The organism is Arthrobacter sp. B2060 (genome assembly GCF_059090445.1).
Window position 1 is genome coordinate 57517 of the sequence record NZ_JBNHFR010000009.1, and the last position, 57206, is coordinate 114722.

At 65.9% G+C, this 57206-nt stretch carries 50 protein-coding genes (1 of these 50 running past the window's edge); 22 read left to right on the forward strand and 28 right to left on the reverse strand.

The window, feature by feature from the left end; genetic code table 11:
- Positions 1-12: 12 nt before the first annotated feature.
- Genes AC5RUM_RS15580 through AC5RUM_RS15590 form a run of 3 tightly spaced genes read left to right on the forward strand, consistent with a single transcriptional unit; the run spans position 13 to position 4008 of the window.
- Entirely contained in the window at positions 13-1308 is a 1296-nt protein-coding gene (locus AC5RUM_RS15580; RefSeq protein WP_494035778.1) for an NtaA/DmoA family FMN-dependent monooxygenase, read from the forward strand.
- A 4-nt stretch (positions 1309-1312) separates the two neighbouring features.
- Positions 1313-2965: an aromatic amino acid ammonia-lyase gene (locus AC5RUM_RS15585; RefSeq protein WP_494035779.1), complete on the forward strand. Its 1653-nt coding sequence runs from the start codon at positions 1313-1315 to the stop codon at positions 2963-2965.
- The gene (locus AC5RUM_RS15590; RefSeq protein WP_494035780.1) at positions 2962-4008 is read left to right on the forward strand and encodes a PLP-dependent cysteine synthase family protein; all 1047 of its coding nucleotides are present in this window, start codon (positions 2962-2964) and stop codon (positions 4006-4008) included. Before AC5RUM_RS15585 ends, AC5RUM_RS15590 begins: the two co-directional genes overlap by 4 nt.
- 22 nt (positions 4009-4030) lie before the next feature.
- Here AC5RUM_RS15590 and AC5RUM_RS15595 read toward each other — a convergent pair whose 3' ends face one another.
- The 4 genes from AC5RUM_RS15595 to AC5RUM_RS15610 all read right to left on the reverse strand — a co-directional run bounded on the left by AC5RUM_RS15595 (position 4031) and on the right by AC5RUM_RS15610 (position 8063).
- A complete protein-coding gene (locus AC5RUM_RS15595) occupies positions 4031-5128 on the reverse strand; it encodes an EAL domain-containing protein (protein WP_494035781.1) in 1098 nt (365 codons plus the stop codon).
- Positions 5129-5273: 145 nt separating this feature from the next.
- Complete coding sequence (locus tag AC5RUM_RS15600) at positions 5274-6788, reverse strand: FAD-dependent oxidoreductase (RefSeq protein WP_494035782.1); 1515 nt, start codon at positions 6786-6788, stop codon at positions 5274-5276.
- A gap of 41 nt (positions 6789-6829) precedes the next feature.
- Complete coding sequence (locus AC5RUM_RS15605; RefSeq protein WP_400580152.1) at positions 6830-6952, reverse strand: hypothetical protein; 123 nt, start codon at positions 6950-6952, stop codon at positions 6830-6832.
- A 178-nt stretch (positions 6953-7130) separates the two neighbouring features.
- On the reverse strand, positions 7131-8063 hold the full coding sequence (locus tag AC5RUM_RS15610) for an aminodeoxychorismate lyase (protein WP_494035783.1): 933 nt from the start codon (positions 8061-8063) through the stop codon (positions 7131-7133).
- A gap of 94 nt (positions 8064-8157) precedes the next feature.
- On the opposite strand from AC5RUM_RS15610, the gene cls reads away from it, so the two are divergent.
- Positions 8158-9645: a cardiolipin synthase gene (gene cls, locus AC5RUM_RS15615; RefSeq protein ID WP_494035784.1), complete on the forward strand. Its 1488-nt coding sequence runs from the start codon at positions 8158-8160 to the stop codon at positions 9643-9645.
- Positions 9646-9722: 77 nt separating this feature from the next.
- Here cls and AC5RUM_RS15620 read toward each other — a convergent pair whose 3' ends face one another.
- The 5 genes from AC5RUM_RS15620 to AC5RUM_RS15640 all read right to left on the reverse strand — a co-directional run bounded on the left by AC5RUM_RS15620 (position 9723) and on the right by AC5RUM_RS15640 (position 14666).
- On the reverse strand, positions 9723-11870 hold the full coding sequence (locus AC5RUM_RS15620; RefSeq protein ID WP_494035785.1) for a chorismate-binding protein: 2148 nt from the start codon (positions 11868-11870) through the stop codon (positions 9723-9725).
- Positions 11867-12442 carry a low molecular weight protein-tyrosine-phosphatase gene (locus AC5RUM_RS15625; protein WP_494035898.1) on the reverse strand — a complete coding sequence of 192 codons (576 nt, stop codon included), beginning with the start codon at positions 12440-12442 and terminating at the stop codon, positions 11867-11869. The genes AC5RUM_RS15620 and AC5RUM_RS15625 overlap by 4 nt, the downstream gene beginning before the upstream one ends.
- A gap of 92 nt (positions 12443-12534) precedes the next feature.
- On the reverse strand, positions 12535-13158 hold the full coding sequence (locus AC5RUM_RS15630) for a LysE family transporter (protein ID WP_494035786.1): 624 nt from the start codon (positions 13156-13158) through the stop codon (positions 12535-12537).
- 183 nt (positions 13159-13341) lie between these two features.
- Positions 13342-14157, reverse strand: coding sequence for a class I SAM-dependent methyltransferase (locus AC5RUM_RS15635; protein ID WP_494035787.1), 816 nt, complete (start codon positions 14155-14157; stop codon positions 13342-13344).
- A 62-nt stretch (positions 14158-14219) separates the two neighbouring features.
- Positions 14220-14666: a MarR family winged helix-turn-helix transcriptional regulator gene (locus AC5RUM_RS15640; protein WP_494035899.1), complete on the reverse strand. Its 447-nt coding sequence runs from the start codon at positions 14664-14666 to the stop codon at positions 14220-14222.
- Between the two features lie 267 nt (positions 14667-14933).
- On the opposite strand from AC5RUM_RS15640, the gene AC5RUM_RS15645 reads away from it, so the two are divergent.
- Positions 14934-17138 (forward strand): MMPL family transporter, encoded by a 2205-nt coding sequence (locus AC5RUM_RS15645; protein WP_494035788.1) that lies wholly within the window; start codon positions 14934-14936, stop codon positions 17136-17138.
- Positions 17139-17166: 28 nt separating this feature from the next.
- On the opposite strand, the gene AC5RUM_RS15650 is transcribed toward AC5RUM_RS15645, so the two are convergent.
- Positions 17167-17418 carry a hypothetical protein gene (locus AC5RUM_RS15650; RefSeq protein WP_494035789.1) on the reverse strand — a complete coding sequence of 84 codons (252 nt, stop codon included), beginning with the start codon at positions 17416-17418 and terminating at the stop codon, positions 17167-17169.
- A 137-nt stretch (positions 17419-17555) separates the two neighbouring features.
- On the opposite strand from AC5RUM_RS15650, the gene AC5RUM_RS15655 reads away from it, so the two are divergent.
- The 6 genes from AC5RUM_RS15655 (at position 17556) to AC5RUM_RS15680 (ending at position 23092) form a co-directional block, all read left to right on the forward strand.
- Positions 17556-18368: a TetR/AcrR family transcriptional regulator gene (locus AC5RUM_RS15655; RefSeq protein ID WP_494035790.1), complete on the forward strand. Its 813-nt coding sequence runs from the start codon at positions 17556-17558 to the stop codon at positions 18366-18368.
- A gap of 55 nt (positions 18369-18423) precedes the next feature.
- A complete protein-coding gene (locus tag AC5RUM_RS15660) occupies positions 18424-18711 on the forward strand; it encodes a hypothetical protein (RefSeq protein WP_494035791.1) in 288 nt (95 codons plus the stop codon).
- A gap of 314 nt (positions 18712-19025) precedes the next feature.
- Positions 19026-20900, forward strand: a complete 1875-nt coding sequence (dnaK, locus tag AC5RUM_RS15665) for a molecular chaperone DnaK (RefSeq protein ID WP_494035792.1) — start codon at positions 19026-19028, stop codon at positions 20898-20900.
- Between the two features lie 2 nt (positions 20901-20902).
- The gene (locus AC5RUM_RS15670) at positions 20903-21574 is read left to right on the forward strand and encodes a nucleotide exchange factor GrpE (RefSeq protein WP_494035793.1); all 672 of its coding nucleotides are present in this window, start codon (positions 20903-20905) and stop codon (positions 21572-21574) included.
- A gap of 96 nt (positions 21575-21670) precedes the next feature.
- On the forward strand, positions 21671-22654 hold the full coding sequence (locus tag AC5RUM_RS15675) for a DnaJ C-terminal domain-containing protein (protein ID WP_494035794.1): 984 nt from the start codon (positions 21671-21673) through the stop codon (positions 22652-22654).
- A 15-nt stretch (positions 22655-22669) separates the two neighbouring features.
- Entirely contained in the window at positions 22670-23092 is a 423-nt protein-coding gene (locus AC5RUM_RS15680) for a heat shock protein transcriptional repressor HspR (protein ID WP_400580142.1), read from the forward strand.
- A 37-nt stretch (positions 23093-23129) separates the two neighbouring features.
- On the opposite strand, the gene AC5RUM_RS15685 is transcribed toward AC5RUM_RS15680, so the two are convergent.
- The 15 genes from AC5RUM_RS15685 to AC5RUM_RS15755 all read right to left on the reverse strand — a co-directional run bounded on the left by AC5RUM_RS15685 (position 23130) and on the right by AC5RUM_RS15755 (position 38892).
- Complete coding sequence (locus AC5RUM_RS15685; protein WP_494035795.1) at positions 23130-24716, reverse strand: glycoside hydrolase family 32 protein; 1587 nt, start codon at positions 24714-24716, stop codon at positions 23130-23132.
- 69 nt (positions 24717-24785) lie between these two features.
- Positions 24786-25826: a LacI family DNA-binding transcriptional regulator gene (locus tag AC5RUM_RS15690; protein ID WP_494035796.1), complete on the reverse strand. Its 1041-nt coding sequence runs from the start codon at positions 25824-25826 to the stop codon at positions 24786-24788.
- Positions 25827-25924: 98 nt separating this feature from the next.
- Positions 25925-27316 (reverse strand): right-handed parallel beta-helix repeat-containing protein, encoded by a 1392-nt coding sequence (locus tag AC5RUM_RS15695; RefSeq protein ID WP_494035797.1) that lies wholly within the window; start codon positions 27314-27316, stop codon positions 25925-25927.
- Positions 27317-27343: 27 nt separating this feature from the next.
- Positions 27344-28357, reverse strand: a complete 1014-nt coding sequence (locus AC5RUM_RS15700; RefSeq protein ID WP_494035798.1) for a carbohydrate ABC transporter permease — start codon at positions 28355-28357, stop codon at positions 27344-27346.
- On the reverse strand, positions 28357-29244 hold the full coding sequence (locus AC5RUM_RS15705; RefSeq protein WP_400580137.1) for a carbohydrate ABC transporter permease: 888 nt from the start codon (positions 29242-29244) through the stop codon (positions 28357-28359). The genes AC5RUM_RS15700 and AC5RUM_RS15705 overlap by 1 nt, the downstream gene beginning before the upstream one ends.
- A 64-nt stretch (positions 29245-29308) precedes the next feature.
- The gene (locus AC5RUM_RS15710; RefSeq protein ID WP_494035799.1) at positions 29309-30589 is read right to left on the reverse strand and encodes an ABC transporter substrate-binding protein; all 1281 of its coding nucleotides are present in this window, start codon (positions 30587-30589) and stop codon (positions 29309-29311) included.
- A gap of 276 nt (positions 30590-30865) precedes the next feature.
- Complete coding sequence (locus AC5RUM_RS15715; RefSeq protein WP_494035800.1) at positions 30866-31828, reverse strand: D-2-hydroxyacid dehydrogenase family protein; 963 nt, start codon at positions 31826-31828, stop codon at positions 30866-30868.
- Between the two features lie 47 nt (positions 31829-31875).
- Positions 31876-32178 (reverse strand): hypothetical protein, encoded by a 303-nt coding sequence (locus AC5RUM_RS15720; RefSeq protein ID WP_494035801.1) that lies wholly within the window; start codon positions 32176-32178, stop codon positions 31876-31878.
- 97 nt (positions 32179-32275) lie between these two features.
- On the reverse strand, positions 32276-32671 hold the full coding sequence (locus AC5RUM_RS15725; protein ID WP_494035802.1) for a universal stress protein: 396 nt from the start codon (positions 32669-32671) through the stop codon (positions 32276-32278).
- Entirely contained in the window at positions 32668-34332 is a 1665-nt protein-coding gene (locus AC5RUM_RS15730) for a tripartite tricarboxylate transporter permease (protein WP_494035803.1), read from the reverse strand. Before AC5RUM_RS15730 ends, AC5RUM_RS15725 begins: the two co-directional genes overlap by 4 nt.
- Positions 34333-34836: a tripartite tricarboxylate transporter TctB family protein gene (locus AC5RUM_RS15735; RefSeq protein WP_494035804.1), complete on the reverse strand. Its 504-nt coding sequence runs from the start codon at positions 34834-34836 to the stop codon at positions 34333-34335.
- Positions 34833-35840, reverse strand: coding sequence for a Bug family tripartite tricarboxylate transporter substrate binding protein (locus tag AC5RUM_RS15740; protein WP_494035805.1), 1008 nt, complete (start codon positions 35838-35840; stop codon positions 34833-34835). Before AC5RUM_RS15740 ends, AC5RUM_RS15735 begins: the two co-directional genes overlap by 4 nt.
- 174 nt (positions 35841-36014) lie before the next feature.
- Positions 36015-37157, reverse strand: coding sequence for an amidohydrolase family protein (locus tag AC5RUM_RS15745; RefSeq protein WP_494035806.1), 1143 nt, complete (start codon positions 37155-37157; stop codon positions 36015-36017).
- On the reverse strand, positions 37157-38521 hold the full coding sequence (locus AC5RUM_RS15750; protein WP_494035807.1) for a type I glutamate--ammonia ligase: 1365 nt from the start codon (positions 38519-38521) through the stop codon (positions 37157-37159). The genes AC5RUM_RS15745 and AC5RUM_RS15750 overlap by 1 nt, the downstream gene beginning before the upstream one ends.
- A 110-nt stretch (positions 38522-38631) precedes the next feature.
- Complete coding sequence (locus AC5RUM_RS15755; RefSeq protein ID WP_494035808.1) at positions 38632-38892, reverse strand: GlsB/YeaQ/YmgE family stress response membrane protein; 261 nt, start codon at positions 38890-38892, stop codon at positions 38632-38634.
- Between the two features lie 226 nt (positions 38893-39118).
- Here AC5RUM_RS15755 and AC5RUM_RS15760 point away from each other — a divergent pair, with 226 nt between their 5' ends.
- The 4 genes from AC5RUM_RS15760 (at position 39119) to AC5RUM_RS15775 (ending at position 43597) form a co-directional block, all read left to right on the forward strand.
- Positions 39119-39958, forward strand: coding sequence for a DUF2382 domain-containing protein (locus tag AC5RUM_RS15760; protein ID WP_494035809.1), 840 nt, complete (start codon positions 39119-39121; stop codon positions 39956-39958).
- Positions 39959-40136: 178 nt separating this feature from the next.
- Positions 40137-41087 carry a manganese catalase family protein gene (locus AC5RUM_RS15765; RefSeq protein WP_494035810.1) on the forward strand — a complete coding sequence of 317 codons (951 nt, stop codon included), beginning with the start codon at positions 40137-40139 and terminating at the stop codon, positions 41085-41087.
- Between the two features lie 240 nt (positions 41088-41327).
- On the forward strand, positions 41328-42932 hold the full coding sequence (locus AC5RUM_RS15770) for a sensor histidine kinase (protein ID WP_494035900.1): 1605 nt from the start codon (positions 41328-41330) through the stop codon (positions 42930-42932).
- Positions 42929-43597, forward strand: coding sequence for a response regulator (locus AC5RUM_RS15775; protein ID WP_494035811.1), 669 nt, complete (start codon positions 42929-42931; stop codon positions 43595-43597). The genes AC5RUM_RS15770 and AC5RUM_RS15775 overlap by 4 nt, the downstream gene beginning before the upstream one ends.
- Positions 43598-43603: 6 nt before the next feature.
- On the opposite strand, the gene AC5RUM_RS15780 is transcribed toward AC5RUM_RS15775, so the two are convergent.
- A complete protein-coding gene (locus tag AC5RUM_RS15780) occupies positions 43604-44191 on the reverse strand; it encodes an adenylate kinase (protein WP_494035812.1) in 588 nt (195 codons plus the stop codon).
- 373 nt (positions 44192-44564) lie between these two features.
- Here AC5RUM_RS15780 and AC5RUM_RS15785 point away from each other — a divergent pair, with 373 nt between their 5' ends.
- Positions 44565-44993 (forward strand): hypothetical protein, encoded by a 429-nt coding sequence (locus AC5RUM_RS15785; protein ID WP_494035813.1) that lies wholly within the window; start codon positions 44565-44567, stop codon positions 44991-44993.
- A gap of 1 nt (position 44994) precedes the next feature.
- Here AC5RUM_RS15785 and AC5RUM_RS15790 read toward each other — a convergent pair whose 3' ends face one another.
- Entirely contained in the window at positions 44995-48387 is a 3393-nt protein-coding gene (locus tag AC5RUM_RS15790; protein WP_494035814.1) for a DEAD/DEAH box helicase, read from the reverse strand.
- A gap of 175 nt (positions 48388-48562) precedes the next feature.
- Between AC5RUM_RS15790 and AC5RUM_RS15795 the strand changes: the two genes are divergently transcribed.
- Positions 48563-49429, forward strand: coding sequence for a DMP19 family protein (locus AC5RUM_RS15795; RefSeq protein ID WP_494035815.1), 867 nt, complete (start codon positions 48563-48565; stop codon positions 49427-49429).
- A 102-nt stretch (positions 49430-49531) separates the two neighbouring features.
- On the opposite strand, the gene treS is transcribed toward AC5RUM_RS15795, so the two are convergent.
- Positions 49532-51826: a maltose alpha-D-glucosyltransferase gene (treS, locus tag AC5RUM_RS15800; RefSeq protein ID WP_494035816.1), complete on the reverse strand. Its 2295-nt coding sequence runs from the start codon at positions 51824-51826 to the stop codon at positions 49532-49534.
- Positions 51827-52066: 240 nt separating this feature from the next.
- Between treS and AC5RUM_RS15805 the strand changes: the two genes are divergently transcribed.
- The 5 genes from AC5RUM_RS15805 to AC5RUM_RS15825 all read left to right on the forward strand — a co-directional run.
- On the forward strand, positions 52067-53089 hold the full coding sequence (locus tag AC5RUM_RS15805) for a LacI family DNA-binding transcriptional regulator (protein WP_494035817.1): 1023 nt from the start codon (positions 52067-52069) through the stop codon (positions 53087-53089).
- A gap of 140 nt (positions 53090-53229) precedes the next feature.
- Positions 53230-54525 carry a sugar ABC transporter substrate-binding protein gene (locus AC5RUM_RS15810; protein ID WP_494035818.1) on the forward strand — a complete coding sequence of 432 codons (1296 nt, stop codon included), beginning with the start codon at positions 53230-53232 and terminating at the stop codon, positions 54523-54525.
- Positions 54526-54609: 84 nt separating this feature from the next.
- On the forward strand, positions 54610-55569 hold the full coding sequence (locus AC5RUM_RS15815) for a carbohydrate ABC transporter permease (RefSeq protein ID WP_494035819.1): 960 nt from the start codon (positions 54610-54612) through the stop codon (positions 55567-55569).
- Position 55570: 1 nt separating this feature from the next.
- On the forward strand, positions 55571-56449 hold the full coding sequence (locus AC5RUM_RS15820) for a carbohydrate ABC transporter permease (RefSeq protein ID WP_494035820.1): 879 nt from the start codon (positions 55571-55573) through the stop codon (positions 56447-56449).
- A 34-nt stretch (positions 56450-56483) separates the two neighbouring features.
- A protein-coding gene (locus AC5RUM_RS15825) for a glycoside hydrolase family 32 protein (protein ID WP_494035821.1) crosses the window boundary here: on the forward strand, positions 56484-57206 show its beginning. 792 nt of this gene lie beyond the right edge of the window; 723 of the gene's 1515 nt are visible here — the first part of the coding sequence; its start codon is at positions 56484-56486; its stop codon lies off the right edge, out of view.

Below are 57206 nucleotides of genomic sequence, written 5' to 3' on the forward strand. Positions count from 1 at the left end.
AGAGTCGGCCCCATGCTGCACTTTGGGTGGTTTGTGGGCCACGGGTTCGGGGTCCAGGGCTGGGGGACACCCGGTTACGGGATCGGCTACGACTGGAAGAAACCCGGGCTGTACCAGCACGCCGTGCGCGAGTTCGAGCGGGCCGGACTGGACCTGTTCATCATCGAGGACTCCCTCACCGTCCCCGACACCTATGGCGGGAGCGCCGAAGTCTCGCTGGCGCAGGCCTCCTTCGCGCCCAAGCACGATCCGCTGGCCCTTGTCCCGTACCTGCTCTCCGCCACGGAGCACCTCGGCATCGTCCCCACCGTCAGCGCCTCCTTTTATCCACCGTTCACGGCCGCCCGGCTGCTGGCCACGCTGCAGCACTTCTCCAACGGCCAGCTCGGCTGGAACGTGGTGACCTCCGGCAGCGACCTTGCCGCGCAGAACTACGGGCTGGACCAGCAAATCGAGCACGATCTCCGCTATGAAAAGGCGGAGGAATTCGTGGACGTGGTGCGGAAGCTCTGGCGCAGCTGGGACCAGGACGCCATCGTGGAGGACGCCGGGGCCGGCGTCTTCGCCGACCACACTAAGGTGCGGCCCATCCACCACGAGGGTGAATTCTTCCGGGTCCGGGGCCCGCTGAACACGGCTCCCCTGCCGGAGGAGCCTGTGCTGGTGCAGGCCGGCGCATCGCCGCGCGGCAAGGCCTTCGCGGGAGGCAACGCGGATGTTGCCATTGCGCTGGCCCGCGGCTCCGACGGCATGAAGGCCTACCGCGAGTCCATCCGGGCCGAAGCCGCCAAGGCGGGCAGGAACCCCGACGACGTCAAGGTGCTGTTCGTCCTCAAGCCCACTGTGGTGGGCTCCAAAACCGAGGCGGAGGAACTGCGCGCCGCGCGGCGGGAGCTGACGCAGCGGGACGTCGACAGCCAGCTTAATTCGATCTCCTATCTGTCCGTCATCGACTTCAAACAGTTCGACCTGGACGAGCCGCTGCCGGCGCTCAGCACCAACAGTAACCAGGGCACGCTCGAGCACTTTTCCAAGGCGGCGCCGCCCGGCTCGACGCTGCGCGAGATCCTGCGGGCCCGCAGCGGCGGCGCCGGGGACAGCATCATCGGCACCGCGGAGGAAATCGCCGACCACCTCGAGGAAACAGGCGCCGCTGTGGGCGGGGACGGCTTCCTCTTCTCCGGTTTCGTGGACCCGGCCACCGTGCACGGCGTGCTGGACAAACTGGCACCGGTTCTCCGGCGCCGCGGGCTGCTGCGGACAAGCTACGGCGACGGCGGCCTCCGCCGGAACCTGCTGGACTTCTAGTGCCATGGCCGGGACACGGAGGCCGGACAGCCTGCTGCCGGATGCAAAACGTGCCACCTTCCTGATCGGCACGGCACACCTTGTGGCCGCCGACGTGGCACGGGTTGCCTCCGATCCGACGGTCGAAGTCGTCCTGAGCGCTGACGCAATGGAGCTGATGGGCCTCTCCCGGGATGTGGTCCAGTCGGCCATCGACTCCGGCCACAGGGTCTACGGGCTGAACACTCTGCTGGGCTCCGGCCGGGACACGGCGGTGGTGGAAGAATCCATCCTCGACTATCAGGTGCAGGTGGTCCGCTACCACCACAGCGGGATCGGCGCCCTGCTCGCTCCGGAGGAAATCCGGGCCGTGATCCTCGCGAGGCTGATCGGCTTCACCCGCGGCGGTTCCGGCGTCCGCCCTGAGGCAGCCCGGTTCTATGCAGAACTGCTCAACCGGGGTGTGCTTCCCGCCATTCCCCGCGACGGTTCCGTCGGCTCCTCAGACCTGACGCAGCTGGCCGCGGTGGCCGCCGTCGCCATCGGTGAAGGACAGGCACTGGCGCCCGACGGGAGCATCATTTCCGGCGCGGCGGCGCTCGCCGCGGCAGGCCTTGAGCCGCTCGTGCTGGCCGCGGGCGAGGCCCTGGCGCTGGTCAGCGCGAACTCATACTCGATCGGCGCAGGCACCCTGGCGCTGGCCCGGCTGCTGCATCTGGCCGACCTGGCGGACACGGCTCTCGCCCTGTCGCTGGAGGCCACCGGACGGTACGACGGCGGGGGGAACCTCAGCCCGTTTTCGCCGGCCGTGCAGGCGGCCAAGGCGGTGGACGGCCAGCGGATCTCGGCCGCGAACGTCCGGCGTCTGGTGCGCGGCGGCTGGCTGGAGGACCCGCGGCGTGAAGTGTCGGTGCAGGACGCCCTGTCCTTCCGCGCCGCGCCGCAGACGCACGGCGCGTTCCGTGCCCAGGTCACTGCCTTGGCCGGCGCCCTGGAAGTGGAGCTGAACGGCCGCGGCGACAACCCGCTGACGGAGCTGGCCACCGGCCGGATGGTGTCCGGCGGCAACTTCCAGCCCATGCAGCTGGCCTTCGCCTTCGAGGCGCTGCGGCTGGGGCTGGCCCACCTGGGCATCAGCAGCGAGCGGCGTATCGCCAAGCTCTACCCGCCCCAGCGGCTCATCCGGCAGCTGAACCTGGAGGCAGCCCGAAGCGGCACCCCGCTGGCTTCCGAGGAGCTGCCGGGCCTCCTCTGGTATTCGGCAGCAGGCCTGTTGGCTGAACTGAAATTCCTGGCGGCGCCGGCAACGCTGGGGGCACCAACGCTCTCCGCCGATGTGGAGGACCACTCCACGCTGGCGCCCCTCGCGCTCCAGCAGCTGCAGCAATCGGTGGAGGCCGCCTCGAAGCTGCTCACCATTGAGGCGCTGACGGCCGCCTACCTGCTGTCGGAAGCGCAGGCCGCGGAGGTCGGCGGAAGGGAATCCGCGGCGGAGGGGCGGCCGCTCGGCAAGGGGACCGGCGCCGTCGTCGACCGTCTTTTCCGGCTCCTGTCCGAGCAGTTGCCGGCATCAGCATTGGTGGAGCGGGGACACGCGGCACTGCGGGACCTGCTGCCCGGCCTGGCGGAACTCCGGCTGCCGCCGGGGGAGACGGACGAAACAGGAGGCGAAGCATGAGCACAGTGACAGGCAGGCCCGAACCACGGCACGCGGCGGCCGTGGTGGACCTCGGGGCCGACGCCGGCGCCATCCTGGCGCGCGTCGGCCATACGCCGCTCGTTCCCCTGGAAGAGCTCAGCCGGGGCCTGGGCAGCACGGTATTCGTCAAGCTGGAATCGGAAAACCCCGGCGGCTCCATCAAGGACCGCACGGCGCTGAGCATGGTGCGCGCGGCCGAACACAGCGGGGAGCTGCGGCCCGGCGGGACGATCGTGGAGAGCACCTCGGGGAACACGGGGATCGGGCTGGCGCTGATCGGGGCGCTCACCGGGCATCCCGTGGTGGTGGTGACCGGTGATTCCATTTCCGCGGAAAAGCTGGAGGCGCTGAGGCGGTACGGGGCGCAGGTGGTGTTCACGGACTGGAGCGCGCCGTCGCATTCCCCGGCGAATGCCAGGGCGGTGGCAGCCCGCATCACGCAGGAAATTCCGGGCGCCTGGCGGCCCCTCCAGTTCGACAATCCGGCCAACCCGATGGCCCACTACGAGGGGACCGCGCCCGAAATCTGGGAGCAGACGGCGGGGAGGATCACGCACTTCGTGGCGGGGGTCGGCACCGGCGGGACGATCACCGGGAACGGGCGGTACTTCAAGGAAAAGTCAGCGGGGCATGTCGAGGTGATTGGCGCCGATCCGTACGGCTCGGTGTACAGCGGAGGGCATCCGGGCCAGATTCTGGTGGACGGCGTGGGCAATTCCTGGCCCAAGCCGGACTGGCCGAAGGTCTTCGACCCCGGCTTGCTGGACCGGTTCCTCCGCATCCCGAACGACGAGGTGTACACCACCGCCCATCGGCTGCTCAACGAGGAGGGGCTGTCCCTTGGCCCGTCGTCGGGGCTGACGGTGGCGGCAGCCCTCCGCGTGGCACGGGCCGCCCCACGCGGGTCCGTGGTGGTGGCCATCGCCCCGGACACCGGACGCAACTACCTGAGCAAGGCCTTCAACCCCGAGTGGCTGGCGGACAACCACATCCGCCTGGCCGCGGACCTTGCGGAGGACTAGGTCAGCTGACGAGCTTCTCCGGTCAGAGAGCAGGGCCGCTCGCCGCGGTTTCGCTTTCGGACCGGATCCAGGAGTTCCAGTCGAGCGGATGCACGGACGGCCGGCCCAAAAGGTACCCCTGGGCCGCAGTCAGCCCAAGCTCTGTCACCGCGCTCAGTTCCGCTACGGTTTCAATGCCTTCCGCCGTGAGCTCCGCACCGATGTAACGCGCGAGCTCCGCCATGGCAGCGCCACGGAGCCGTTGTCCTTCGGAATGGTCGATGTTCTCGATGAAGCGGCGATCCAGCTTGATGACATCGGGGCTCAGCTCGAGAATCTGGTCCATGGACGTGAAGCCCGCGCCGGCGCCGTCGACAGCAATCCGGAGCCCGCGCCTGCGCAGCGGCGCCAGGGCCGCGCTCAGAGTCGGATACTGGTCAGGGGCCACCTGGCCTGTGAGCTCGATGATGATCCGGTCCATCGGAAGCTGGGAGTGCTCCAGCAATCCATAAATGCGCGGATCCACGCATGTGGCGGGCGTGAGGTTCAGGGCGATGAAGAGGGGCTCGGGCACGGAATGTGCCGCGGTGAGTGCCCGGAGGAGGGCGGCGACTTCAAGGTCGGCGCCCAGGCCCACCGCTTCTGCCTCGTTGAACCAGTGGTCGGCGCTGGCGCCGTCGTCGCTCACGAAGCGCGTCAGGGCCTCGACGCCGATGACATGCCCGTCCGGAAGCTGCCGGACCGGCTGGAAGGCTGTCATCAGCATTTTGTCACCGAGGACAGCTTCGATCTTGTTCCTGCTGCGTCTGGTGAAGGGAACCGGCGCGGGCAATTCCGCTGCGGGGGCAGGCTCAACGGTCAAGGGTACGGCACCTTCGTTATTGGCGAGTGCCGTGGTGACTTTGAGGTGCTCCAGGAGTGCGAGTTCGGGATCGTCCGGATGCGCCGCGACCAGGTCGCGGAGCCTCTTCCGGGTCTTGTCGCTGGCAGGATCGGACTCCGCCAGCAGCACGTCAATAATTTCCTGGGCTTGCCAGCGCACAGTTATTTCGCCCACATCCCCTGGCAACGCTGCCTGGGCCCCCAAGCCCTCGGGTAGTGAGTTCGTCAATGCGGGAACGGAGGATTCATCCCTGGACATCGGCTATTCCTTTATGGCTCCTGGTTCCGGCTGAGCCCGGAACCCCGGACTGACCTGCCCATCCCCTCGGATGAGACGGTCAGACCGTTCTAGAAGAGTACAACGGCTGCATCGGAATTGTCTGCTTTTTTGCGGAACCCACCTTTCAGGTACCAGTTTTCGCGGATCCGGGAAGCAGCTTTGACTGAAGGTTCGCCGTGGCCGGGCCCTGGATAACGGTGCCGTCCGTGGCGAACCGGGACCCGTGGCAGGGGCAGTCCCAGGTAGCGTCCTCCGCGTTGAATCCCACGGTGCAGCCGAGATGGGTGCAGACGGCGGAGACAGCCTGCAGCTTCCCGTCGGGGTGGGCGTAGACAGCCACCGGCTCCCCGTCCGCGTCAACAACCGTCCCTTCACCCGGATCCGGAAGCCCGGGAGCTGGCTTCCCCGCCTCCCGCGGCTTGGTTTCCTGCAGCAAGGCGGGGATCCCCGCTCCCGGCGGCGTGGGCCGGTTGCTGTCGAACACCGCCGCCCACGGGTTGCGCCTTCCGCTGAGGGTGTCGGCGAGGATCAGCGCGGCGGCGGTGCCGTTCGTGAGGCCCCACTTGCGCAGTCCGGTGACCACATGGACGTGTTTGCCGCCGGACGACATGAGCCCCACGTAGGGCAGCCCGTCCACGGTCATGATGTCCTGCGTGGACCAGCGGAATTCGGCATTCCCGGCGCCGAGGCGGTCCCGGGAGAACGCCGCCAGCCGGGCATACCGTTCGGCGGAGTCACCGCCGTCGGTCACGCGGTGTCCTTCCCCTCCGGTGAGTACATAGCTGGTGCCCTCCACGTCGATGGTCAGGATGGAGCGCAGTGGCTCGTCCGCGCTGATGAAGGTGGCGTCCATGGTTGGCTGCTGCGCGCGGGAAGCCACGATGTAGGAGCGGTGCGGGTAACACCGTGTCTCGAAGGACCCTTCGTCCCCGAACGGGACATTTGTGGCGACGATGATGTCGCGTGCCCGGACGGATCCCCCTTCGGTATCAACCACGCCCGGTGCCCCATCCCGGAGGCCCGAAACGCGGCTTTCCTCGAACACGAAGCTGCCGTCCCCGTCCACGGCCGCAGCCAGTCCTTGGAGGTATCTCAGCGCGTGCATCCGCGCCTGGCCGTCGAAGCGAACGGCGGCCCGCACAGGAAAAGGCAAGGGCACGTCAGTCGTGTAGGAGGAGGGAAGTCCGAGCCGTGCCGCCAGGTCCGCTTCGGTACGGACCAGGTCCGCCGCGTCCTGCGATTCCGCGTACGTGTAGTTGGACACCCTCCGGAAGCTGCAGTCGATGTTCTCCTCGGACACCGTGCGTGCGATGTGTTCGAGGGCGGCCTGGTTGGCCTCGCCGTAGCTGCGGGCCGTGGAGGCGCCGTGGCGCTCTGCCAGTTCGGCGTAGGCGAGCCGGTGCAGGGACGTGACCTTCCCGGTGGTGTGTCCCGTGACTCCGGTGCCCACGCGGGATGCCTCCAGGACAGCCACCGTCAGCCCTCCCCGTTTGAGGGCCAGTGCCGCCGTCAGTCCGGCGACGCCGCCGCCGATCACCGCAACGTCCGCCTCGACGTCGGTGGCCAGGGGCGGATAACCGGTCTGCCCGGCGGTGGCCAGCCACAGGGAAATGGGCCTGCCCCCGATGTGCTCAGCCATGGTGCAGCCGTTCGCCGGTCCTGCGGGCCGGCGCGGGACGCTCACGTAAAGGACATGTCCGGTTCGTTGCCGCTGTCATCTTGGACCCACGCAGTGAAGTCCGCCAGTGACATGAAGCAGTAGTAGTCGCAGTACCGCAGGTTCTTTTTTTCTGCCTTGCTCATGCCGGTTATTCGTCACCCGCACCCCGTTGGATGGCAGGCAGCCATGCAACGGCGAATCCGATCGTTCCAGCGTCCAGTCCATGTGCGCGCCTCCTGAGCCAGACCATACCCCTATCGCGTCACTGAAGAAACGGCCACGCAGCTACAGGATCCCGCTCAGCTACTCGATGCCGCGCAGTTACTCGATCCCGGCGAATAGCTCTGCCAGCTCAGCCGTCAGCTGCTTCCGAAGCGCCGGCGTGCCGATCTCTTTCCCGTCGATGTGGTTCACCGGCGCGAGCAGCCGGATGCTGGAAATCAGCCACACGGCGTCGGCGTCGAACAGGTCCTGGGGTTCCAGCGGGCCATAACCCAGCTCCCAGCCGGCAGCCTTGGCGGCGGCGAACAGCGCTTCCTGGGAGGTGCCCGGAAGAATGCCGCTGTCCAGCTGGGGCGTGATGAGCCGCTTGACCGTTGCGCCGCCGTCGGACTCTTCGACCTGCGCCAGCAGGACGGTCGACGTCGGCCCTTCCAGCACGCGGCCGTCGGAGGACGTGAAGATGACGTCGTCGGCGCCCTGTTTGTGGGCGTGGCGCAGGGCAGCCATGTTGACCGCGTAGGAGAGTGTCTTGGCGCCGAGCAGGAGCCAGGGGGCGCGCTCGGCGGCGTCGCTGTCGTAGCCGCGGTCCAGCAGGATGACGTCGATGCCCGCTTCGCGCTGGCGCCGGCCTGCCGCCCCGACGGGGGACACCTGGACCCAGCAGGTGGGCCCGGCGGCGCCCTCGACGCCCCTCGTCACCAGGAGCTTGACCACGGCCTCGTCCTCTTCCGGTGAGGCGGCCGGGTTGTCCGAACGGAAGGCCGCAACGCCCGTTTCGATGGCGCGCCGCCAGGTGTCCTGGTCCGGTATGTCCAGGTCGAGTGCTTCGGCAGAGCTGGCCAGCCGGTCCAGGTGCGCCTGGACCTTCCGGGTCCGGCCGCCCACGGCGAGCATGGACTCGAATACGCCATCGCCCCGGGTGGCGCCCAAATCGGTGGCCATCAGCTGGGGCTGGGTGGGGTCGGCGATCCGACCGAATTCATAGTCCGGGTCGAGGAACACCAGCACGGTGGCTGAAGCAGGAGAAGTCATGCCTCAAGCTTAGTGCGGCCGGTCCCGGATAGGCTGTGCTGGAGCGTCCCTTCCGGAATGGCTCCGAGGGCAAGAAATAACGGGGGTTTCACCAGTGTTGTGGCCATTTCCGCTCGCCGGAACCCTGCCGGCCTGGCTGGTTTTCGTGCTCAGCGCGGCGGACTTCATTATCAGGGTGCTCGCCCTGGGCATCATCCCCGGCAACCGCCGGCCCACCACCGCCATGGCCTGGCTCCTGGGCATCTTCTTCGTACCCGCCCTGGGCCTGATCCTTTTCCTGCTCTTCGGCAACTTCCGGCTGTCCCGGCGGCGCGTGGAGCAGCAGCAGCAGGTCAGCGAAAGGGTGCGTGCCCGCACGTCCGTGCTGTCCGACGTCGGAAGTGAATATCCAGGCCCCGAATGGGTCAAGTCCGCGGCCGAACTCAACCGCCGCCTGGGCTCGATTCCGATGGTGGACGGCAACTCGGTCGAGCTCATCCCGGGCTATCCCGACTCCATCCAGGCGATGACCGAGGCCGTCCGGAACGCCAAACGGTTCATCAACGCCGAGTTCTACATCATGAGCACGGACCACGTGACCGACGAGCTGTTCACGGCGCTGGAGGAGGCTGCCGACCGCGGCGTCGAGGTCCGCGTGCTGTTCGACCACATCGGAACCCTCCGGATCAAGGGCTACGCCAGGCTCCTCAAACGCCTCAAGGCCAGCCGGATCCAGTGGCGTCGGATGCTCCCGCTGCTGCCCATCCACGGCCAGTGGCGGCGGCCGGACCTCCGGAACCACCGCAAAATCATGGTGATCGACGGCGAAGTGGCGTTCACGGGGTCGCAGAACCTGATCGAGCCGTCCTACAACAACCCGCGGCACCGGAAGGTGGGGCGTGAGTGGGTGGAGCTGATGGCCAGGCTGCGCGGCCCCATCGTCCCCACCCTCAACGTGGTCTTCGCCACCGACTGGCTCAGCGAAACCGACGAATCGCTCGAGGCCCAGCTCGAGGAGCAGCTCGAATTGCCCGATGAAACCGCCCCCGGCAATGTCACGGCCCAGGTGGTGCCCAGCGGCCCCGGCTTCAGCACCGAGAACAACCTCCGGCTGTTCAATACGCTCATCTACTCCGCCCAGCACCGGATTTCCATCTGCAGCCCGTACTTCGTGCCGGACGATTCACTGCTCTACGCGATCACCACGGCGGCGCAGCGGGGCGTCGATGTCGAGCTCTTCGTCTCCGAAAAGGGCGACCAGTTCCTGGTCCACCACGCCCAGCAGTCCTACTACCAGGCGCTGCTGGAAGCCGGCGTGCGGATCTACCTGTACAAGGCGCCGTTCGTCCTGCATGCCAAGCACTTCACCATCGATGACGAGGTGGCTGTCCTCGGCTCCAGCAACATGGACATGCGCTCCTTCTCACTGAACATGGAGGTGTCCGTGATGTTGCTCGGCATCCAGACTGTGAACAGCATGCGCGAGGTGGAGGACACCTACCGGGACATCTCCCACGAGCTCAGGCTGGAGGACTGGATGCGGCGGCCCCTCGCGGCGAGATACGTGGACAACGTGGCGCGCCTCACCGCCACGGTCCAGTAGCCCCGGCCAGCGCGAACCGGTAGCCCCGGCCAGCGCGAACCGGCAGCTAATGCCCTCAAACGGCGAACTTGCGGGCGTTAGCTGCCAGTTCGCGCCGGGAATTCCGAGCCCAGGGTGGACAGCACGCCGAACGCCTTGGTGCGGATCTCCTCGTATTCCTCCTGGGGCGCTGAATCGGCCGTGATGGCGCCCCCGACGCCGAGACTCAGCGTCGCCGTCGGCCCGCCCCCCGCGCTGTCGCCAGCTACGCCGTCCCCCGCAGTGCTGTCCGCATCCGTCGTCTGGACAACGAGCGTACGGATCGCGACCGCCAGATCCGTGGCGCCGTTGAGCGAGAAGTACCCGATCGCGCCCGAATAGACCCCCCGGGGCGCTTCCTCGAGCCGGTCCAGGATGGCCATGGTGCTGATCTTCGGCGCCCCGGTCATGGAGCCGGCAGGGAAACACGCCGCCACGGCTTCGGCCCGCGGCGATCCGGGCAGGAGCTGGGCGTCGATGGTGCTCACGAGCTGGTGGACGGTGGCGTAGCTTTCGATTTCGCACAGCCGGCTGACCGTGACCGATCCGGGCTCCGCAAAGTGGCTGAGGTCGTTCCGAAGCAGATCGACAATCATGATGTTCTCGGCCCGGTCCTTCAGGGAGGTGGCCAGATCGTGCCGCAGCCCCGCATCCGCTTCCGGGTCGGCGCCACGGGGGCGGGTGCCCTTGATCGGCTCGGCGCGCATGCCGCCGTCGGAGGTGATCCGCAGGAACCGCTCAGGGGACGTGCTGGCAACCGTGAGGCCGCCGAACCGCAGATAGCTTGCGAAGGGCGCCGGATTCCTCTTCCGCAGCGCCAGGTACGTGGGCCACAGGTCCAGCCCGTCCGCGGGCACCTCCGCCGTGAGGGACGTGGTGAGGCACACCTCGTACGAGTTTCCCTCGGCGATCTCGTTCTGGGCGTCAGCGATCTTGCGCTTGTAGCTGAGCTCCGTATCGCGGCTCGTGAACACCGGGGACGGGAACGGCACGGCGGCGCCGCCGCCGCCGGCTTGGGGGGCCGCGGCACCGCCGGCTTCGGCTGCCCCAGCCACGGCGTGCCGGGCGTCGGCAAGCCAGTCCTGGGCGTCGGGGGCGTCGATGGCCAGCAGCCAGGCCGTGCCCTCGGCGTGGTCCAGGACCACCGCCCGCCCGGCGAAGATCAGGGCAGCGTCCGGAGTGTCGGAGGGGACGTCCGAGCCGCCGGTTTCACGCTTGAGCTCATACCCCATGTAGCCCAGCCAGCCCAGCGTGAAATCGCACGCATAGCCCTCGGGACCACGGACTGCCTTTTGCCCCCACGCCGTCTCCAGCCAGCGGAAGAAAGGCCCCGAGACTTCGGCAGTGGCGCATCCGGCGGTGATCCGGTTGGTCCCGGAATGGTGCCGCACGGACTGGCCGAAGGGGCCGCCGTCGTCTGCCAGAATGCTGAAGCGGCTGCGTTCCGCGGCGGCCGCAGCGTCCCGGTCATGTCCGCTGTGCCTGCCCTGCGGCGGGGGCGGGACCAGCGAGGAATCCAGCCAGACGGCATTCGCGGAGGTCCCGAACAGCTGCTCGAACAGGGCCGCGGGATCCGGGCGGGCCTCGATCCGCTCGGCCACCAACCGCAGGCCGCGCCGCGCGGAGAGCTCGGGAACCAGCACGGTGGAGAGGCCCGGGAGGTAGGTGAGCGCCTGCAGCACGTCAGCCGGGGCGGTGTCATCGGCGCGGTTGCGGACCCGGACATCGGCGTGGCTGCCCACATCGTCCCAGGCGAGGAGCTCGGCTTCCTGGGCGGCCCACTGGTTCCAGTAGGGTTCATAAGTCTGGCCGTCACGCTCCAGCGCGCGGGCGCGACGTTCGTCCTCCGGTGCGTCAGCCCAGATGACGGCATCCAGCAGGGGCCGGGCGGCGGCCGCGGCGGCCCCCACACCTTCGACGATGACAATCTCCGCGGGCAGCGTGACCCGGGCATCGCCGTCGTAATGCTTTTCCCAGTCCCAGCTCACCCACGTGGCCGGCTCGCCCCGGCGCAGCGGCGACAGCACGGTGCTGACGTAGCGCTCGATGCCGGCAGCGAGCCCGTTCCAGCCGGGGTAGATGTCCTCGAGATGGAAGAGCGCCACCTTGTGGTGGGTCCGCAGCCGGGCCGCGAGTTCAATGGCCAGCGTGGTTTTGCCTGCGCCCGACCGCCCGTCGATGGCGATGATCACAGGTGCGGGGGTCATGAAATAGAGCGTACCTGCTGGCTGTTCCGAAGCTTTAGCCGGGCCTCTTCATCTGGGATTTCTTCCGCGATCGCCGACCGGACGAAGTCAACGATGCCGGGTACGGCTGCCTGGATCTGGTCCCAGACACTCGCGAAGTCGCTGTGGTCCCCGTACCAGGGGTCCTCGATGCCCTGGTCGAGCGGATCCTGAGATGCCAGCGCGGGATCGAAACTGCGGAGCATCCGGACCCTCGCCCTGGTTTCACTGTCGGGGGCGGACGCCCGGAGCCAGCCGTAGTGGTCCACGTCCAGGGCCAGGATCAGGTTACGTTCCGTGTACCACTCCGGCTGCCATTCCCGGGCGACGTGCCCGTCGGAGGCGAGGTTGTGGGCGGTCAGCTTCCGCGCGGCGCGGGCGTCTATGGGCCGTCCCGCCTCGTAGGAGGTGGTTCCGGCGGAATCCACCACGACGGCGTCGGCGAGCCCCGCCGCTGCGAAGGCTTCCGCCAGCATCAGCTCCGCCATCGGGGACCGGCAGATGTTGCCGGTGCAAACCGCGATGATCCGGTATGGGCTCGACGTTGAGGACATGTTGCTAAGCATGTCGGACGCTAACACTGCTTGGCTAGTAAGCGGTCTTATTGTTCTTAACATTTCGCCGGTCTTTCAGTGGAAGCGGTCTATTAGTGGATCAGGGCCAGCAGGATGCCCACCGCTACAAACAGGATGCCGAAGACCCTGTTCAGGATGGTCTGTCCGCGGGCATTGTGGGTGAAGCGCTGGAACGACTTCGCCGCCGCGGCGAAGAAGAACCACATGACCAGGATGTCGATCACCACCACTGTGGCAGTGAGAACCAGATACTGCGGCAACAGCGGGTGTTCGGGCCGGATGAACTGCGGCATGAAGGCCAGGAAGAACACGATGGCCTTGGGGTTGAGCAGGTTCACCCAGAGGCCCCGCCGGAACATGGACCATGCCGGCTCGTTCCGGAGTGCGGCCGCCTTCTCCTGGTCCAGGTCCGGCTTGTGCAGGAACTGCCGGATGCCCAGATAGACGAGGTAGGCGGCGCCGGCGTAACGGATGACGTTGAAAGCGACGGGCGAACCCGACACCAGGACGCCAACCCCGAGTGCCACGATGACAACATGGGCGATCAGAGCCGCCTGCTGCCCGAGGATTCCCCAGATGGACCGCCGGAACCCCGAAGTCAGCGAGTTGCTCATGGTGTTGATGGCGCCCGCGCCGGGAGTGAAGCTGATGAGGACGCCGGCACCCGCGAGGGCCAGCCATAGGGAGAACTGCACCAATCAAGCTTAGTGCTGGGACGGGGACTGCGCACACAGCAGGCCCCGGTGCGCTCATTTGCCAAAAAGGGCCGCTCCGCAGACCTGCAGTCGGCCGTTCTTGGCAAACGGATGAGGTGCCCCGCAGCAGACCCTCCGGACATGGGCAGACTGGCTCGCACATGCCCGGCTCGCTCGCAGATGTCAGGCGCGGGCTATGACCTCGCCGTTCGGGATCAGGAACCAGCCGTCCTCGGTGGAACCCCAGCGGTGCCAGCCGGCGGAGATGCGCGTCAGGTCCGCCTCCTGCGCGAAGCCGTACTCGAGGGCCTGCTCAGCGAAGGCAGAATGCAGCACCCGCTCGCCCCACACGCGTGCCTGCCAGCGCCGTTGCTGTCCCGTGGCGTAGAGCCAGTTGCTGCTTGTGGGGGCCACATCGGTGAAGCCGGCGGCCTGGGCCCAGGACACAAGGCGGCGCCCGGCATCTGGTTCGGCACCGTTCCGGCGGGCGATCCGCTGGTAGAGGTCCATCCACTCATCGAGTTCAGGAATGGCCGGATACCAGCTCATTCCGTGGAAATCGGCGTCGCGGACGGCCACGATGCCGCCTGGCTTGGCGACCCTCCGCATCTCCCGCAGCGCTTCCACCGGATCGGTCAGATGCTGGAGCACCTGGTGCGCGTGGACGACGTCGAAGGTATCGTCCTCAAAGTCGAGATCGTAGATGTTTCCGGCCACAAACTCGACGTTTTCCACGCCCCGGTCGCTGGCGAGCTCCTTGGCATGGGTGATCACGTCAGGGGAACGGTCCAGGCCGGTCACGCTTCCTGGGGCCACCAGCACGGCAAAGTCACACGTGATGCTTCCCGGCCCGCATCCCACGTCCAGCACAGTGACCCCCGGGGTGAGGTGGGGAATCACGAATGCCGCGGAGTTCTCCGCCGTCCGCGACGCATGGGCCCGGACCACCGACTCATGGTGGCCGTGGGTGTATACGTCGTCTGGCTGCTGCGCACTCATAGGGAAACGCTACTCCTCCTTCTCCGAAAGGAAACGGAATACGCACCGATACCCCGGCCCTTTTACGGGGCTTTCCCGGAGGCTTCCTGACCGGCGCGGACCGTGGCGTCGATCATCGAGTTCATGAACCGGGTCACGGTCTCGAGCTCGTCGGCGCTGTACCCGGCCATTGCCGCGCCCATGTGCCGGGCGAGCGGACGGAACATGGCGCTGCCGTCACGGTAGGCCTTGTCCGTCATCCTGAGCTGGACCTGCCGGCGGTCCTGGCCTTGGCGCTCGCGGACCAGATGCCCCGATCCGCACAGCCGGTCGATCAGCGCGGTGGTGGCGGGGGAACTGAGGTTGAGTTCCTTCCGCAGTGTCCCGGGAGTGACCACCTGCCCCCCTGCCGCGTGCCGCATGATTACAGCGAGCGCGTTGAGGTCCGTGCGGTGCATGTCATTCCTGCCGCCCGCGGCATCGACGTACCGGTTGGCTTCAAGGGTGAACTCCTGAAGAAGCCGCACCAGCGGATGCGGCGGGCCTGCCTGCGGCCCAGGCGTCTCCGGCCCCGCCGACTGGGGGCCGGGTTGCGGCTCAGGCAACTGTGGCACAGGAGGCGGGGATGCAGCCGGAACGTCGGTCACGTCCACCTCCCTGTCCTGATTCATGCCCTCCGGAGTTTACTCCAGGGTGCGAGGCAAACTCCGCGAGCCAGTGTCTCTCCATCATGGAGATAGTCTATGCTGGATCCATTATCGCCTGCAGGGCACTAAGGGAACGGACAGAAGGGCGCCATGAAGCAGCAATCCAGCACCACGCCCCGCGTTCCGTTCTTGCTGCGGTGGCTCATCCCCGCAGTCCTCGTCTTCGCCTGGCTTGCAGTCGCCGGCGTCGGCGGGCCCACCTTCGGCAGACTGGACGAGGTCTCCTCGAACGAGCAGGCGTCCTTCCTGCCGTCCAGTGCTGAAGCCACCGAGGCCCGGGACTGGCAGGACAAGTTCAGGGACTCCGGCGAGGTCCCCGCCGTCGTCGTGATTGAAAGCGATGCCGCCCTCACGCCGGCCCAACTGGGCGCGGCGGCGACGCTCAAGGGAGCGCTGGAGGCGCTGCAGGTGGGCAGTGCGGTTATCGGCCCGATTCCTGCCGAGGACCAGCAGGCTGTGCAGTTCGTCGTACCCCTTTCCTCGTCCGGGGACGTCAAGGGTGCCGTGCAGGAGCTGCGGGAAGCGGTCTTGGCCGGAGCTCCGCAGGGCACGCAGACTTTCGTCACGGGCCCGGCCGGGCTGGCGGCCGACCTGGTGGGCGCCTTCGCCGGCATCGACGGCATCCTGCTGCTCGTGGCGCTCGGGGCAGTGTTAGTCATCCTCCTGGTTGTCTACCGGTCCCTGCTCCTGCCCGTGGCAGTCCTGCTGACCTCGGTGTTCGCCCTGTGTGCGGCCATCCTGCTGGTCTTCGGCATGGCGAAACTCGGCTGGATCCAGCTCAACGGCCAGAGCCAGGGCATTCTGTCGATCCTGGTGATTGGCGCCGCCACGGACTACGCCCTGCTCTATGTGGCACGTTTCCGCGAGGCGCTGACGCACACAGCGGACCGGACGGCCGCCGTCGTCACCGCCTGGAAGGCGTCCTTCGAGCCGATCCTGGCGTCCGGGGCCACGGTGATCATCGCCCTGCTGTGCCTGCTGTTCTCCGACCTCAATTCCAACAAGGCCCTTGGCCCGGTGGCTGCCGCCGGCATCCTGTGTGCGGTGTTCGCGGCGCTGACTCTCCTGCCTGCGCTCATGGCCCTCCTCGGCCGCGGCGCCTTCTGGCCGTTCCTGCCGAGGCTGGTGCCTGAAGGGGAGCGGGAACCACGGCTGTCCACCGGGCTTGAGGGCCAGAAGGGGCTGTGGCGCGCCACGGGTTCCCTGGTCTCCCGGCGCCCGCGGACTGTTTGGATCGCGTCGGTCCTTTTCCTGCTGGCCGCCTCGGCGGGCGTGCTGCAGCTGAAGGCACATGGCGTGCCGCAGACTGACGTCATCCTCGCCGCCTCCAACGCCGTGGACGGCCAGGATGCGTTGGCGCGCCATTTCGACGCGGGCAGCGGCAGCCCCGCCGTCGTGGTTACGGACGAAAGCAAGGCCGATGAAGCGCTCGAGACCGTGAAGGCGGCCGACGGCGTTGGGGACGCCTACCTCCTGGCCGAAGGAAGTGTGCCCATCACCGGTGCCCCCGGCGTGCCCGCTGCCCCGGCCGTCCGTGACGGGAAGGTACTGATCAACGCCACCCTCGACTTCCCGGCGGACTCCAGCGACGCCGGCAATGCGGTGCTGGGCCTGCGGGAGCGCGTCAAGGCCGTGGACCCGCAGGCGCTGGTCGGCGGGGTGACCGCCACGGCGCTGGACACCAACACCACGGCCCAGCGGGACCTTGTGACCATCATCCCCGTGGTGCTTGCGGTCATCCTGGTCATCCTGATGCTGCTGCTGAGGTCCATCCTGGCGCCCGTCCTGCTGGTGGCGTCCGTGGTCCTGTCCTATGCGGCCGCCATGGGTGTTGCCGCCCTGGTATTCAACACCGTGCTGGGCTTCCCGGGAGCCGATGCCACAGTGCCGCTGTTCGGCTTCGTGTTCCTGGTGGCCCTGGGCGTGGACTACAACATCTTCCTGATGAGCCGGGTCCGGGAAGAAGCGCTCAAGCACGGCACCCGGGCGGGCATTCTGCGGGGGCTGGGTGTGACCGGCGGGGTGATCACGTCCGCCGGGGTGGTCCTTGCCGCCACCTTTGCCGCGCTGGGTGTCATCCCCATCATGTTCCTCGTGCAGCTCGCATTCATTGTGGCATTCGGGGTGCTGCTGGACACGGTGCTGGTGCGCTCGCTGCTGGTCCCGGCGCTGGCCTACGACCTTGGCCCGAGCATCTGGTGGCCCAGCAGCCTGGGACGCCGGCACGGGCAGGGACAGTCGCCGGGCGCCAGTGTCGGGGAGGCTCTTGAGGCCCAGGACGCCAGCATCCGTTAGCCGGGCCCCGGATGCGCGAAGGCGCGGATCAGGTTCTTGAGGCCGCGGGTGATGACACCCCCCGGTCCGACTCCGACTTCCACCACTCCACGGTCAGCCGGGCCGCGGCGTCCAACGGCGTGGGACGCAAGTCCAGTGCCGTCTCGCTGGCTCCGGAGTCCATCACGAACGGCCTCTCGAACTGATAGAGCATCTCGGCGAGCTCGCGGACGTCAGCCGAGAACAGGCCGGCCATGCGCAGCAGCCAGCCCGGCAGGACGCCTATCCGCGGCTGCGGCACGCCCGCGGCCTCGGCGAATGAGGCAGCGAGTTGCCGCTGCGTGAGGGCGGGATTGGTGGGGGGCGTGCAGCACGCGGTTCCACAGCGCAGGGGTCTGCGCGGCCGCGATCATCGCCGCCGCCAGGTCTGGAACGAACGTGAACGAATGCGGCTGGTCCGCCGCGCCGCCCATCACCCGCAGGGGCCGCCGCGCCAAAATCGCCGGAACCATGCGTTCGCCCGCGTGCGCCATCCGGACCCGCGGGCCGAAAAAGTCCCCCGCAACCACGCTTACCGTGTTTGTGGCGCATCTGGCCCTGCATGGGGCGGCGGCGCTCTCTCTTCGGGCCGTTGCCCGCGACCTTGGGGTGGTGTCCTCGGCCGTGTATCGCTACGTGGAGAGCCGCGATGAGCTCCTGACGCTTCTGCTGATAGACGCTTACGGCGACCTGGGGGATGCGGTGGACGCCGCCGTCGGGCCCCTCCCCGCTGACGACTTCAGGGGCCGGTTCGCCGCACTGGCGCACGCCGTCAGGAGATGGGCCCTCAGTGAGCCGTCCCGCTATGCCCTCCTGTTCGGGAGCCCGGTGCCCGGATATCAGGCGCCGGCAGAGCGGACCACCGGTCCCGGCACGCGCGTAATCACTTGCCTCATAGGGATCCTGGATTCCGCCTACCGGGCCGGAGCGCTGGAGGCGACAGGTGCCGCCGAAGTGGTTCCCGCGCTGGCTGCGGACCTTGAAGCCATCCGCGGTGAACTGGACCTGGCAGTCCCGGACGCGCTGCTGGCCCGCGGTGCGCTGGTGTGGACGTCGATCTTCGGGGCCGTCAGTTTCGAAGTCTTCGGGCAGTACGGCGCCGACACGTTCTCCGCGCGCGACGAACTCTTCCAGCATCACGTGGACATGCTGGCCGGCGTCGCCGGATTGACTGAACGCGGCACCCTGTTGCCGCCTGCGCTGGCTGGGTAGACTGCCAGTGCGTCCGGCCGGACGCGGCCCAATCCTCCGAAGGAGTGATCAAGCGATGACCGAAAACAACGAGCCGAACACCGCGGGAAAGACCCACGCCAGCTCCAGGAACCCGGCGCTCGAAGGCGACAGTGGACAGTACGTTGAAGGGGACTACGGCGACGCCGGCCCGGTGGCCGACGTACCCGCCGACGAGAAAAAGGGTGAATACTCCGAAGGCGACTATGGCACCGCCGGAACCGCGCCGGAGCAGGGTCCGGCCGATGACCTGAAGGATGAGCTCATCGAGGGTCAGGTCAATGCTCCCAAGAACAACGACGGCGGCAGTTCGTCCGGCGGTTAGGCGCCACTCTGCGCCGCCGAGCCTCAGGTTCACGCAGGGCGAAACGCGGCCCAGCTGCCGCCATGGCCTCCGGCTTTCCGCCAGCTTCCACGGATGGCCGGGGGCCATTCTCATAGTCGAGCACCCCGGGCAGTCAAAGTTGAGCGTACCTGACTCAACTTTGGATTGACTTAAGAGTCGGGCTGAGTAAAGTTGAGTGTAGATCGCTCAAGGAGTGGGCGAGCCTGGGTCCCGACAAGCCCGATCGGCGTTAAAGCCGATCAGCGAGGTCGGATCCCGGCCATCCAGTTTCCAAGGAAAGAAGGAAGCAACACATGTCACGTGCAGTAGGTATCGACCTCGGAACCACCAACTCCGTCGTCTCCGTTCTCGAAGGTGGCGAGCCCACCGTTATTGCCAACGCCGAGGGCGGCCGCACCACGCCGTCCGTCGTTGCGTTTTCCAAGTCCGGCGAGGTTCTGGTCGGCGAGATCGCGAAGCGCCAGGCCGTCAACAACATCGAGCGCACCATCGCCTCCGTCAAGCGCCACATGGGCACCGACTGGAGCGTCGCGATCGACGACAAGAAGTACACGGCACAGGAAATCTCCGCACGCGTGCTGATGAAGCTGAAGAACGACGCCGAGTCCTACCTCGGTGAAAAGGTCACCGACGCCGTGATCACCGTTCCGGCCTACTTCAACGACGCCGAGCGCCAGGCCACCAAGGAAGCAGGCGAAATCGCGGGCCTGAACGTCCTGCGCATCGTCAACGAGCCCACCGCGGCCGCCCTGGCCTACGGCCTGGACAAGGGCAAGGAAGACGAACTCATCCTGGTCTTCGACCTCGGCGGCGGAACGTTCGACGTCTCCCTGCTCGAAGTCGGCAAGGACGAAGACGACTTCTCCACCATCCAGGTGCGCGCCACCGCCGGCGACAACCGCCTCGGCGGCGACGACTGGGACAACCGCGTCGTGGAGTACCTGCTGAACCAGCTCAAGGTCAAGGGCATTGATCTCTCCAAGGATAAAATCGCCCTGCAGCGCCTGCGTGAGGCAGCCGAGCAGGCCAAGAAGGAACTCTCCTCCTCCTCCAGCACCAACGTCTCCCTCCAGTACCTCTCTGTCACCCCCGACGGCCCGGTCCACCTGGATGAGCAGCTGACCCGTGCCAAGTTCCAGGACCTCACCAAGGACCTGCTGGACCGGACCAAGAAGCCGTTCCACGACGTCATCAAGGAAGCCGGCATCAAGCTGTCCGACATCGACCACATTGTGCTCGTGGGCGGTTCAACCCGTATGCCCGCCGTTTACGAACTGGTCAAGGAACTCGCCGGCGGCAAGGAGCCCAACAAGGGCGTCAACCCGGACGAGGTCGTGGCCGTCGGTGCAGCCCTGCAGGCAGGTGTGCTGAAGGGTGAGCGCAAGGACGTCCTCCTGATCGACGTCACCCCGCTGTCCCTGGGCATCGAAACCAAGGGCGGCGTCATGACGCACCTGATTGAGCGCAACACAGCCATCCCCACCAAGCGGTCCGAGACCTTCACCACGGCGGATGACAACCAGCCGTCCGTGGCCATCCAGGTCTTCCAGGGCGAACGCGAATTCACCCGCGACAACAAGCCGCTGGGCACGTTCGAACTGACCGGCATCGCTCCGGCCCCGCGCGGCGTCCCGCAGATCGAGGTCACCTTCGACATCGACGCCAATGGCATTGTGCACGTCTCCGCGAAGGACAAGGGCACCGGCAAGGAACAGTCCATGACCATCACCGGCGGCACCGCGCTCTCTAAGGAAGACATCGAGCGCATGGTCCGCGACGCCGAGGAGCACGCAGCCGAGGACAAGGCCCGCCGCGAGGCGACCGACACCCGCAACACCGCGGAGCAGCTCGCCTACTCCGTGGACAAGCTGATCGCGGACAACAAGGACAAGCTGCCCGAAGAGGTCAAGACCGAGGTCCAGGCCGACGTTGACGCCCTCAAGAAGGCGCTCGAAGGCACCGATGACGCCGCCGTGAAGACCGCGTTTGAGAAGCTGCAGGCTTCCCAGACCAAGCTCGGCGAAGCCATTTACGCCCAGGCGGGATCGCCGAACGGTGAAACGGGTGCTGCCGGTGCCGAAGGCGGTCCTGCAGGTGACAAGGCGGGTGCTTCCAGCGATGAAGACATCGTCGACGCCGAGATCGTTGACGAAGAAGAGAAGAAGTAACCATGCCCCATCACGGTAACGAAGAGGAGCACAGCTCTTCCCGCGACCAGGGAAGCAAGCGCGACGAGCCGGTCATCCGGGACCACCGCAAGGTGGATCCGGTGACCGGGGAGGCCCGCCACCCCAAAGTTGAAAAGCACGCCGAACCGGCAGTTGACGCCTCGGCGGATTCCGACGGCGATGCCCTCGCCCAGGCTGAGGAGATCCTCAACCAGGTGGAGGTACCGGCTGAGGAATCGGTGGCACAGGGAACCGAGGCGGCCGCTGCGGCGGAGCTGAAGAACGACCTGCTGCGCCTGCAGGCGGAGTACGTCAACTACCGCAAGCGCGTCGAACGCGACCGCGCCGTGGCAGGGGAGATGGCCGTCATCGGCGTCCTGAACTCCCTGCTTCCGGTGCTGGACGACGTGGACGCCGCCCGCCAGCACGGTGACCTTACGGACGGCCCGTTCGCCGCGATTGCCGCCAAGCTGGAGAACGCGTTGAAGACGTACGGCCTGGTGCGGATCGATGAGACCGGTGTGGAGTTCGATCCCACGATCCACGAGGCCCTCATCCAGCAGCCCGGCGAGGACATCGAGGTTGACACCGTCAGCCAGGTGCTCCGCTCCGGCTACAAGTCAGGTGAGCGCGTCCTCCGCGCAGCACAGGTGATTGTCGCCGTACCGGCCTAGCATTACCCCTTAACGAGATGGCAGTTCGCGGCAGTGATTCGAAAGAACATTGGCGCGAACTGTCATCTCGGCACACAGAGTTGAAAGGAAACGCCATTGGCTAGCCAGGACTGGGTGGACAAGGACTTCTACAAGATCCTTGGTATTGCCAAGGACGCTTCCGACGCTGACATCAAGAAGGCCTACCGGAAGCTCGCACGGCAGTATCACCCGGATACGAATTCAGGTGACGCTGCCTCGGAGAAGAAGTTCAAGGACATCTCCGAGGCCTACTCCGTGCTGTCGGACCCTGAGGAGCGCCAGCAGTATGACGCCATCCGGGCCATGGGCGGGGGAGCGCGCTTCGCGCCGCACGGTGCCGGGAGCACCGCCAACGGCGGTTTCGAGGACCTCTTCGGCGGGCTGTTCACCGGCGGGGGCGGACGCCATTCCGGTGGATTCAGCACGGCCGGCGGCATTCCGCCTGAATTTGCCGACCTGTTCGGCGGCGGCTTCGGCGGGGCCGGCGGGCCTGCCGGTTACCAGCGTGCACCGCAAAAGGGCGCCGACCGCACGGCGACCACCAGCATCTCCTTTGCCGGATCCATCCGCGGCACCACCATCGGCCTGCGCGAGCCGGACGGCGAAGTCATCGACGTCCGCGTTCCCGCCGGCATCAAGGACGGCCAGAAGGTCCGTGTCCGCGGCAAGGGCCAGTACGGTCCGGCGGGCAACGGCGACCTCATGGTGACGGTCAACGTCAAGCCGCACGACTTTTACACCCGAGACGGCGACAACCTCCGCATCCACGTGCCGGTGAGCTTCCCGGAAGCTGCCCTGGGTGCCGACATCGAGGTTCCCACGATCGACGGCGAGCATGTCCGGGTCCGCGTACCCGCCGGAACGCCTTCCGGGCGCACCCTCCGGGTGAAAGGCCATGGCGTCAAAACGTCCAAGGGCGCGGGCGACCTGCTGGTGACGATCGACGTCGCCGTCCCGAAGAACCTGAGCAAGGAAGCCGAGGAGGCCGTGAAGGCGTTTGCCGCCGCCACCGCCGGCGCGGATGTCCGCGAGGGCCTGGCAGCCAGGGCCCGGCTTTAGAATCGGGCGTCAGCCGTGGATATCAACTTCGACCAGCCGATTTTCGTCATCTCGGTGGCGGCAGAACTGGCAGACATGCACCCGCAGACGCTGCGGCAGTACGACCGGCTGGGCATCGTCAAGCCCAGCCGGGCGCCGGGCAAGTCCCGCCGGTACTCCCAGCGTGATGTGACCATGCTCCGCGAGGTGCAGCGACTCTCGCACGAAGGCGTCTCGCTCGAAGGCATCAAGCGCATCCTCGACCTGGAAAACCAGGTGGCGGCGCTGCAGCGCCGGGTCAGCGAACTGACCGAGGAACTGGGCCGGCGCCGTGATTCGCTCGACTCCCGGATCTTTGCCGCCGGGGCGGCCGGCGACGTCGTCAGCCTGGCCCGTGGACAGCGCCCCCGGCCGCGCTCGCAGGCAGTGGTGGTCTGGCGCCCGCGCAGCGGTCAGTAGGCGGCGGCAGCGGGCAGTAATTGGCGGCCTGCAGGCCTCAGCCGATGGTCCTGACCGCCAACGTCAGGAGCGTCGCCGTGCCGTTCTCCGCGAAGACAGCCAGGGCGCCGTCCCGGGGATCCGGAAAAATCAGGTCGGTAATGGTGGCTTCGCCGTGCTGCGCGAACACCTCGACCGATGACCGGTCCACGATGATCTCCAGGGTGAGCACCCCGTCCCTCAGCCGCACCGGGCAGGACTCCGCCGAAGCAAAGAGCGGGTGGAACCCCGTGTCGCCGGAGTGCGTGCGGTCCAGGACCAGCTCCCCGCTTGGTATGTCGTAGGCGAGCACCGTCCCGCGCGTGCGGCCATGCCCGGACCGCTCCTCTCCTTCCGCGGGGCCGGACCCTCGCAGGATAAACCCGATCCGCTGCGCCGATCCGGGGCGGAACTCTGCCTGGATGATCTGGGCGGAACCGGGCGGTGTGTCCGGCAACTCCAGGCGGTCATCCGTAAGATCCACATTGTCCAGCTGGAAAAGCCGCTCCTGCGGCGGCAGCGGGGGGAGGACAGGCCGCTGCACGAGGGTGGGTTTGCCCTCGATGGTCACCAGGCTGACGTCCCTGGCCAGGGTCATGGCCGAGCGCCACGGTGCCGTGGGGATCTGGTTGGCGTAGTCCCAGTTGTTCATCCAGCCGATCATGACCCGACGGTTGCCCGCGACGTTGCTAAACGAAACCGCGGCATAGTAGTCCCGGCCCCAATCCATCCACTGATAGCGGCGAAGCGGATTTGCGTGGCCGTGGCTCCCCGTCCCTTCGTCATCCCCGGGCTCAGGGTCCACGGCATCCGGACGGAAGCGGACGCCGTCGAACTCTCCAATGAAGTACTGGCCGCCCGATCCTCCGGCGACCGCGCCGGGGTTGATGTTGACGGTGAGAACCCACTTTGCCCTGGCCGGGTCGTTGTCCACCGGCAACGAGAAGAGGTCCGGGCATTCCCATTCGCCCCCGCTGGCATGGGCGGGCCCGAATTCGCTGAGCAGCGTCCACTCGCGGAGATTGCCCGAGCCATAGAACACGACCACATTCTGGCGCGCCTCCACAGCGGCCATCACCCAGTGGGAGCCGGTGGGTCCCGAATACCAAAAGACCTTCGGGTCCCGGAAGTCGGCCGAGTGCCGGGTCAAAACGGGGTTGCCGGCGTACTTGGTCCAGGTCATGCCGCGGTCCAGGCTGTAGGCCAGGGACTGGGCCTGGGTTCCGCGGTGAACGGAAGGTTCCTTGAAGGCGCTCGTGTAAACGGCCACCCACGGCGGGCATTCTGCGGATCCGAAACCGGAGGTGTTGAGGTGGTCCACCACGATGCTGCCCGAGAACACGTCCTCGCGGTCGTCGCAGTCGATCGCTACCGGGTGCTCGGTCCAGGCCAGCAGGTCGGTGGACGTGGCGTGACCCCAGGACATGTTGCCCCACACGTTGGCGTAGGGGTTGTTCTGGTAGAAGAGGTGGTAGGTGCCGTCGTCGTAGACGAGGCCGTTGGGATCGTTCAGCCATGTGTCGGCGGCCGTGTAGTGCAGGACTGGCCGGTAGTCCGGGCCTTCGTTGGCGGCGCCGGGGGAGGGCAGCCTGGTGGTCTCGGTCATGGCAGTTCCGGGCACGCGGTGGCTGGGTATATATGCATCGAAGTGTTCCTTAGGTCTTGGAGGAAGGTCTTAAAGTTTTGGGGAGGCGACGGAATCCCGCACAACCAGTGGGCATTCCAGGACCGTGGCGTGGGCTGCGAACAGGCCCAGGTCGGTCTTGCCTTCAATGGCATCGATCAGGTTTTCCGTGGCCCAGGCGCCCATCTCGTAGTGGGGCAAGGCCACGGTGGTGAGGGCAGGGTAGAGGTTCTCGGCGATGAGTTCCTGATTGTCGAAACCGACCACCGAGAGTTCGTCCGGAATCCGGAGGCCCAGTTCGCCGGCGGCCCGGTACAGGCCCATGGCCATGCGGTCGTTGTAGCAGAAAACGGCCGTTGGCCGGTTCTCCGGCTGCAGCAGGCGCAGGGCCGCCTGGTAGCCACCGGGTACCTCGGAGTGTTCGGACTGGACCAGTTCGGGGTGGAATTTCAGGCCGGCATCCGCCAGGATTTCCCGGAAGGCCCGTAGCCGGGAGTGCGTGGCGGGCACGTCGTCGGTGTTGTTGATCATTCCGATCCTGGTGTGGCCGGCGTCGATCAGGGTCTGGACCGCCGCGCGGGCGCCGCCCTCTTCGTCCGGTATCACCGATACGATGCTCTGACCGACGTCCTCTGAGTCCACCAGTACGGCAGGAAGTCCGGCCAGGTTCCTGGGTACCGTGAAGCGGCGGTGGTACATCGTGGCGTAGAGGACCCCGTCCACGTGGCGGTCCAACAACGCGGCCACATCGCTTTCGCGGGAAGCCTCCGACCCCGTGCTGGTGGAGTTGATGATCATGATGTTGTACCCGCGGGCCTTGGCTGTTTCCTCGGCACCCAGGATGATCCTGCCCGCGTGCGGCGTGGTGGCGATTTCCTCGCTGATGAACCCGATCATGCCCGAGCGCTGCGTCCGCAGAGCCTGAGCCAGGCGATTCGGGCCGTAGCCGAGCCGGTGGGCCGCTTCCTGGACCCGCTCCCGGGTTTCAGCCCCCACCCTGGCGTAGGCAACATCGTTGAGGACGTGGGAGACGGTGGTCACGGACACGCCTGCCGCAGCTGCTACGTCCTTGATTCCCACTGACTTGTTCATGTGTGTCTCCCACGTCCTTATGTTGATGCTGATTCTACGTTCGGCTTATTCGTCGCAGAGCCCGTGCTCCGGCCAGCGGCGCGGCGGGGCTGAGCGGGTCACTGGGCCACAAGTGCATGTGCTGCCTGGAAACCGACCGTGGGTGTGGCCCTAAAGGCGTTAACAGCCCTGTCTGCGATAACTTGCGCGTCACTTCCGGAATCAAGGATGGTGTTCCGGGCTGATTCGGAATCGACCATGACGGCTGTAACGGCGAGGCCGTCCGACGCCTCGGTCGTCAACAGAGCGTCCACCTGAGCCGAGAAGCATGAGTCACTTGACTTGGACTGAACGTCCATCGCCACCACGTGGTTGTTGGAGACGAAGTTGCCAACCCCCGCCGTCAGCCGGATGATGACAGGCGTCGCCTCTGCCGGCCGGATGCTCTGTGAGTCGATGACCTCGGAGAAATGGTTGCCCACGACGGAGTTGTTGCTGCCGCTGACACAGAGAAGCCCGTAGAGGTCGTCCAGCCCGTTGTCGACTCCCAGGAAGGGCGTCCAGGGCTCATGGTCACGCAGGAAGTGATTCGTGGCCACGAGGTTCTCCGAACTGTTCGCCGCGAGAATCAGCATCCCGGGGTAGAACGAATGCAAACGGTTGTTGGTGACGCTTGAACGCGTGACGCCGTCGAGATGGACGCTGCTCGCACCACGTGGGAAGACGTTGTTCGCGGTTATCAGGAGTCCGCCATGGTTCTGGGCGTAGATCGAGTGACCCTTGAAGCCTGCCCCGACCAGGTTGTCGGTGATCTTTGATGCCTGCCCCCACCCGCGCAGCTCGATGCAGCTTCCGCATTCAGCGATGAAGTTGTTGTGAACGGAAAGTGCGTCCGCCTTGTAGATAGTGAGAGCGTTCTCCAGGTAGACGAACCCCATGCCGGTTACGCGGAATGAGTCATTGGCGCTCGCCACATAGATACCGGTCTTGCCGTTGACGTAGGTGTTCTCCGGATGCATCCCCGAGCCATCCGAGTTGAAGTGCAACCCGTCGATGCAGAAGTTGGCGAATTCGACCGAGCTGATCCGCGGGCTCCCGCTTCGCTCAACGTAGAAGGCGGCTCCCTTGGATTCCTCCCGGTCTCCACTTTCGTTTCCACTTCCGTCTCCATCGAGGGGGATGTCGACGAGAATACGACTCCCCCCGGGCCACAGCTCATGCAAGTCGGGCCATTCGTCTTCAGGAACGTTGAACCGAATGCTCGACGACGTAAACCCGTGTCCCGAGCCATGGATCCTGAGGAAGCTGACGTCGATCACCACCTGCGTACGAAGGTGGTAGTCCCCGGGCGGAATGTAGATCACTGCGCCTGGCTTTCCTCCATTGTTCGCATCGGTGACTGTCTGCCGGTCCTTGATGTCGGCGATGATGCTGTTGATTACTTCACCGACGTCCTCGGACGGATTGCCAACGGGCCACGTAGTCACGTCGTAGCAGTTGTTGCTGGACATAGGGTTTTCCCTTTGTGTTGTGGTTTCTCAGCCCTTGACCGCGCCGAGCGTCATGCCCGCGACGATCTTGCGCTGCAAGAGGAGCGTGAGAAGAATGACCGGAATCGAGTACACGGCTGCCAGGGCGGTCATGGATCCCCAGTCCAGCCCGAACTGGGTCTGGAAGTTTGCGATGACCACGGGCGTGGTCTGGGAACGGATGGCCGTCATGAGCAGGGCGAACAGGAACTCGTTCCAGGAGGCGAGGAAGGCGAAGATCGCTGTGACCGCCATGCCTCCTGACACCACCGGGATGACCACCCGCCACAGGGCCCCCAGCCGGCTGCAGCCATCCACCGTCGCTGCCTCTTCCAGGTCCTGCGGCACGGCTTCGAAGAAGCTGGCCATGAGCCAGATGGACAGCGGCAGCGAAATGGTGGTGTGAGCGATCGCCAGGGCAATGGGCGTGTCGGCGAGGCCTGCAGAAGTCATCATGGAAGCCAGCGGGATGCCGATCGCAACCGGTGGAACCATCCTCGTCACGAGGGCCGCCATGATGAAGACCCTGCCGCTGGGCGTCTTGTACCGCGTGATGCCGTAAGCCGCCGGGACGGCGAGGACCAGGGACAGGACCGTGCTGATGACAGCGGTCTGTGCGCTGTTGATGAACGAGGCCAGCACGCCGCTCCGGCCGAGGGCGTTGGCATAGTTCTCCAGCGTCCATTCCCGGGGAAGGATGGTGGGCGGCACAGCGATCGTGTCGATCGGGGTCTTGAAGGACGTGAACAGCAGGTACAGGAAGGGGAAGCCGTAGAGCACCATGGCGGCTGCCAGCAGGATCCACAGGAGGGTCCGGGTGCTGCGCTTTCCGGCCTCGAGGCCTTCGGCGTGGTGCCGGCGCGGCCGGCGGTTGTTGCCGGCCGCCGTCGTCGGAGTTGCCTGCTCAGCTGTGTTGTCCGGACCGGAAGGCACGACGCCGGTGCGCCGGGGGCGGTTGGCCACCTCACCGGCGGCCTTCCCGCCGGTTGTGCCTCCGGCGGTGTGCGTTTCGCCGATGCTCATCAGTTGTCCTTTCCTGGCCGCCAGATGGTTGCCACCGCGAAGAAGGCGACACCCAGCATGGCCAGCAGATAGATCGTGCCCATGGCGCTGGCCAGTCCCGGATCGCCGAAGCGGATCATTGTCCGGTAGATCAGCAGGCTCATGGTTTCGGAGGCGGACTGGGGGCCGCCGTTGGTCTGGATAAGTATCGTGTCGAAGGCTCTGGCGGCATCGATTCCGCGCACCACGAGTGCCACGGCGATGACCGGTCGCAGCAGCGGGAGGATGATCCGGAACAGCAGCGTGTGGGCCTTGGCGCCGTCCAGCCGGGCCGCCTCGATCAGGTCGCCGGGGATGTTCTGAAGTCCGGCGAAGAGGACGAGGCACATGAAGGATGTGGTGAGCCAGATGTCCGGCACGGCCACCGAGTAGAGGACGATTCCGGGGTCGGAAAGCCAGCCGATCTGGTTCGGGTTCTGCAGGATGCCCGCCTGGTGCAGGAGGGTTCCGATCAGGCCGAAGTTGTCGATCATGAGGAATTTCCACAACAGGCCGGCGACGATCGGCGCGATCATCAGAGGGTAGAGGAACACGGTCCGCAGGATCTGGGACCGGCGTCCGAGGGTGGTGAACAGCAGGGCCATACCGAGTCCCAGTGCAAATTCCAGGGTGACCACCACCAGGGTGTAGGCCAGCGTGCGCCATCCGGCGCCCGTGAAGGCCTCGGAGGCGAAGGCCCGGAAGTAGTTGTCCAGGCCGACGAAGTCGCGGGGTCCGCCGGCAATCGGCGAGATCTTGAAGAAGCTGTCCGCCACGAGGCGGAACAGGGGGAAGGCCACGAACACTGCGAGGAACAGGGCCGCCGGAGTCATGAGGTACAGGGCAAAGCGGCGATCGGAGATACGCACGGTTTTCTCTTCCGCTGGTTGGGGCCGCGGCCGGCACCTCTAGGCAGGTGCCGGCCGCGGAGTCTTACTTGAGGAGGTCCTGGATCTGCTTCTTCGCATCGGCCAGGAGGGCGGCGGAGTCGCCGCCGGCGACGGCCTTCTGCAGCATCGGAACCAGGACGGTGTCAACGATCTGCTGCCACTTGGCAGTTGCAGGCCGCGTGGCGGTGGCCTTCCCGTTGAGTGTTTGGATCAGCGGCTTGAAGCTCTCGTAGCCCGGCTTGTCCTGATACTTCTCAAACGCCGAGATGCGGGACGCCAGGCCGAGGCTGGATTCGATTCCCATGCTGTTGTGGTCGTAGGCGCACTTGATGAACTTCTTGGCGTTGTCCGTGTTCTTGGTTGCCTTCGGGACGGACAGGTACCAAGGTCCGGGAACGCCCGCCACACCTGCGGAGCCGCCGATCATGGCCGCGGCACCAACCTTGCCGGCCACCGGTGAATCCGCGGGGATCTGACGGTAGGCGTGGGCCCAGAATCGGGTCATGGCTGTCTTGCCCTGGTTGAACAGGTTTTGGGCCGCAGCCCAGTCCACCTGTGCCGCCCCCGGGGGAGCCGACTTCGTCATGCTGACATAGAAGTCGAGGGCTTCCTTGTGGGCGGCGTTGTCCACGATCACGTTGTTGTTCTCGTCCAGGACCATGGCAGATCCCGCCTGCAGCACGTGGGCAAGCCATTCCGTTTCGACGCCGCCTTTGACATCCGTGCCGTACATGCCGTCCTTGGTAAAGAACTCGGAAATGTCCTGGTACTGCTTCCATGTGGTGGGGGCTGCCAGGGCGTAGCCGTACCGGGCCTGGAAATCGGCCTTGTTCTTGGCGTCCTCGAAGAGGTCCTTGCGGTAGAGAATGATCTCGGCGTTGGTCCAGGCGGGCATACCGATGAAGTGCCCGTCCACGTTCGCTTCCTTGACGAGCGCGGGGAAGATGTCCTTCTTCGCTTCGTCGGTGAAGAGATCGTCTATGGGCTGGACTGCGTCCTTGAAACTCGGCAGCCAGACGGAGTCCAGGGCTGCAACGTCGAAGGAGACATTGCCGGAGGAAAACTCGCTGGAGAGCCGGTTGAACATGCCGTCGTAGGGCAGTTCAACGAAGTTGGCGCTGATGCCGGTGTCTTTTTTGCACTGTTCGGCCACGCCGGACAGTTCGGCGTGGCCGCCTGCCTCGACGAGGACGTTCACGGTGCCGCCGGCGCTACCCGACGTTGGCGTCGGGCCCCCTGCGCCGCAGGCGGTTGCTGCCAGAAGGACCGCGGTGGACAGGCCGCCTATGGCGGTGATCCGGGAGATCGTGGTTCGAGAGGACATCGCTGTCGACTCCCTTTCTTTTGAAGGGAAAATACGGGTTGCTGGGGCTTGGACATCTGAAGACCGGTGAAAAACCGTTTTGCCAAATCGTTATGGCACGACATTAGGACAGTCTGGGGACGTGTGTCAAGGGTCACAATCAAAGAAAATCAGTGATTGACCGGCCGGGTTCCCCATGGCTAGGGTCAACACTGTGCTGCCGCGAATAATCGTTTTGGCGCTCAACCGGAAGGAACTGCCCGGGGCCGTCAGGAAAGGAGGCGCGTCTGCCGGGTGTTAGGGCGCCAGCGTCCGGACCGGGGTGCCGTCCAGGAAGGCTGTCACGTCCTCGAACGCGCCGCCGAAGAATGCCCGGTAGCTTTCCTGCGTGACATAACCAAGGTGGGGCGTCAGGAGTGTCCTTGGGGTCTTCAGGAGCGGGTGCCAGGAGGGCAGCGGCTCCTGGTCGAAAACGTCCAGCGCGGCGCCGCGGATCCAGCCCTCATGGAGTGCGGTGACGAGTGCCTGCTGGTTCACGAGGGGCCCGCGTGCTGTGTTCACCAGGACGCCGTCGGGTCCAAGGAGCCGCAGCTCCCGTTCGCCGACTGTCCCCTGCGAACGCGCCGAGAGGCGCAGGTGCAGGGACACGACGTCGGACTTCTGGAAGAGCTCATCCTTGGTGACTTTACGGGCGCCGGCAGCGGCGGCCGTCTCGTCCGTCAGGTTCTGGCTCCAAGCCAGCACGTCCATGCCGAAGGCGCGGCCGTACGAGGCGATGCGCTGGCCGATTTTGCCCAGGCCGACGATCCCGAGCGTCTTGCCTGACAGCTCGAAGCCGACTGTCTGCTGCCACCCTCCTGCGCGCAGGGTGGTCTCTTCCGCGGTGATCTGCCGGGCGAAAGCCAGCAGCAAAGCCCAGGTCAATTCGGGGGCCGCTGGTGGTGAGCCGGCGGTGCCGCACACGGTGACGCCATGGTCGGCGGCGGCCTGCAGGTCGATCGAGGCGTTGGCGGCCCCGGTGGTCACCAGCAGTTTCAGCCGGGGCAGCTGCTCGATGACAGAGCGGGGAAAGGGCGTGCGTTCCCGCATTGCGATAATAATGTCAATGTCCGCCAGGGCCGCCACCACTTCGGATTCCGGGCGCAGATGGCGGCGCAGCACGGTGACGGCGACCCCACGCTGCTCCAGCGAGCTCCACGGGGCGTAATCCTCCGCTACCCCTTGGTAGTCGTCCAGAATGGCGAGGCGGTGCTGAGTCATGGCTTTAAGCTATCGGACGACGCTAAGTCAGCGGACCGCGCGGGTGGTCAGGACCTGCGCGGCTGGCTGGAAACCCGCGGACGGCCCGCACCGGCGTTGTGCCTCCGGGCGCGGCGGAAGAGCGTCGCGCCGTCGCCCTGCAGAAACAGTGCACGGCCCTGTCCGCCATCCCGGATGACCCAAATGACGCTGCCGTCCGGGGCCCGCATGTCGATCCGGCCCGCGGTGACGGCGCGCCCCTGGTGGTGGATTTCCACCTTGTCGCCAGGGGAGAGGGTGGCCCAGTTGATTACGGGTTCCGGGGTCAGCCTTCCCGGGACGGCGCGTGCATCGGGGGAGCAAGCAGTCATGATGGGTCCTTTCAACGTGCGGCTGGTGGCACGCCGGGGGTCCGGTTCCCAATGGATCCGGACCCCCGGCCTGCGGTGTACTGGATTGGTGCTGTGACTAGGTGCCCGCCTTGACGGCCAGCACGGGGCAGGACGCTTCGAGCAGGATCTGCTGCGCCGTGCTGCCCATAATCAGCTTCCCCACGGGAGTGCGCTTCCGCAGGCCGATGACAATAAGCTCCGCCTGGTGTTCGTCCGCGGCCTCCAGCACTTCGTTGGCCGCGTCGTTCCCACGGACCGGCTGGAGGACGAGGTGCTCAATGCCCTCTTTCTCCAGCCGCTGGGTGACCGCGGTGAGGTCCTCGGCCTGGACATACCGCTTGTCCACCAGCGCGTCTCCGCGGGAGGAGTTGACGATGACGAGCCGGCTCTGGTTTTTCCGGGCCTCACTGATCGCCCGGCTCAGGGCGGCTGCCCCCTCGGGCGTTGGAACGTAGCCGACGATGATGCTCACTTTTTCTCCTGTCCGTGGTTGGCATGGGTGACCTTGGATGCGTCGCCGTTCTCCTGGCCACTGCTGACATCAGCCCGCCCGTCGCGGGCGGCCGGGCCGGCCGACGTCGTGCTCGCCGCCGTCGAACGGTCTTCAGCCGGACCGCCAGCCGCGGGGACTACCGCCGGCACGCGGGCGGGGCGGGCGCGGCGCCACATCTTGAACAGGAACGGCCAGAGGAGCACGAGCGCCACGATGATGTAGACGACGACGGCGATCGGCTCGCTCCACAGGCCGGAGACGTCGCCGGCGCTCAGCTGCAGCGTCTGCCGGAGCTGCTTTTCAAGGCGCGGCCCGAGGATCACGCCAAGGATGAGCGGCAGGACCGGCAGCCCGTAGCGGCGCATCAGGAAGCCCAGTGCGCCCAGGACCAGCAGGATGGCCAGGTCGAACGCCTGCAGGTTCACTGAGTAGGCGCCGAGCGTGGCGAAGAAGAGGATGCCGGCGTACAGGTAGGGGCGCGGCAGCCGGAGCAGCTTCGCCCAGACCGGGGCCAGGGGGAGGTTGACCAGCAGCAGCAGGAAGTTACCAATGAACAGGCTGGCGATCAGCGCCCAGACCAGCGGGCCTTCGTTTTCGAACAGCAGCGGTCCGGGCTGGATGCCGAACTGCACGAACGCTGCGAGCATGACGGCGGCGGTGGCGTTCGTCGGCAGGCCGAGGGCCAGCATAGGAGTCAGGGTACCGGCCGCGGCGGCGTTGTTGGCAGCTTCCGGCCCTGCGACGCCTTCGATGGCGCCCTTTCCGAACTCCTCGGGGTGCTTGGTCAGCCGCTTTTCCGTCACATAGGAGAGGAACGTGGGGATCTCGGCGCCGCCCGCGGGCAGTGCTCCGAACGGGAACCCGAAGGCAGTGCCGCGCAGCCACGGCTTCCAGGACCGCTTCCACTCCTGCTTGCCCATCCACGGGGTGCCGACCGGGATGATCTGCAGCGGCGTGCGGCGCAGGTGCGCCGCCACCCACAGGGCTTCTCCGACGGCGAAGATCGCCACGGCGACCACGACGACGTCCAGGCCGTCAGCGAGCAGCGGCAGCCCGAAGGTGAGGCGGGCCTGGCCGGAGACGATGTCGAGGCCGACGAGGCCGATCGCCAGGCCCAGTCCGAGGGACGCGAAACCGCGCAGCCGGGACGAGCCCAGGACGGCGGTGACGGCCAGCAGGGCCAGGACCATGATGGCGAAGTAGCTCGGCGAGCCAAGGCTCACGGCGAACTGGACGACGATCGGTGCGAAGACCACAAGGAGTGCGGTGCCGATGGTGCCGGCGACGAACGAGCCGATTGCCGCCGTCGCCAGTGCCTGGGCGGCTTTGCCGGCCTTGGCCATCATGTTGCCCTCGATCGCGGTGATCACCGAGGACGATTCGCCGGGAGTGTTGAGCAGGATGGAGGTGGTGGAACCGCCGAACATGCCGCCGTAGTAGATGCCCGCGAACATAATGAACGCGCTCGTCGGTTCAAGGACAGTGGCCACCGGGAGTAGCAGCGCAACGGTCATTGCCGGGCCGATGCCGGGCAGGACGCCGACTGCGGTGCCCAGGATGACGCCGATCAGGGCGTACACGAGGTTCATGGGGGTCAGCGCCGTGGCGAACCCGTCCATGAGTGAGGACAGGATGTCCATCTAGAGAATCCCTTCAAGGAGCCCGGCGGGAAGGGCGATGCCCAGGCCGGAATAGAAGCCGTAGAAGGTCAGGAGCGCCATAGCGAGGGAGATCAGTCCGTCGCGGACGTAGTGGCGGCTTCCCAGTGCCCAGACACTGCCCCAAAAGAGCACGGTTCCGGAGATGACCCAGCCGGCCCAGTCGATCAGCAGGATGTTGGCGATGAAGGCGGCCGCAAGCGGGAGGACGGTCTTCCAGTCGCTCGGGTGGCTCAGATCGACGTCCTCTCCGGACTCGGCGTCGCCGTGGCCGCCGCGCAAAACGTTAACTGCCAGCAGCACAGCGCAGACGAGCAGGAGTGCTCCCACGATCATGGGCAGGGCTTTGGGGCCTACCGGGTCCGACTGGGAGTACGGCACAACCAGGCGCGCTGCGTCGATGAGGACCAGGGCGCCGACCACTCCGAGCAGGGCTGCAATGCCCAGCTCGGAGCGGCCTTTGAGGCGGGAGGCCAGGGAGGTCACGCCAGGCCGAGCTTCGTCAGAACGTCTGCCACGCGCTTGTCCTGGTCGGTGAGGAAGGTCTTGAATTCATCACCGGTGATGAAGGCGTCGGTCCAGCCGTTCTTCTTCAATGCTGCCTTCCAGGGCTCGGAGGCGTGCATCTTCTCCAGCGCAGCGATCAGTGCGTCGCGGTCGGCGTCGCTGATGCCGGGAGGAGCCACGATGCCGCGCCAGTTGCTGAAGACCAGGTCGATGTTGGATTCCTTCAGGGTGGGGGCGTCCACGCCTTCCAGCCGGTTCTCACCGCTCGTTGCCAGGACGCGGATGGATCCGGACTTGATCTGCTGCATGAATTCGCCCGCGCCCGAGGCCGCAAAGCCGAGCTTGTTGCCGAGGATGGCAGGCAGCAGGTCCCCGCCGCCGTCGTAGGAGACAAAGTTGACCTTGGTCGCGTCGATGCCCACGGCACCAGCAAGCTGCATCGGCAGGAGGTGGTCCGGGCCGCCCGGCGAGGAGCCGCCGCCGACGCTGACCTTGGACGGGTCCTTCTTCCATGCGGCCACAAGGTCGTCAATGGTCTTGTAAGGCGAGTCCTTGGAAACCATGATGGCGCCCGGCTCCTCGATGAGCTTGGCCAGCGGGGTGGTCGCGGTCAGCTTCGACTCGGACTTGTTGGTGTAGCTGGCGCCGACGACGCCGAGGCCCATGAGCATGGTCAGGTCGCCGTTGCCCTTTTCGTTGACCACGCGGGCAAGGCCGACGGTGCCGCCGGCACCGGCCAGGTTGAAGACCTCGGGGTTGGTGGCGAGCTTCTCGTCTTCGAGAACCTGTGCCGCGACGCGGGCGGTGGTGTCATAGCCGCCGCCGGCGGTGTTGGGCACCATGATGCGCAGCCCGGTGAGGGGTGCGGTGCTTGCTCCGGTGGTGGTGCCGGCGTCAGTCTTGCCTGTAGCCCCGCAGCCGGTGGCCACCAGTGCGATGCCTGCCGCAACTGCTGCTACCCGCAAAGCGCTGAATCCGCGCATGTTGTTCCTCTTCTCGTTGATCCGATTGTTCGGTGTTCTCCGATGCTAGGACGAAAGTGATACGAATCACTCTTGTGTAAGCAGAAAAAGTTAAGTTCATTGCGTTCACGTTTCTGCAGTCCAACGAAGGGCGGCAGCGGGGTCGGGCCGGTGCCTCGGGGGAGGGTCGGCTCCTCAGGGGAGCGCGTACACACGGCGCGCATTCTCGTGTGCGATGAGTCGCACGATCCTGCGGGCGTCCGCCTCTGACCAGTCGTCGTCGTCGATCCATGTGCCGACAACCTTGGTGACTGCGTTGCGCCACAGCCTCGCTCCGAGGTAGTGAAGTTCGGCCGGGCCGAAAGCGTCGGAGGAGTAAAGGATTTTGGTGAACGGAGCCAGTTCGAGTGAGCGGGACACCAGGTCCCGGCTCCGTGACCCAGTGAAGTTCACGGCAAGGCCCACGTCGATGTAGACGTTTTCAAAGGCGTGGGCCAAATAGCCGGCCTCACGCTCGAACGGATAGCAGTGGAGCAGCATGATCGGTGTGTCCCGGACTTCTGTGGACCTGAGGAAGTCCAGGAGGTACAGGGGATTGGTTTTGTGGAGGTCCAGGTCGCGGTCGCCGAATCCGACGTGGAATTGCAGGGGAAGCTTCATCGACACCGCGGCATGGATCCCATGGGCGATGAGTGTCATGTCCGTGAGCTTCGCAGTCGTTCCGGCGCCCAGGTTCTCCTGCCAGCGGCGGGCTGCTTCAGTGACCGCAGCCGGGGTCGGTCTGCTCAGATTCTGGTCGAATCCTGCGCGGTAGGCGAGGACTGTTTTGAAGCCCACGGCGCTGAGGGTGAGGTTTTGCAGCCGCTGACCGAACTCTTCGGCGTAGTCTGCCGGGTTGGCAATCTTCTGGATCAGCTGCTCAGCGACAACTTCCAGTCGAACGATCTCGTGGGTTCGCCCACCGGAGACGTCGGCCATGGCCGCCAGGCCGAGGTAGTCGGCGCTATCCAATCCTGTGTCGATCAGCCAGTCGCTCACTCCGGCAGCGCGGGTCATGCGCCGGCTGACCTCGAGTTCTGAAAGCTCGGAGCGCCTGCGCCAGTATTCCGCCGCTGAGGCGTGCCGCGGTAAATCAAGAATGCCGCTGCACCAGCGCCGGATGGCGAGCCCGACCTGTGTGTTGTAGGTGTCCCCTGGGTTGATCAGGAGTTCGGTGTTCCCCTCGTTGAGTGAGTTCTGAAAGCGTGACTCGCCGCCGTCGGTATGAAACGCGCCATGCACGTGGTGATCGATAAGGCTGACTTGTTCCACGAAGTCCGGGAAGGCATTGCCCGCCATCAGATCGACCAGGCCAGCCGAAAGCGCTCGGCAAGCTCGTCAGACGAAAGTTCCGCGGAGGTCCGCTGTTCGTAACGCCGGACGGCCACCGTGGCGTCGACGATGGCGTCTCCGAGCAGCGTACGTGCGAGACGTGACTTGTCCAGTGTGTCGATGATGGCGGCGGGGGAGTCGGAGAGCAGGCGGACGTTGGCCCGCTGCCGTTCGTCTTCCGAAAGCCTTCCCGGGTCACCCGGGATCTCTGCCGGAAGTTGGCACCCGCTGCGAATGCCGTCAAGGGCGAGTGCAAGGATGGCTGCGGAGGCGACGTACACGTTTGCCGACGGGTCGACGATTTTCACCTCGACGTTGGCTCCGTGCGGGTTGCTCTGGCCCTCGTTCAGAAAGCGCACCGAGGCTTCCCGGTTTTCCAGACCCCAGCATAGGTAGGCGCCCGACCACGTGCCGGGTGCCAACCGGCTTCCGGACAAAATGGATCCAGTGAGGAAACCCTGGACCTCGGGGAGTCCTGCGATGATTCCTCCGATGGCCGAGCCTCCCTCGCCGGAGATGCCGTGCGGTCCGCTGCCGCCGGAGAACAACGGCAGGCCGTTCTTATGGAGCGAAAAGTGCTGGTGAGCACCGTTTCCGACGGTGCCGGGAAAGGGTGAGGGGGAGAAGGACGCCTGCATGCTGTGGGCCCTGGCGGCGATGCCAACGATGATCCTGGCAAGGACCACGGTGTCCGCGGCCTGAACGGGCGGGGCAGGGGGAAGGGAAATCTCGAACTGGTTTCTGCCGTACTCGGCGTGGACCTGCTCCACGGGAATGCCGGCCTGGTTCATGGCTGTCAGCAGGTCATCGAGGAATTCCGACCGGTCCAGAAGGCCGGTTGCCCCATACGGAACCCAGTGAGTGCTTTGCAGTGCTGAGCCATCCGGGGAGATGAGGAAGAATTCAAGCTCGTGGCCCACGAATGCCTGGTATCCGGCTGCATCGAGACGGCCGTCGACGTCGGCCAGAAGGCCGCGCGCGCAGGCCGGAGAGGGGGCTCCGTCCTGTTCGAACAGGCTGGCCGGTGCCCATGCCCGGCCGCCCTGCAGGACGCGGAGTCCCGCAACATCGATCTTGAGGCGCATATCGCCAACGGTGGTGATGCTGTCCGTGAACGCTATCCCGCCGTCAATCGTGAAGACATGCCAGACAGGGGCAGCACCCATTCCGGCTTGCTGGAAGGTTCCCAGCCTGGCCAACGGGACGCTCTTGGCCAGTGTGATGCCCGCAGCGTTCACCATCGTGCCGATCACACTGCGGACGCCGGCCGCCTGGAGTTCGCGCTGGGCCCTGGCTGCGGCGGATTCGTCGGCCGATGTGAGGTGAGTCATGCGCCTATCATGCGGCCCGTCCCTGTCCAAGGAAAGGTTTGGGAATGTGCCGAATTTTGGCTGACGACGCATCGACCAGCCACGGCGTGAACCGCTCTACCCCGACAGGATCAGCGCGTAACCCTCCGCCTCCCGGCCAGGCTTTCGGCGATACCGATCAGCAGAACCGCGGCTATTACGGCAACGATGAAGCCCAGGACGTTTAGCTCGAAGATGTTTCCCGTGCCCAGCAGGCTCGCGATGACGCCCCCAATAACAGAGCCCGCAAGTCCCAGCAACAAGGTGGCGAGCAGCCCCAGGTTCTGCTTCCCGGGCTTGATCAGGCGCGCCAGGGCGCCAATAACGAGTCCTGCGATGATGAATCCAATCATGGCCAATGCTCCTTACCTCGGGTCGAAACCACTCCATTAGAACAGTAAGCAGGATTACTACTAGATAGTACGCGGGCTTGCTGGCTGCCGCGCGCTAGGAAAACCGGCCGGCCGGGAAAATACTAAGTATGCTTGCCAAATAGTTACTAAGCATGCTTATGGTAGTGCAGCGCCATGTCCTGCAGGGAGGCATTGCTACCCCAAATACCCCATCCAAGGAGACATTATGCTCGCCAAGGAACACATCGACGATCTGCTCAACCGCAATGGAAACGTCCTGACCGCCGAGGGCGACAAGATCGGATCCGTTGGCCAGGTCTACGCGGACGACGCCGACGGCCAGCCCACGTGGGTCACGGTCAAGACGGGCCTTTTTGGGACGTCCGAATCCTTCGTCCCGCTCGAAGGTGCCCGTCTCGAAGGCGATGACGTCGTGGTCCCGTACACCAAGGACCAGGTCAAGGACGCACCCAGGGTGGACACCCACGGCCACCTGGAACCCTCAGAGGAGGACCGTCTTTACGACCACTACGGTCTCGCCGGCGCCGGCCAGGCCTACACCGATACGGCCGCTGGCCGGGATGGCGACTTTGACCGGACGCAGAGGGACAGCGGGTTCGCTGCCACCGGCGGTTTCAGTGCCGCTGATGCAAACGACACCGTGGGCCGTGACACGTCGGGACCGACCACGGATGACGCCATGACGCGGTCCGAGGAGCGCCTGAACGTCGGCACCGAGAAGCAGGCGACGGGACGGGCGCGGCTGCGGAAGTACGTCACCACCGAGAACGTCACCCAGACCGTCCCGGTGCAGCGTGAAGAAGTGCGGATCGAACGTGAACCCATCACGGACGCCAACCGCGCGGCGGCCCTGTCCGGGCCGGACCTCAGCGACGAGGAACACGAGGTAACCCTCCATGAGGAGCGGCCCGTCGTGGACAAGGAGACCGTCCCGGTCGAACGGGTCCGCCTCGATACCGAAACCGTCACTGACGAGGTGACGGTCGATGAGGAAATCCGCAAGGAACGTATTGAAGCCGACCGTGTAGACGACGCCCGCCGGTAATGGTGTGACAAGTGGAGGTAAGGGCCAGGGCATTGCCCTGGCCCTTACCTATCGGCCCCGGCCTTTGGGTGGCCGGGTCACAAGCCCAACAGCGGCCCTGCCGCCTCCAGCGGCTTCATCAACAGATCGAACCAGCACAGTTCAGCAGAGTCATCAGATCCAAAGTGAGGAATTGACCATGTATCTGCACACACAGCTTCTGATCAACGAAATTGCCGCCGACGAGCCCGATCCCGCCGCCGCGAACGCCCTGCAGGAGGGCCTCGGCGGGCAGTTCGGCGAGATGCGCACCATGATGCAGTACCTGTTCCAGAGCATGAACTTCCGCGGCGACGCAGCCGCTAAGCCCTACAAGGACCTTCTTCAGGGTGTGGGCACTGAAGAGATCAGCCATGTGGAGCTTATCGGAACGACGATTTCACAGCTCTTGGACGGCTCGCCGCGGTATCAGGGCAAGAAATCCGATCCTGTGGATGAGCCGGGTGCAAAGGGAGCCACCCCACTGAAAATCGCGTTGGATACCAGCAACATCCATCATTACCTTGTGGGTGCCCAAGGTGCCCTGCCCGTGGACGCTGCCGGCAACCCGTGGAGCGGATCGTACGTGTACAACAGCGGCAACCTCGTCCTGGACTTGCTCTACAACCTGATGCTGGAGTCCACAGGACGGCTGCAGAAATGCCGGATCTACGAGATGACGGAGAACAAGACAGCGCGCTCCACCATCGCGTACCTGATCGTCCGAGACCAGGCTCATGAGAACGCCTTTGCGAAGGCGCTTGAGAGCCTCGGGGTGAACTGGGGCAAGGTCCTGCCCATCCCCAAAACCAACGCAGAACAGTTTCCGGAGGTGAAGAAGTTGCTCGACAAGGGGCTCCAGAGCATCCAGTACACGTTCAGCGCAGACAATCTCAGCGAAGCGGGGAAGCTCTACCGTGGGGCTTCACCATCCAATGATGGAACCGAGCTGAGCACCGACATCGTGCCTGAGGGCTTCCCCATGGCTGTCTCGCCGGAACGCCGTGAAGAGTTCGCGCCAGGGCTGGATCCGGAACTGCTCGCACTCATTCAGGCCACAGCGGAAGCTGAGCTCGTGGACGCGGACAACCCGAAAGTAGCCAAGGGGTAGGGGCGCCTGACCGGTTCCCGGGAAGAGGCAGCCTGGAGCGGAGAGGCAGGATGGTCGGGGAGTTCCTGCTGGCTGTCCGCCCGCCACTGGCCTCTCCGGAAGGCTTTGAAGCCGCGGAATCAGCTGCTGCAGGTGCGGTATAGTTCACCCCACCGCCTTGGAAACAGCGCGGAATCGCGGGGCGGGGGACCCGCCCACTGACCCACGGAAAGACAGCAGCGCATGACTCGACGGCGAGGGGTGTCCCTGGCGGGGCAGTATCTGCGCCTTCAGCTGCTGATAGTGCTCGCCGTGCTGGTGGCGGTGGTGGCGATTTCCCTGGCGCAGTCCGCAGCCTCCTTCGAACGGATCGAAGGACGCCGGGCGCTGTCGGCTGCCGAGACGCTTGCCGCCAACCCCACGGTCCGCGGCCTGCTGGAAACTGCCCAGCCGGGAAGCGGCTCTGCCCTTCCTTCCGTCGCCGAAACGGTGCGCACCATCTCGGGGTCCGCGCATGTTGCCCTTGCCCGCGCGGACGGGACAGTGGTGACGTCCTCGGACCCGTCGCAGCAGGGCCGCCAGATGGAGCTCGGCGACAGCGTGGTGATGGCCGGGAGGGCATGGACCGGGCTGGTGGGCAACGGGGGATCGCAAGCGCTTTCCGCCCACGTCCCCGTGCTGAACGATAAAGGCAAGATGGTGGGAATCGCCGCCGTCGGCAGGAACTTTCCGTCCGTGACGGAGCGGCTCGGGGATGCGGTGCCGAACCTGCTGACGTATCTGGGAGTTGCCAGCGTCCTCGGCGTGGCGGGGTCGCTGCTGCTGGCGCGGCGCGTCAAGCGCCAGACCCTGGGCATGGAGCCGGATGAGATCACCGGCCTCGTCGAAAACCGGGAGGCAATGCTCCACGGACTCAAGGAGGGCGTGGTGGCGCTGGACCCGGAACAGCGGATTACCGTGGCCAATGACAGCGCCCGGCGGCTGCTGGGACTGCCGGATGACTGTGTGGGGAAGGACCTCGCCAGCCTCGAGGTGGAGCCGTCGCTGAAGGAGGTGCTCACCGAGGACCAGCCCGTTGCCGACAGGCTGGTCCTTGTGGGGGAGAGCCTGGTGGTCCTGAACCGGGTGCCCATCCGGTCCCGCGGGCGCGTCATCGGGTCCGTGACCACGCTGCGCGACCGCACGGAGCTCGCTTCCCTGGAGCGTGAGCTCGGGACGACCCGGACGGCCACGGACACCCTTCGCGCACAGGCGCACGAATTCGCGAACCAGCTCCACACGATTTCCGGCCTGATCCAGATCGGCGAGTATGACGCCGTCGTGCAGTTCGTCAACGGCGCCACCTCCAACCGCACGCGCCTCAACGACGAGGTGACCAGCAGGATCGCGGACCCGGCGCTGGCCGCGCTGCTTATTGCCAAGTCGAGCCTTGCGGCCGAGCGCGGCGTGTCGCTGGAACTCGCGCCGGAGTCCCGGCTGGACCGCGTGGATGAGGAGCTGTCCCGGGACCTGACGACGGTGGTGGGGAACCTCGTGGACAACGCCCTCGACGCCGTCACCAACATGGCCGGCGCCGAGGTGGAGGTGCTGATCGAGGACGCCGACGGCGGCATCACCGTGGTGGTGCATGATAGCGGGCCAGGGGTCCCGGCAAAGGTCATGGACGACATCTTCCGGCAGGGCTTCAGTACCAAGACGACGTCCGAGGGCGGGCGGGGGTACGGCCTGGCCTTGGCACGCGTGGTGTGCCAGCGCCATGGCGGCCGCCTGACGGTGCACAATGACGCCGGGGCAGTGTTCACGGCGGAACTGTTCCGCGCGGGACCGGCGGGAAGAGTCAAGCCAGGCAAAGCGAGGCGGCCATGATCAACGTTCTGATTGTCGATGACGACTTTATGGTGGCCAAGGTGCACGCCGGTTTCATCCAGCGCACGCCCGGCTTTCAGGTAGTGGGGGTGGCCCACACCGGCGCCCAGGCGGTGCTGGAGACCCAGCGGCTCCAGCCGGACCTGGTCCTGCTGGATATCCACCTGCCCGACATCAACGGCCTCGACCTGATGCACCGGCTGCGGGAAGTGGCGCCGGAGCTGGACGTGCTGGTGATCAGCGCGGCCAGGGAAGTCGAAACCGTCCGCCGGGCGCTCCGCGGCGGGATTGTTCATTATCTGATCAAGCCGTTTTCCCAGACAGACCTGCAGGAGCGCCTGGAGCACTACCGGAACACCTACCAGAGCCTGGATTCCTCCAAGGACGTCGCCGAGCAGGCCGACGTCAACCGGGTCTTCGGACTGGAACGCGGGGAGCGTCCGCTGCCCAAGGGCTGCAGCGCGGAGACCCTGCAGGTGGTGGAGCGGGCACTGCGCGAGGCCTCGGGCGATGTCTCCGCTGCTGAGCTGGCCGGCTTGGTGGGCACGTCGCGTGTGAGCGCGCGGCGCTACCTTGAGTACCTCAATGACGAGGGGATGGTGGAAGTCACCCTGAAGTACGGCGTCGGACGCCCCGAGCGGCGGTACGAATGGAAGGCGGGGTAAGGGGGCTCAGGTGGCCGTCCGTGCCGTGACGGTTTCGATCCCCTTCCGCGCGCTGGCGGTGACCTGGTCGATGTCGGCGGCCCCGTCGACGCGGCACACTATGCCGCGTTCGGCATAGTGTGCGATGACGGGTTCGGTTTCTTCGCGGTAGAGCCGCAGGCGGTGGCGGATGACGTCCTCGGTGTCATCGGTTCGTCCTTCAATGCCGGCGCGGAGCAGCAGCCGCCGGACGATCTCCTCGTCACCGACCGTGACTTCCAGAACGGCCTCCAGTGCATTTCCCGTGCCCTTCAGGATGGCGTCCAGGTCATGCATCTGGGCAACGTTGCGCGGATAGCCGTCAAGGAGGAATCCGTTCGAGACGTCCTGCCGGGACAGCCGCTCGCGGACCATGGCGGTGGTGACATCGTCCGGGACGAGGTTGCCGGAGTCCAAGTACTTTTCCGCCTGGATCCCCAAGGGAGTGTGGGCGGCCAGGTGGGTCCGGAACATGTCGCCCGTGGAGATCTCCACGATGCCCAGCTGTTCACTGAGGCGGTGTGCCTGGGTGCCTTTGCCCGAGCCCGGAGGGCCGATGATCAGCAGTCTCGTCATGCGTCTTGTCCGTTCTGCGCGATGTGATGAGAGGCGTGATGCAGCGGGGTGGTTTCACGGGACTGCCACTCGGTTCCGCCGGATTTCCGGCCGCAAGTTTGTCCGATTCTACCGGCGTGGGCCCGGCCAGGCGAGGCCCGCAGGCTCGGCTGCCCTACCTGGCCAGCCCGCGTACTGCCGGAAGATTCCGGGTAGTTCCCGCACTAAAAACGGGTAGTCGCCTCGCGTGACGCCAGGCCGGGGCGCGCCGTTGAATGGGTTGTCACAGGGCAGGAGTCAACATCAGCGGGGGGAACAGGATGATATTTTCGCGGAAGCCGGCCACACACCGGCACAGATCCGGGACGGCACACATAGCGCGCCGGGGCAGGCCATGAGCTCCGGGCTGGCCTCGGCCGTTCAGTTCGCCGGCTCACTGCCGGGCTCGATCGTGCTGACGCTGGGCCAGACCCTGGTGGTCGTGTGCGCCTGTTCCGACATGGTCCGCATGATGTCCGTGCCGCGCTCCCACGGACGGTACGTGGCCAACACGGTTTTCCGGACGCTCGCGCCGCTGGCGGTTCTGACCATGGCCCTCCGGGTGCTGCTCGATGCGGCCTCCGGCGTCTGGCCGAACGTAACCGCCGGGATGTTCGTGCTGGTGGTTCTGACCTACCGGTGGCGCACCGACACCGACGAGGACAGCTGGTGGAAGGGCAAAGGCAAGGCGCTGGGCAAATGGCTCCGGAAGCAGGCCGGCTCACGGACCCTGGTTGCCCCGGCTGCCGGCCTGGCACGCGTCGCCCTGCCCGTCAGTCGCTAAGTCAGTCGTTAAAGAGCCCGGCCAGGTCCTCGGCCGTCAGCGCGCCGCCGGAGAGCGCGTCGCCCTCCATCACGTCGGCGAACAGCTGCGACTTCTTCGCCTTGAGCGCCATGACCTTTTCCTCGATGGTGTCCTTGGCCACCAGCCGGTACACCATGACGTTCCTGGCCTGGCCGATGCGGTGTGTGCGGTCCACGGCCTGTGCCTCCGACGCCGGGTTCCACCAGGGGTCCAGCAGGAACACGTAGTCGGCTTCGGTGAGGTTCAGGCCGAAGCCGCCGGCTTTGAGGCTGATCAGGAACACCGGGGCCGCGCCGTTCTTGAACTCGTTCACCACATCCGTGCGGTTCCGGGTGCCGCCGTCGAGATAGCAGAACTCGATGTTCTCTTCGATGAGGCGCTCGCGGACCTTCCCGAGGAAGCCCGTGAACTGGCTGAAGATCAGGGCGCGGTGACCTTCGGCCACCAGGTCCTCGAGCTGTTCGAAGAGCACGTCCAGCTTGCTGGACCGCACTCCCGACAGTGAGGCATCCACGAGTGACGCGTCCAGGCTCAGCTGCCTCAGCAGTGTCAGCGACTGGAAGATCGTGAAGCGGTTCTTGTTCACATCGTCGATCAGGCCCAGGATTTTCTGCCGCTCGCGCTGCAGGTGCGTCTGGTACACCTTCTGGTGCCGCGGGTTGAGGACCACCTCCAGGATCTGCTCCTGCTTGGGCGGCAGGTCCTTGATGACCTGCTCTTTGGTGCGGCGCATCATGAGCGGACGGACCCGACGGCGGAGCTTGTCCAGCTGCCCCTTGTCGCCGTTTTTCTCCACGGGCTTCTGGTAATACTCGGCGAACCGCGAGGGGCTCGCGAACAGCCCGGGAGCCACAATCGAGGTCAGCGCCCAGAACTCCATGAGATTGTTCTCCAGCGGTGTGCCGGTGATGGCCAGCTTGAATGCCGCCGGAAGCTTGCGGGCGCACTGGTAGGCCTTGGACTGGTGGTTCTTCACAAACTGGGCCTCGTCCAGGACCAGTCCGGACCACCGCCGCCCCGCGTAAGCCTCGTAGTCGATCCGGAACAGGGCGTAGGACGTAATGACAATGTCCGCCCCGGCCATGGCCTCGGCCGGGTCAGCCCCGCTCTTGGCAAACGTCTCGCCGATCGCGCGCACCGTGAGCCCCGGCGCGAAGCGCCCGGCCTCCGCCTGCCAGTTGCCCACGACGCTCGTGGGAGCCACTACCAAAAAGGGCGCACCGCCGTCGGACGGGCTGTCTTCATGCTCCTTCGCGGCGCACATCAGGGCCAGCGCCTGCACGGTCTTGCCGAGCCCCATGTCGTCGGCCAGCACACCGCCGAGCCTTTGCCGGTACAGGAAGCTCAGCCAGTTGTAGCCCTCCAGCTGGTACGGGCGCAGCTCGGCGTTCAAGGTGGGAGGGAGCGGCAGGCCCCGGATGTCGCCCTCCAGCAGACCGCCCACGGACTGGCGCCAGGCGGCGGCCTGTTCATCGACGATCCCCAGCTGCGCCAGCTCGTCCCACAGCCCGGCCTGGAAACGGCTGATCTGCAGCGTGCCGTCCTTGTTGTCCGGGTTGTCTTGAAGGGAGCGGGCTTCGTCAATCAGCGCCCGCAGCTGGTGCAGCTCCGGCAGGTCCAGCGAGAAGTAGGCGCCACTGGGCAGCAGCATGCGCGTCTGTCCGGCGGCGAGCGCAGAAAACAGCGCGGCGAAGGACACGGGCTGGCCTTCCAGGGTGATCACGATGCCCAGGTCGAACCAGTCGCGCTGGTCCGTTGCCTTGGTGGAGATCGCCACCACCGGGGCTTCCTCGGCCTCGCGGTAGTCGGCCATGTCGCCCGATGTTTCCACGGACACCTCGGGGGTGTCCCGCAACCGGGGGAGGACCTCCTCCGTGAACGCCAGGGTGTCCAGACCGCTGAGTTCTGCCGTCGCAGCGAGCCGCGGCGTACCCCAGCCGCCGGTGGCGGACTCACCCAGCTTCGGCACCACATCCCACGGTTGGCCGAGCGATTCCAGGATCCGGGCCTCGGCGGCGTCGTCGCGGTAGCCATGGTCGCCGGGATGGCGCCACAGCGGCTGCGCAGTGACGAGGTTTCCGGATGTGTAGTGCCATTCCCAATGCAGCCGGACCCGGTGGTCGGCGCCGTAGTTTGCCAGCAGGGACAGGGTGGGCACGGCCAATTCGGGCAGTTCCACCGACTCGTCCGATGCCGTGACCCGTGCCGCCTGCTTGAGCTTGGGATAGAAGCCCGTGAGGAAGCGGCTCTCATCCCGCGCCGGGATTTGGAGGGTGCTGCCTGCCGTCACGAACGTCAGGAGCTCCTCACTGAGCCCGCTTTCCAGCGGGGCGAGGGTGATGGCGGTGTCCCCGGCGGCGCCGGGAAGCGCACCCCCGCCGGACGTGACAAAAATGCCGTGCGCCGGACGGCCGATGGTGCCTACCGCCGCGGGATCCGCCTCGACCCCCTCAACGGTGATGGTGGGGGCAAGCTCCAGCCCGCCGTCGTCGGACGCCGGGCTGCCGTAGCGGCTCAGATTAAGGCCGACGGCGGCGGGCGCCTCAACGACCCTGACGGGCTCCTGCCCGCGGCTGTGGACCAGGGCAACACCGATCTTCTTGGCTTCGTCCAGCAGGCTCCACAGGTTCTTGCCGGCGAACGTATTCATCCCCAGCCACAGGGCGGCCGACGAGTGCACCCGGCTGGCCGCCGAGGTGTGGGCGGCGAGGAAGGACTGCATCCATTCCACGTGGGCCTCGTTGCATTCCCGCTTGAAATTCAGGTAGCTGAGCGTGTTCCACGAGACGTCGCCGCGGATCCACTTGCCCTTGGCACCCATGATCACCGGGCGGGCCTTGAGTTGCCGGACGCTGCGCAACGGGTCCCGGCGGCCGGTGTAGGAGAAGTGCGGGGCCGGCTCCTCCACCTCGAACTGGAGCGCCAGCGGGATGCCGCCCGCGGACGGCGTGATGCCGGGCTGCGAAATCAGCGGGCTGAGGGCCTGTTCCCAGTCTGCGAGTTTGGGCGCGGTCTCCTCCCTGGAGAGCCGGGAAATGTCCGCCGGTGCCAGCAGCTTCACCCTGATGGCCGGATTGTCCTCGGCGGCGAAGAGCAGGGCAGCCACATGCTTGCAGTCCTTGCGGACCGGGCAACTGCAGACGCCGACGGTACAGCTCCAGCCTCCTCCTCGCCGGACCAGTTTGGCGGTTGTTGAGTACGGTGCGTCGGCGCCGCCGCGCACCTTGCCCAGCATCAGGCCGGTGGCGGCGTCGAACGAAATCCCGGCGACGCGGCTGCCCATGGCATAGGCGAGTCCGGCCGCGAGGGAGCGGTCGTTGATCGCCGGGGTCTGGATTGCCAGTGCCGCACTCTCGTCCGGTTTGGATGGCATGGTGCGCGCTACTTTCGGCAGGTCAAAATTCTGCAGGTTATCTGATCCATCTTAGTCAGCCGGGAGAGGCCCCGAAACTTCGCCTGCCGTTCACCTGCGCCTCAACCCGCGGCAGGCGGCGGCGCGTACGTTGAAACTGTTCCGAGCAACACCGGCTTCTGCAGTGAGGATCCCCATGACTTCCAACGAGTACCCCGTCGTATTGATGCTTGAAAGCGCCGACGCCACGAACGACGAGGTGGTTGACGCCAACGTCGCCGTGGTCAATGCCATGTTCCGGGAGCTGCTCAATGCCGGCGAAATCGCCCCCAACGCCCTGCGCAGCTACTTTGTGGACTTTTACGTCACTCAGGCGCTGGGCGGCGGATTCGCGCAGTACGTTTTCACGGCCGCGGACCGCGACGAGCTGGACACGTACATCCGCGAGGGTCTCCAGGCCATGGGCGCCACCGCCCACCTGGCCCTGTTCGACCGCACGGCCGAGGCCTTCGACGCCCTCTCCGAGGAGGAAGCGGAGATCTACCTCGACGGCGAATGGGACGCAGAGACGGACGGTGAACTGCCGGACGCTGTCCAGGCCCTCGAGGACCTCGACGCCGAGTTCGAGGCGCTGCTCGAAACCGAGGACATCACCGGGCTGAACGCCGCGTGGCTCCGCGGACAGGAGGGCCTGCTGGTCCTGGTGGGGGAGGAGCTCGCCGCCCACATCGCCTCGCGCGTGGCGCGGGTTCCAGACCTTGAAGAGCGACGGGCCGAAGCCGAGCAGGCGGCTCTCGAGACCGCACCCGAGTTTGAACTGATCATCCGCGAACTGTGCGACATCGCGGGGTACACGCTTCAGAAGATCACCATGGGCGACCCCAACTTCGAGCACAACGGCGAGACCGTCCTGGCGTGGCAGTTCAGCACGGACCACGGCGACTTCCTCATGATCGAGGACGACGACGAGGCCTTCATGATCCACCCGGAGACCAGGGAAATTGTCGCGGCCGTGGAGTTCGAGGACGCTGACGAGGCGCTTGTGGACGCACGGCACATCTAGCTCGGGCCTGGCACCGGCACGGGCGCGCCATTTCGATGGTTCCCTGCGCACTCGATGCTTCGCAGCGGCGAGCGTGCAGGGAACCGTCGAATCGGAGCTTAGCTAGGCCTCGTCCCCGGCGTCCTCTTCCTTCAGCAGCAGGGCTGTGCCCTGATAGGCGGGCAGTTCGAGGAAGAAACTGTGCAGGTCATCGACGTGCCCGACAGTCTCGCCGCTGAACAGATCGTGCACGGCGGCGCCGGGCGGCAGGTGCGCGGACTGGATGCTGCCGGCGATGTCCTGGCCGGAGAAGTTGAGCACAGTGACCTGCAGCGTCCCGTCCCCCAGCTGGTTGACCATCACGAGCAGTCCGCGGTGGGAAACGTCCGGCACATCCAACAAAGTGGCGGTGGCTATGCCGCTCTCCTCCCGCACGGCCAGGATCCGCTGGAGCCGACGCGCAAAGGAAGCGGGATTTTGGAGCTGCTCGGGGAGCGGCCCGTACAGGCTGCGGGCGCGTGGCATACCCGCCGAGGAGGTCTCCGCATCCGGGCTGGTGCCCATGATGTCGTGGGCTCCGCGGTTGATCCAGCGCGTGTCACCTTGGGAGGTGAGCTCGTGGACATGCTTGCGGTCGAGGGCCGATATGCCGGCGAGGTCCCACCCGGAAAGGGCGAAAACTCCGGGTTGCAGGGCGTTGTACATCGACAGCAGGATGTGGGCATCAAGTACCTGTGCCTCCTGCTCGCGGGTTATCGCTTCAGGGTCCTGGATGCCGAGCGCGGCCATGATGAAGCTCACCGTTGTGCAGGCGATGCCGTTGGTCGTGAACACGGCGTTGTACGGCGCGTTCTCCCCGGTCAGACGCTCCCTCATGGTTTGTTGCACCTGTTCGGCGAGCTGGGCCCCGGTGAGTTCCTGGCCGTTGAACTCGAACACCTCATCCCTGTGTCCGGAGGCGAAGTGCATCAGTTCATAGGTGAGTTCGTCGTGGTTCTGCAGGGCGTGGACCAGCGAGGCCTGGTCGACTCCGATTTCCATCGACAGGCGGAGCGTCAGCCGCAACAGCTCGGTGTCGGCGGTGACCAGCGCGTAGTGATAGGCGGGCCGGGTGATGAAGTCGTAGGAAAGGTCCGGGCCGGACTCGGACGTCGCCTTGATGTCGTCGATTGTCAGGTTCAGCTCCTGGAACGAGAACCCGCCAACCTTTCGGATCATGGATCCAATGAGCTGGTTGGCTGCCTCGGAGAGCGGGTGTCCCTCAGACCAGCCCGGCTGTTCCTCGGCGCTCTTTTCCACCCCCAGGAAGCCGTTGGCATCGAGGCGGAGCGCGCCGGTGCCCAGATCGACCAGTGAATGCAAAGCGTCCCCGACGACGAGGCGCATGCCGGCGAAGGTGGGGTCCAGCCAGTTGATGGACGGCTGGCCCGCCTTGAAGTAGTGAAGGTAGACCCAGCGCCGGGTCTTTCCGGTCGTGTCAACGACCGGCCGCGTTGCGCTCCAGTTGGTCTCCTTGACGCCGGGTTCATAGAAGATGACCCGCTGGAGCCGGCCAATGATGTATCCGGCTTTCTGCAGCGCCTGTTCCGAGTCGGGACTCAGATTGGCTGAATCCTGACCTTCGGGCACGTCCGGCAGCAGGTGCCAGTCCTCCTCGGGAATGTCGATCATGTGATAGATGCCCGGGTAGTCCCGAAAGTTCATTTCGGCAAGGCGGAAGTCCGCTCCTTTGCCGGTGTGGCCCGGAACGATGTCATCGATGACTGTTCCGCCGTGGTCGGCGGCGACGTCGCACATCTGCCGGAATTCGTCCTCCGTTCCAAACACAGGGTCGATCGCCATGCTGATCCGGTCAAAGTGCCCGTCGACGCTGGGAGTCTGGGTCCAGCCACTGATGCCTCCTGCCAGTTTGACCGGGCCGGTATGGAGCGCCCTGATCCCGATCTCCCGAAAGGCTTCCCACATCCCCGGATCACCCAGGGCAGAAAGGAAGGACTGGCCAGGCCGGGTAATGAAGGACAGCGGGTAGGCGGTGAACCATACCGGAGCGCGCTCGACGGCGGCCCGGGGGTTGGGATGCGCGTAGGAGTTCTGCCACATGCTGGCCTGCCCGGAGAGCTGCCGCGCGAGCGTGTTGGCGTCTCCCAGCATGGCCTGGTTCCGCAGCCACTCGACATACGCCGCGTTGCGCCCGTCAAACTCAAGGGACGGCCTGGCAGCCAGGTACTGGCGCCTGCGGGCGATCGGTCTGAGAGCTTTCGGGCGTGCCGGATAAAACTGCTCATCGTAAGTGATGTCCGCCGGCTCGGCAGCAGAATCGGCCGTGGCCGAAACTGTTTCTTCCGCCGGTGTCTCTTCGGCCTCGGCGGCTACGGCCTCCGGTCCTGCGCTTCTCTCGTCGGTACTTGATTTCCGCACTGGATTGCTCCCTTCCACAGGTTCTTCCTCGGTGCCGTGGATGCCTCCAAGACCTTTGCCCAGAGTTCACGTACCCCGGCCCGCCGGGAGTATTCGCGTTTTTATGACCAACGCCACCCTATGTCGGATTGGTCCCGGCCCGCATCGAAGCGCGGCCGCAAACCAGAAGGTTGACACTTGCAAAACGTTTTGTGTACTGTGGGTCACACGAAGTACAAAACGTTTTGCAAAGGACAGTCGATGGCGACAAGGGTTGGAATACGCGAGGTGGCAAAGGCCGCCGGGGTTTCGGTGACCACGGTCTCACACGCGCTCAATGACGCCACCAGCTTCCGGGTCAAGGCGGAAACTCAGCAGCACATCCGGGACGTTGCCAAGGATCTTGGCTACGCACCCAACAGGCTTGCCAGCGGACTGCGCAACCAGCGGTCCCAAATCCTTGGGCTTGTCAGTGATGAGATCACCACCACTCCCTTTGCCGGTGCCATGATCCGGGGGGCGCAGGACGCCGCCTACGAACGCGGCTACGTGGTCATGGTGGTCAACTCCGGCCTGGACAACGAATTGGAGGCCCGGGAAATCCGCATGCTCCAGCAGCATCAGGTGGACGGTGTTGTGTACGCCAGGCTGTACCACCAAAATGCCCGGCTCCCAACGGAACTGGCAGGACTTCCCACCGTCATTTTGGACGCAGTCACTGAGGATGCCTCCATTTCCTCGGTTGTCCCGGACGAGGTGGGCGCGGCCGAAACCGCTGTTGAAGCTCTTATCCAGGCCGGCCACACCCGGATCGGGATGATCAACAACGAGGACGACATCCCCGCCACGCACGGCCGGCGGACGGGCTTCCTTAACGCTCTCCGGCGCCACGGTCTGGAGCACGACCCCCGCCACTTCGTCATTGGAACGGCGCACACGCAGGGAGGCCGTGAGGCCGCGCTGGGCCTTCTCGGCCAGCCCGATCGTCCCACAGCGCTGTTCTGCTTCAGCGACAGGGTGGCCATGGGCGTCTACCAAGCGGCCATGGCACTCGGGCTGCGCATTCCGGAGGACGTCTCCATCGTGGGCATCGACAACCTGGAGATCATCGCGGACGCCCTCTGGCCGGGCCTCACCACCGTGGCTCTACCGCACTACGACATGGGGCGCTGGGCGGTCAACCGGATCCTGGACGACATCGAGAATCCAGGGGCTCCGTCGGTCCAGACACAGCTGGACTGCCCGTTGATCGAGCGGGGCTCGGTGGGTCCGCCCCCGGCATAACCGGCCAGCAACCACCACCACAACATCATTCACTCCGAAGCCCGGACCCGTAAAAAAGGGACGCAGCCGTTGCAGCGGCCACGTCCCGACGGACCCGGGGCAATCAACCACGCACAAATTCAGCAGAAAGATTGACCATCATGAACAAGCGATTCACTCGGATCCTGGCCACCAGCATAGCCGCGGCGGCGCTCATGGGCACCCTGGGCGCCTGCGGCAAGGGCAGCGCCTCGGCAACAACCGATGGCAGCAACGAAATCACCATGTGGACCCACAACGCCGGCAACCCGGATGAGCTCAAGGCGATCCAGGGCGTTGTGGACTCCTACAACAAGAGCAGCGGCGCCAAGGCTCAGATCAAGGTCCAGGCGTTCCCGCAGGAGTCCTACAACGACTCGGTGGTGTCCGCCGCCGCCGCAGGCAAGCTGCCCTGCCTTGTGGACATCGACGGCCCCAACGTCCCCAACTGGGCGTGGGCGCAGTACCTGACTCCGCTCAAGCTCTCGGCCGACCTGTCCAAGAACCTCCCCAGCACCGTGGCCAAGTGGGAGGGCGAGACCTATGCAGTTGGGTACGGCGACGTCGCTTTGTCCATGTTTGCCCGCAAATCTGATCTCGCTGCGGCGGGCGTCCGCGTCGCCACCATTGAGAAGCCATGGACCAAGGAAGAGTTCCAGGACGCGCTGACCAAGCTCAAGGCCCTGGGCAAGTGGCAATACCCCTTGGACATGGGCACGGCCGGCGCCGGCGAATGGCTGCCCTACGCCTACTCGCCTCTCCTGCAGTCCTTCGGCGGCGACCTGATCAACCGCGACGGATTCCAGTCCGCCGACGGCGCCCTCAACGGTGACAAGGCCGTTGAATGGGCCGAGTGGTTCCACGGCCTGGCCGACCAGGGCTTCATGGCCAAGAAGAGCGGGAAAGATTCTACCCAGGACTTCCTGAACAACAAGAGCGGCATCCTCTACACCGGTTCCTGGGCAGGGGACAAGGCCCGGGCCGCCCTGGGAGATGAGCTGGTGGTCATGCCCACGGTGGACCTGGGCAACGGTCCCAAAATCGGCGGAGCTTCCTGGCAGTGGGGCGTCACCAGCGGCTGCAACAATACGGACGCCGCGATGGACTACCTGTCCTATTCCCTGAAGCCGGAAAACGTGGCTGCCGTCATCAAGGCAACGGGAGGCATCCCCGCCACTGATGAAGCCGCGGCACTGATTCCCGCGTTCGCCGAGGGTGGTCCCAACCGTATCTTCATGGAGTTCTCCCGCGAGTTCGCAGTCATGCGTCCGGAGACACCGGCCTACCCCTTCATCGCCACGGAATACGGCAAGGCCGTCCAGGACATCCTGGCCGGGGCCGACGCGAAGACCGTCCTGGACAAGGCGGTCAAGGCGATTGACGCCAACATCAAGTCCAACGGCGGCTACAAGAGCTAGCCGGCTGCCGAACGGCGGGACGACGGCGGCACTCAACTGCCGCCGTCGTCCTCCCGCCGGCACTGACTGTCAACGGAGACTCCCATGACAACCACCCAGCTTCCCACGCGGCGCTCCGGCGCCCCCGCACCGGCGGCCCCGGCCCCGGCCACCCCGCGCCGCCGGCGCCCAGGTTATCTTCGCGAACAGCTCAGCGGCTGGGGGATGATCGCTCCCGCAGCGGTCCTCCTGCTCGCCTTCGTGTTCCTTCCCGCGATCCTCGGTTTCGGCCTCGCATTCACGAACGCCCGGCTCATTTCGCCCCGGCCCGTGGAGTTCGTAGGGACGGACAACTTCGCCCGGCTGTTCACCGATCCCACTTTCTGGCGGGCCCTGCTGAACGTCAGCTACTTCGCCGTCGTGGTTGTCCCGGTCCAGTCGGCCCTCGCCCTGGCCATGGCGCTGCTGATCAACAAGAAGTTCCGCGGTGTGAATTTCTTCCGCACCATCTACTTCCTGCCCGTGGTCACCTCGATGGTGGTGGTCTCCCTGCTGTGGCTGTTCATGTACCGCAAGGACGGCCTGATCAACGAGATCCTCTCCACGGTGAGCTTCGGCCTCATTCCGGGCGCGGACTGGCTCAACGACCCCGCAACCGCCATGCCGGCCATCATCGCGCTGTCCATCTGGCAGGCCGCCGGCTTCCACATGATCATCTGGCTTGCCGGCCTGCAGAGCATCTCCGGCGAGCTGTATGAGGCGGCGCAGCTCGACGGCGCCAGCCGCTGGCACCAGTTCCGCTACGTGACCTGGCCGGGCCTGAAGCACACCCGCAGCCTGGTCCTGGTGACCATCACCATCCAGGCGCTCGGGCTCTTCGACCAGGTCAGCGTCATGACCCAAGGCGGGCCGCTCGACTCCACCACCACCATCATCTACGAGGCAGTCCGCTCCGGTTTCAAGCAGCAGGAAACCTCCTACGCCTCGGCCATCTCGCTCGTATTCTTCGTCCTCGTGCTGCTGATCTCCGCAGTGCAGCGCTACCTGACCCGAGAGAAGGACTGACGTGAAAAGCGCCCTCCGCCTCAACTCCATCGGCGCCATGGCCGTGCGCATCCTGTTCGCCGCCGTCGCCGCGTTCCCCATCGTGTTCATGCTGGTGTCCTCGCTCAAGCCGGACCAGCAGATCTTCGGCGACATGTCCTCGGTGGCCGCATTTCTGCCCATCGGCAACATCTCGTTCGTCAACTACGCAGCCGTGTTTGACCGGGTGCCGGCAGCCCGCTTCCTCATCAACTCCATCGGCATCTCCGCGGTCACGGTGGTGCTCGGCATTTTCATCAACAGCCTCTGCGCCTTCGCCCTGTCCCGCATGGAGGTCCGCGGCAAGCGCGTGGTGTTCACCGCCATTCTGGCCACCCTGATCGTCCCCTTCCAGACGCTGGCGCTGCCCCTGGTGTGGTGGGTGAACCAGCTGCCGTACTTCGAGCTGAACGGCTTCAGCCTGGAGATCTCGAAGGGCTGGCTGGACACGTACCAGGTCCAGATCATCCCGTTCATCGCCAACGCCTTCTCCATCTACCTCTACCACCAGTACTTCGAATCCATTCCGAAGGAACTGGACGAGGCCGCGCGGATCGACGGGGCCGGCTGGTTCAAGATCTACCGCCAAGTGGTGATGCCGCTGGCCGGGCCCGCTACCGCGACCGTGGCCATCCTGACCTTCCTCCCGGCCTGGAACTCCTACCTGTGGCCGCTCATGGTGGTCCAGTCCGAGGAGCTGCGGCCAGTGATGATCGGCATCCAGTACTTCTTCCAGCTGAACGTCTCCTGGGGCGAGGTGATGGCGTACGCCTCCCTCATCACTGTTCCCGTGGTGATCCTGTTCATCGCGTTCCAGCGCTCCTTCATCAACAGCATCGCCTCCAGCGGCGTCAAGGGCTGACCAGCTTTTCCTAGTTCGAAAGACAACCATTTCCATGAACCCCACCGCCGATCTCGACTGCCGGTACCGGCCCCAATGGCACTACGCCGCGGAACGCAACTGGCTCAACGACCCCAACGGCCTCGTCTACTCCAACGGCGTCTACCACCTCTTCTATCAGCACAACCCACACGGCGATGTCTGGGGCAACATGTCCTGGGGTCACGCCACCTCCGTGGACCTGCTGCACTGGGACGAGCAGCCCGTGGCCATTCCCTGCGACGGGCAGGAAGCCGTCTTCTCCGGCTCGGCCGTGGTGGACACCCTTAACACCAGCGGTTTCGGTGTTGGGGGAGTCCCGCCGCTGGTGGCGATCTACACGAGCGCCTATGCGCCCGGTTCGCTGCTCGCCGGCCGGCAGGCGCAGTCCCTCGCCTACAGCACGGACGACGGCGCCACCTGGACCAAGTACGCCGGAAACCCGGTGCTGGACCGGGCGTCCTCGGACTTCCGCGACCCCAAGGTCTTCTGGTACGACGGCGACGCCGGCAGCTACTGGGTGATGGCCGCCGTCGAAGCCCTCACCCATGAAGTGGTTCTCTACAAGTCGGCGGACCTGAAAACCTGGGAGTACCTGAGCACCTTCGGCCCGGCGAACGCCACTGACGGCGTCTGGGAATGCCCGGACCTGTTCGAACTGCCCGTGGACGGTGACCCCGGAAACACCCGGTGGGTGCTCGTGGTCAACCTCAGCCCGGGTGGCGTCGCCGGCGGCTCC

What these genes read in the sequence shown, in the direction of transcription:
- AC5RUM_RS15580 (WP_494035778.1), top strand. Translation starts at nt 13, where the DNA reads ATGCTGCACTTTGGGTGGTTTGTGGGCCACGGGTTCGGGGTCCAGGGC.
- AC5RUM_RS15585 (WP_494035779.1), top strand. Translation starts at nt 1,313, where the DNA reads ATGGCCGGGACACGGAGGCCGGACAGCCTGCTGCCGGATGCAAAACGT.
- AC5RUM_RS15590 (WP_494035780.1), top strand. Translation starts at nt 2,962, where the DNA reads ATGAGCACAGTGACAGGCAGGCCCGAACCACGGCACGCGGCGGCCGTG.
- AC5RUM_RS15595 (WP_494035781.1), bottom strand. Translation starts at nt 5,128, where the DNA reads ATGTCCAGGGATGAATCCTCCGTTCCCGCATTGACGAACTCACTACCC.
- AC5RUM_RS15600 (WP_494035782.1), bottom strand. Translation starts at nt 6,788, where the DNA reads ATGGCTGAGCACATCGGGGGCAGGCCCATTTCCCTGTGGCTGGCCACC.
- AC5RUM_RS15605 (WP_400580152.1), bottom strand. Translation starts at nt 6,952, where the DNA reads ATGAGCAAGGCAGAAAAAAAGAACCTGCGGTACTGCGACTACTACTGC.
- AC5RUM_RS15610 (WP_494035783.1), bottom strand. Translation starts at nt 8,063, where the DNA reads ATGACTTCTCCTGCTTCAGCCACCGTGCTGGTGTTCCTCGACCCGGAC.
- AC5RUM_RS15620 (WP_494035785.1), bottom strand. Translation starts at nt 11,870, where the DNA reads ATGACCCCCGCACCTGTGATCATCGCCATCGACGGGCGGTCGGGCGCA.
- AC5RUM_RS15625 (WP_494035898.1), bottom strand. Translation starts at nt 12,442, where the DNA reads ATGTCCTCAACGTCGAGCCCATACCGGATCATCGCGGTTTGCACCGGC.
- AC5RUM_RS15635 (WP_494035787.1), bottom strand. Translation starts at nt 14,157, where the DNA reads ATGAGTGCGCAGCAGCCAGACGACGTATACACCCACGGCCACCATGAG.
- AC5RUM_RS15645 (WP_494035788.1), top strand. Translation starts at nt 14,934, where the DNA reads ATGAAGCAGCAATCCAGCACCACGCCCCGCGTTCCGTTCTTGCTGCGG.
- AC5RUM_RS15660 (WP_494035791.1), top strand. Translation starts at nt 18,424, where the DNA reads ATGACCGAAAACAACGAGCCGAACACCGCGGGAAAGACCCACGCCAGC.
- dnaK (WP_494035792.1), top strand. Translation starts at nt 19,026, where the DNA reads ATGTCACGTGCAGTAGGTATCGACCTCGGAACCACCAACTCCGTCGTC.
- AC5RUM_RS15670 (WP_494035793.1), top strand. Translation starts at nt 20,903, where the DNA reads ATGCCCCATCACGGTAACGAAGAGGAGCACAGCTCTTCCCGCGACCAG.
- AC5RUM_RS15685 (WP_494035795.1), bottom strand. Translation starts at nt 24,716, where the DNA reads ATGACCGAGACCACCAGGCTGCCCTCCCCCGGCGCCGCCAACGAAGGC.
- AC5RUM_RS15690 (WP_494035796.1), bottom strand. Translation starts at nt 25,826, where the DNA reads ATGAACAAGTCAGTGGGAATCAAGGACGTAGCAGCTGCGGCAGGCGTG.
- AC5RUM_RS15695 (WP_494035797.1), bottom strand. Translation starts at nt 27,316, where the DNA reads ATGTCCAGCAACAACTGCTACGACGTGACTACGTGGCCCGTTGGCAAT.
- AC5RUM_RS15700 (WP_494035798.1), bottom strand. Translation starts at nt 28,357, where the DNA reads ATGAGCATCGGCGAAACGCACACCGCCGGAGGCACAACCGGCGGGAAG.
- AC5RUM_RS15710 (WP_494035799.1), bottom strand. Translation starts at nt 30,589, where the DNA reads ATGTCCTCTCGAACCACGATCTCCCGGATCACCGCCATAGGCGGCCTG.
- AC5RUM_RS15715 (WP_494035800.1), bottom strand. Translation starts at nt 31,828, where the DNA reads ATGACTCAGCACCGCCTCGCCATTCTGGACGACTACCAAGGGGTAGCG.
- AC5RUM_RS15720 (WP_494035801.1), bottom strand. Translation starts at nt 32,178, where the DNA reads ATGACTGCTTGCTCCCCCGATGCACGCGCCGTCCCGGGAAGGCTGACC.
- AC5RUM_RS15730 (WP_494035803.1), bottom strand. Translation starts at nt 34,332, where the DNA reads ATGGACATCCTGTCCTCACTCATGGACGGGTTCGCCACGGCGCTGACC.
- AC5RUM_RS15740 (WP_494035805.1), bottom strand. Translation starts at nt 35,840, where the DNA reads ATGCGCGGATTCAGCGCTTTGCGGGTAGCAGCAGTTGCGGCAGGCATC.
- AC5RUM_RS15745 (WP_494035806.1), bottom strand. Translation starts at nt 37,157, where the DNA reads ATGGCGGGCAATGCCTTCCCGGACTTCGTGGAACAAGTCAGCCTTATC.
- AC5RUM_RS15750 (WP_494035807.1), bottom strand. Translation starts at nt 38,521, where the DNA reads ATGACTCACCTCACATCGGCCGACGAATCCGCCGCAGCCAGGGCCCAG.
- AC5RUM_RS15755 (WP_494035808.1), bottom strand. Translation starts at nt 38,892, where the DNA reads ATGATTGGATTCATCATCGCAGGACTCGTTATTGGCGCCCTGGCGCGC.
- AC5RUM_RS15760 (WP_494035809.1), top strand. Translation starts at nt 39,119, where the DNA reads ATGCTCGCCAAGGAACACATCGACGATCTGCTCAACCGCAATGGAAAC.
- AC5RUM_RS15765 (WP_494035810.1), top strand. Translation starts at nt 40,137, where the DNA reads ATGTATCTGCACACACAGCTTCTGATCAACGAAATTGCCGCCGACGAG.
- AC5RUM_RS15775 (WP_494035811.1), top strand. Translation starts at nt 42,929, where the DNA reads ATGATCAACGTTCTGATTGTCGATGACGACTTTATGGTGGCCAAGGTG.
- AC5RUM_RS15780 (WP_494035812.1), bottom strand. Translation starts at nt 44,191, where the DNA reads ATGACGAGACTGCTGATCATCGGCCCTCCGGGCTCGGGCAAAGGCACC.
- AC5RUM_RS15785 (WP_494035813.1), top strand. Translation starts at nt 44,565, where the DNA reads ATGAGCTCCGGGCTGGCCTCGGCCGTTCAGTTCGCCGGCTCACTGCCG.
- AC5RUM_RS15790 (WP_494035814.1), bottom strand. Translation starts at nt 48,387, where the DNA reads ATGCCATCCAAACCGGACGAGAGTGCGGCACTGGCAATCCAGACCCCG.
- AC5RUM_RS15795 (WP_494035815.1), top strand. Translation starts at nt 48,563, where the DNA reads ATGACTTCCAACGAGTACCCCGTCGTATTGATGCTTGAAAGCGCCGAC.
- AC5RUM_RS15805 (WP_494035817.1), top strand. Translation starts at nt 52,067, where the DNA reads ATGGCGACAAGGGTTGGAATACGCGAGGTGGCAAAGGCCGCCGGGGTT.
- AC5RUM_RS15810 (WP_494035818.1), top strand. Translation starts at nt 53,230, where the DNA reads ATGAACAAGCGATTCACTCGGATCCTGGCCACCAGCATAGCCGCGGCG.
- AC5RUM_RS15815 (WP_494035819.1), top strand. Translation starts at nt 54,610, where the DNA reads ATGACAACCACCCAGCTTCCCACGCGGCGCTCCGGCGCCCCCGCACCG.